The sequence below is a fragment of the Asaia sp. W19 genome (assembly GCF_003994335.1).
Classification (GTDB): domain Bacteria; phylum Pseudomonadota; class Alphaproteobacteria; order Acetobacterales; family Acetobacteraceae; genus Asaia.
On the sequence record NZ_PNQZ01000040.1, the window covers coordinates 1 to 57,671 of the forward strand.

Annotated in this window: 45 protein-coding genes (1 of these 45 running past the window's edge); 20 read left to right on the forward strand and 25 right to left on the reverse strand. The window is 59.1% G+C overall.

Features of this window, described 5'->3' with window-relative positions; genetic code table 11:
- Both C0V97_RS07960 and C0V97_RS07965 read left to right on the forward strand, forming a co-directional pair.
- The coding region (locus C0V97_RS07960) for a copper-translocating P-type ATPase (RefSeq protein WP_148114929.1) at positions 1 to 1,792 on the forward strand (1,792 nt) is incomplete at its 5' end.
- 499 nt (positions 1,793 to 2,291) lie between these two features.
- Complete coding sequence (locus C0V97_RS07965; protein WP_127102093.1) at positions 2,292 to 5,219, forward strand: TonB-dependent receptor domain-containing protein; 2,928 nt, start codon at positions 2,292 to 2,294, stop codon at positions 5,217 to 5,219.
- Between the two features lie 61 nt (positions 5,220 to 5,280).
- Here the strand turns inward: C0V97_RS07965 and C0V97_RS07970 are convergent, their stop codons facing one another.
- From C0V97_RS07970 to C0V97_RS07995, 6 genes are all read right to left on the reverse strand, one after another.
- Positions 5,281 to 5,739 (reverse strand): DUF2141 domain-containing protein, encoded by a 459-nt coding sequence (locus C0V97_RS07970; protein ID WP_127102094.1) that lies wholly within the window; start codon positions 5,737 to 5,739, stop codon positions 5,281 to 5,283.
- Entirely contained in the window at positions 5,729 to 6,838 is a 1,110-nt protein-coding gene (locus tag C0V97_RS07975) for a glycosyltransferase family 2 protein (RefSeq protein ID WP_127102095.1), read from the reverse strand. The genes C0V97_RS07970 and C0V97_RS07975 overlap by 11 nt, the downstream gene beginning before the upstream one ends.
- Positions 6,825 to 7,598 carry a lysophospholipid acyltransferase family protein gene (locus C0V97_RS07980; protein WP_158625376.1) on the reverse strand — a complete coding sequence of 258 codons (774 nt, stop codon included), beginning with the start codon at positions 7,596 to 7,598 and terminating at the stop codon, positions 6,825 to 6,827. The genes C0V97_RS07975 and C0V97_RS07980 overlap by 14 nt, the downstream gene beginning before the upstream one ends.
- Positions 7,588 to 9,183, reverse strand: coding sequence for an NAD(P)/FAD-dependent oxidoreductase (locus tag C0V97_RS07985; RefSeq protein ID WP_127102097.1), 1,596 nt, complete (start codon positions 9,181 to 9,183; stop codon positions 7,588 to 7,590). The genes C0V97_RS07980 and C0V97_RS07985 overlap by 11 nt, the downstream gene beginning before the upstream one ends.
- Positions 9,184 to 9,206: 23 nt before the next feature.
- The gene (locus tag C0V97_RS07990) at positions 9,207 to 10,808 is read right to left on the reverse strand and encodes an NAD(P)/FAD-dependent oxidoreductase (RefSeq protein ID WP_127102098.1); all 1,602 of its coding nucleotides are present in this window, start codon (positions 10,806 to 10,808) and stop codon (positions 9,207 to 9,209) included.
- Between the two features lie 165 nt (positions 10,809 to 10,973).
- Positions 10,974 to 12,338, reverse strand: a complete 1,365-nt coding sequence (locus C0V97_RS07995; RefSeq protein WP_127102099.1) for an aldehyde dehydrogenase — start codon at positions 12,336 to 12,338, stop codon at positions 10,974 to 10,976.
- Positions 12,339 to 12,626: 288 nt separating this feature from the next.
- Between C0V97_RS07995 and C0V97_RS08000 the strand changes: the two genes are divergently transcribed.
- Positions 12,627 to 14,165: an FGGY family carbohydrate kinase gene (locus C0V97_RS08000; RefSeq protein ID WP_127102100.1), complete on the forward strand. Its 1,539-nt coding sequence runs from the start codon at positions 12,627 to 12,629 to the stop codon at positions 14,163 to 14,165.
- Positions 14,166 to 14,732: 567 nt separating this feature from the next.
- On the opposite strand, the gene C0V97_RS08005 is transcribed toward C0V97_RS08000, so the two are convergent.
- From C0V97_RS08005 to C0V97_RS08030, 6 genes are all read right to left on the reverse strand, one after another.
- A complete protein-coding gene (locus C0V97_RS08005; RefSeq protein ID WP_127102101.1) occupies positions 14,733 to 15,905 on the reverse strand; it encodes an iron-containing alcohol dehydrogenase in 1,173 nt (390 codons plus the stop codon).
- 1,347 nt (positions 15,906 to 17,252) lie between these two features.
- Positions 17,253 to 18,275, reverse strand: coding sequence for an isocitrate/isopropylmalate dehydrogenase family protein (locus tag C0V97_RS08010; RefSeq protein WP_127102102.1), 1,023 nt, complete (start codon positions 18,273 to 18,275; stop codon positions 17,253 to 17,255).
- 32 nt (positions 18,276 to 18,307) lie between these two features.
- On the reverse strand, positions 18,308 to 20,077 hold the full coding sequence (locus C0V97_RS08015; RefSeq protein WP_127102103.1) for an aminopeptidase P family protein: 1,770 nt from the start codon (positions 20,075 to 20,077) through the stop codon (positions 18,308 to 18,310).
- A gap of 30 nt (positions 20,078 to 20,107) precedes the next feature.
- Entirely contained in the window at positions 20,108 to 20,608 is a 501-nt protein-coding gene (locus C0V97_RS08020; protein ID WP_336985055.1) for an N-acetyltransferase family protein, read from the reverse strand.
- Positions 20,601 to 21,497: a 50S ribosomal protein L11 methyltransferase gene (locus C0V97_RS08025; RefSeq protein WP_127102105.1), complete on the reverse strand. Its 897-nt coding sequence runs from the start codon at positions 21,495 to 21,497 to the stop codon at positions 20,601 to 20,603. Before C0V97_RS08025 ends, C0V97_RS08020 begins: the two co-directional genes overlap by 8 nt.
- Complete coding sequence (locus C0V97_RS08030) at positions 21,494 to 23,761, reverse strand: ATP-dependent helicase (protein ID WP_127102106.1); 2,268 nt, start codon at positions 23,759 to 23,761, stop codon at positions 21,494 to 21,496. Before C0V97_RS08030 ends, C0V97_RS08025 begins: the two co-directional genes overlap by 4 nt.
- 27 nt (positions 23,762 to 23,788) lie before the next feature.
- On the opposite strand from C0V97_RS08030, the gene C0V97_RS08035 reads away from it, so the two are divergent.
- Complete coding sequence (locus tag C0V97_RS08035) at positions 23,789 to 24,487, forward strand: RadC family protein (protein WP_127102107.1); 699 nt, start codon at positions 23,789 to 23,791, stop codon at positions 24,485 to 24,487.
- Between the two features lie 28 nt (positions 24,488 to 24,515).
- Here the strand turns inward: C0V97_RS08035 and C0V97_RS08040 are convergent, their stop codons facing one another.
- A complete protein-coding gene (locus tag C0V97_RS08040) occupies positions 24,516 to 25,211 on the reverse strand; it encodes an HAD hydrolase-like protein (RefSeq protein ID WP_127102108.1) in 696 nt (231 codons plus the stop codon).
- Between the two features lie 31 nt (positions 25,212 to 25,242).
- Here C0V97_RS08040 and C0V97_RS08045 point away from each other — a divergent pair, with 31 nt between their 5' ends.
- The gene (locus C0V97_RS08045; protein WP_233582048.1) at positions 25,243 to 25,992 is read left to right on the forward strand and encodes a RadC family protein; all 750 of its coding nucleotides are present in this window, start codon (positions 25,243 to 25,245) and stop codon (positions 25,990 to 25,992) included.
- Here the strand turns inward: C0V97_RS08045 and C0V97_RS08050 are convergent.
- The 6 genes from C0V97_RS08050 to rpmE form a co-directional block, all read right to left on the reverse strand.
- Positions 25,969 to 27,126: a 5-(carboxyamino)imidazole ribonucleotide synthase gene (locus tag C0V97_RS08050; protein WP_127102109.1), complete on the reverse strand. Its 1,158-nt coding sequence runs from the start codon at positions 27,124 to 27,126 to the stop codon at positions 25,969 to 25,971. The genes C0V97_RS08045 and C0V97_RS08050 overlap by 24 nt on opposite strands.
- Positions 27,123 to 27,650, reverse strand: a complete 528-nt coding sequence (gene purE, locus C0V97_RS08055) for a 5-(carboxyamino)imidazole ribonucleotide mutase (RefSeq protein ID WP_127102110.1) — start codon at positions 27,648 to 27,650, stop codon at positions 27,123 to 27,125. The genes C0V97_RS08050 and purE overlap by 4 nt, the downstream gene beginning before the upstream one ends.
- Positions 27,651 to 27,857, reverse strand: coding sequence for a DUF465 domain-containing protein (locus C0V97_RS08060; protein WP_127102111.1), 207 nt, complete (start codon positions 27,855 to 27,857; stop codon positions 27,651 to 27,653).
- A gap of 76 nt (positions 27,858 to 27,933) precedes the next feature.
- Positions 27,934 to 28,518 carry a DUF1013 domain-containing protein gene (locus C0V97_RS08065; protein ID WP_127102112.1) on the reverse strand — a complete coding sequence of 195 codons (585 nt, stop codon included), beginning with the start codon at positions 28,516 to 28,518 and terminating at the stop codon, positions 27,934 to 27,936.
- Positions 28,519 to 28,731: 213 nt separating this feature from the next.
- Entirely contained in the window at positions 28,732 to 29,205 is a 474-nt protein-coding gene (locus C0V97_RS08070; protein WP_127102113.1) for an Hsp20 family protein, read from the reverse strand.
- A gap of 160 nt (positions 29,206 to 29,365) precedes the next feature.
- Entirely contained in the window at positions 29,366 to 29,599 is a 234-nt protein-coding gene (gene rpmE / locus C0V97_RS08075) for a 50S ribosomal protein L31 (protein ID WP_127102114.1), read from the reverse strand.
- Positions 29,600 to 29,832: 233 nt separating this feature from the next.
- On the opposite strand from rpmE, the gene mscL reads away from it, so the two are divergent.
- Positions 29,833 to 30,291 (forward strand): large-conductance mechanosensitive channel protein MscL, encoded by a 459-nt coding sequence (gene mscL, locus C0V97_RS08080; RefSeq protein ID WP_127102115.1) that lies wholly within the window; start codon positions 29,833 to 29,835, stop codon positions 30,289 to 30,291.
- A 62-nt stretch (positions 30,292 to 30,353) separates the two neighbouring features.
- Positions 30,354 to 30,725 (forward strand): hypothetical protein, encoded by a 372-nt coding sequence (locus C0V97_RS08085; RefSeq protein WP_127102116.1) that lies wholly within the window; start codon positions 30,354 to 30,356, stop codon positions 30,723 to 30,725.
- A gap of 117 nt (positions 30,726 to 30,842) precedes the next feature.
- Here the strand turns inward: C0V97_RS08085 and secF are convergent, their stop codons facing one another.
- The gene (secF, locus tag C0V97_RS08090) at positions 30,843 to 31,781 is read right to left on the reverse strand and encodes a protein translocase subunit SecF (RefSeq protein WP_127102117.1); all 939 of its coding nucleotides are present in this window, start codon (positions 31,779 to 31,781) and stop codon (positions 30,843 to 30,845) included.
- Positions 31,782 to 31,785: 4 nt separating this feature from the next.
- Positions 31,786 to 33,333, reverse strand: a complete 1,548-nt coding sequence (gene secD, locus C0V97_RS08095) for a protein translocase subunit SecD (protein WP_127102149.1) — start codon at positions 33,331 to 33,333, stop codon at positions 31,786 to 31,788.
- A 165-nt stretch (positions 33,334 to 33,498) separates the two neighbouring features.
- Between secD and C0V97_RS08100 the strand changes: the two genes are divergently transcribed.
- Complete coding sequence (locus tag C0V97_RS08100; protein WP_233582050.1) at positions 33,499 to 34,470, forward strand: Gfo/Idh/MocA family protein; 972 nt, start codon at positions 33,499 to 33,501, stop codon at positions 34,468 to 34,470.
- A gap of 52 nt (positions 34,471 to 34,522) precedes the next feature.
- Here C0V97_RS08100 and C0V97_RS08105 read toward each other — a convergent pair whose 3' ends face one another.
- Positions 34,523 to 36,328 carry an ABC-F family ATP-binding cassette domain-containing protein gene (locus C0V97_RS08105; RefSeq protein ID WP_127102119.1) on the reverse strand — a complete coding sequence of 602 codons (1,806 nt, stop codon included), beginning with the start codon at positions 36,326 to 36,328 and terminating at the stop codon, positions 34,523 to 34,525.
- A gap of 36 nt (positions 36,329 to 36,364) precedes the next feature.
- Positions 36,365 to 37,108, reverse strand: a complete 744-nt coding sequence (locus C0V97_RS08110) for a PhyR family response regulator anti-anti-sigma factor (protein WP_127102120.1) — start codon at positions 37,106 to 37,108, stop codon at positions 36,365 to 36,367.
- 183 nt (positions 37,109 to 37,291) lie between these two features.
- Here C0V97_RS08110 and C0V97_RS08115 point away from each other — a divergent pair, with 183 nt between their 5' ends.
- From C0V97_RS08115 to bcsD, 10 genes are all read left to right on the forward strand, one after another.
- Positions 37,292 to 37,783 carry a sigma-70 family RNA polymerase sigma factor gene (locus C0V97_RS08115; RefSeq protein WP_127102150.1) on the forward strand — a complete coding sequence of 164 codons (492 nt, stop codon included), beginning with the start codon at positions 37,292 to 37,294 and terminating at the stop codon, positions 37,781 to 37,783.
- Positions 37,784 to 37,900: 117 nt separating this feature from the next.
- A complete protein-coding gene (locus tag C0V97_RS08120) occupies positions 37,901 to 38,479 on the forward strand; it encodes a sigma-70 family RNA polymerase sigma factor (protein ID WP_127102121.1) in 579 nt (192 codons plus the stop codon).
- Positions 38,480 to 38,688: 209 nt separating this feature from the next.
- The gene (locus C0V97_RS08125) at positions 38,689 to 38,877 is read left to right on the forward strand and encodes a NepR family anti-sigma factor (protein WP_127102122.1); all 189 of its coding nucleotides are present in this window, start codon (positions 38,689 to 38,691) and stop codon (positions 38,875 to 38,877) included.
- Positions 38,878 to 38,999: 122 nt separating this feature from the next.
- Positions 39,000 to 40,706, forward strand: a complete 1,707-nt coding sequence (locus C0V97_RS08130) for a sensor histidine kinase (RefSeq protein WP_127102123.1) — start codon at positions 39,000 to 39,002, stop codon at positions 40,704 to 40,706.
- 473 nt (positions 40,707 to 41,179) lie between these two features.
- Positions 41,180 to 42,229 carry a glycosyl hydrolase family 8 gene (locus tag C0V97_RS08135; protein WP_127102124.1) on the forward strand — a complete coding sequence of 350 codons (1,050 nt, stop codon included), beginning with the start codon at positions 41,180 to 41,182 and terminating at the stop codon, positions 42,227 to 42,229.
- 498 nt (positions 42,230 to 42,727) lie between these two features.
- Positions 42,728 to 43,498: a cellulose synthase operon protein YhjQ/BcsQ gene (locus C0V97_RS08140; protein WP_158625377.1), complete on the forward strand. Its 771-nt coding sequence runs from the start codon at positions 42,728 to 42,730 to the stop codon at positions 43,496 to 43,498.
- Positions 43,499 to 43,520: 22 nt separating this feature from the next.
- The gene (gene bcsA / locus C0V97_RS08145; protein ID WP_127102126.1) at positions 43,521 to 48,242 is read left to right on the forward strand and encodes a UDP-forming cellulose synthase catalytic subunit; all 4,722 of its coding nucleotides are present in this window, start codon (positions 43,521 to 43,523) and stop codon (positions 48,240 to 48,242) included.
- A complete protein-coding gene (locus tag C0V97_RS08150; RefSeq protein ID WP_158625378.1) occupies positions 48,232 to 50,463 on the forward strand; it encodes a tetratricopeptide repeat protein in 2,232 nt (743 codons plus the stop codon). Before bcsA ends, C0V97_RS08150 begins: the two co-directional genes overlap by 11 nt.
- The gene (locus C0V97_RS08155; protein WP_127102128.1) at positions 50,363 to 51,952 is read left to right on the forward strand and encodes a cellulose synthase subunit BcsC-related outer membrane protein; all 1,590 of its coding nucleotides are present in this window, start codon (positions 50,363 to 50,365) and stop codon (positions 51,950 to 51,952) included. Before C0V97_RS08150 ends, C0V97_RS08155 begins: the two co-directional genes overlap by 101 nt.
- On the forward strand, positions 51,949 to 52,392 hold the full coding sequence (gene bcsD, locus C0V97_RS08160; protein ID WP_127102129.1) for a cellulose biosynthesis protein BcsD: 444 nt from the start codon (positions 51,949 to 51,951) through the stop codon (positions 52,390 to 52,392). The genes C0V97_RS08155 and bcsD overlap by 4 nt, the downstream gene beginning before the upstream one ends.
- Positions 52,393 to 52,505: 113 nt before the next feature.
- Here the strand turns inward: bcsD and C0V97_RS08165 are convergent, their stop codons facing one another.
- The gene (locus C0V97_RS08165; protein WP_127102130.1) at positions 52,506 to 53,396 is read right to left on the reverse strand and encodes an SDR family oxidoreductase; all 891 of its coding nucleotides are present in this window, start codon (positions 53,394 to 53,396) and stop codon (positions 52,506 to 52,508) included.
- Between the two features lie 95 nt (positions 53,397 to 53,491).
- On the opposite strand from C0V97_RS08165, the gene C0V97_RS08170 reads away from it, so the two are divergent.
- Positions 53,492 to 54,316 (forward strand): helix-turn-helix transcriptional regulator, encoded by an 825-nt coding sequence (locus C0V97_RS08170; protein ID WP_127102131.1) that lies wholly within the window; start codon positions 53,492 to 53,494, stop codon positions 54,314 to 54,316.
- 620 nt (positions 54,317 to 54,936) lie between these two features.
- Positions 54,937 to 57,039, forward strand: coding sequence for a Hint domain-containing protein (locus C0V97_RS08175; protein ID WP_158625379.1), 2,103 nt, complete (start codon positions 54,937 to 54,939; stop codon positions 57,037 to 57,039).
- Positions 57,040 to 57,484: 445 nt separating this feature from the next.
- Here the strand turns inward: C0V97_RS08175 and C0V97_RS08180 are convergent, their stop codons facing one another.
- Positions 57,485 to 57,671, reverse strand: the final stretch of a protein-coding gene (locus C0V97_RS08180; protein WP_158625380.1) for a DUF4410 domain-containing protein. The gene runs 518 nt beyond the window's last position; the window shows 187 of its 705 coding nt (coding positions 519-705); its start codon lies beyond the right edge, outside the window — the gene reads right to left on this strand; its stop codon occupies positions 57,485 to 57,487.

Below are 57,671 nucleotides of genomic sequence, written 5' to 3' on the forward strand. Positions count from 1 at the left end.
TGCGACGGTTGTGCAATTCTACTCGGCGCGCGTTTTCTATCGAAGCGCATGGCATGCCCTGCGCACGGGGGGCGCCAATATGAATGTGCTGGTCTGCCTCGGGACCAGCATAGCTTACGGGTTCAGCCTTGCTGTGACGCTGTTCGGGCTCGACCTGCCAGTCTATTTCGAGGCTAGTGCCTTCGTCATTCTTCTTGTCTCATTGGGGCGGTTGATGGAGGAAAGGGCGCGTCATCGTGCTGCGTCCGGTCTGGAAGCCCTTCTCAACCTCAAACCGGAAATCGCTAACCGGATCGAGGGCGAATCAGTCGTCTCCCGCCCAGTATCGGCCCTGCGCATCGATGACCTGTTCCTGGTACGTCCCGGCGATGCGATCCCGGTTGACGGTGTGGTGGAGGAGGGCGAGAGCGAGATCAACGAGTCTATGCTCACGGGCGAGGCAAGCCCTGTCCTGCGCAAGGCGGGTGACAGGATTTTCGCAGGAACATTGAACACGACGGGAGCGCTGCGCGCGCGCGCCGTTTCCCTTGGGAGCGATACGGCGCTCGCACGCATCGTGGCCCTTGTTTCGCGCGCCCAGGGCTCCAAAGCCCCGATACAACGTCTGGCCGATCAGGTTTCGGCCATTTTCGTGCCTTGCATAGTCCTGATTGCAGTTGCAACATTTCTGATCGGCTGGGCCATCAAAGGCGATGCGAGCTGGGCTCTGGTATCGGCCATATCGGTCCTGGTCATTGCCTGCCCGTGCTCTCTTGGCCTTGCGACCCCGACAGCGCTAATGGTGGGTACCGGCAAAGCGGCCTCTGCCGGTATTCTCTTTCGCAATGCCGAGGCACTCGAACGACTGCACCGCCTTACTGCCCTTGCACTCGACAAGACGGGCACGATCACGCTGGGCCAACCTCGTGTCGTGAGTGTCACGCCTCATGCAGAGCTTGATCGGCGTGCCTTGCTGGCGCTGGCTGCAAGTCTGGAAATGAATTCCGAGCATCCTCTGGCCAAGGCGATTGTGGGCAAGGCCCACGAAGAAGAGGTCTCGCTCGAGGCGCAATTCGAGGGCTTTCGCGCCTTGCCCGGCAAAGGGATCGAGGCGCGATCCGGTGATCTCCTCTACAGGCTTGGAACGCGCGACTACCTCACAGAAAATGGCATAGCATGCGCGCCGCTTAGCGATGCAGAAGAGGGGGCGACAGAGATCTGGGTTGCCCGGCAGGGGCAGTGTCTCGGTATCATCACGCTGGCAGATGCCTTACGTCCTGAAGCTCCCGCAGTGGTGCGAACGCTCGAGGCACTTGGTATCAGCACGACCATGCTCACGGGTGATACTGCGCAAAGCGCGGCTCCCGTCGCCCGGCATGCCGGAATTACGAGGGTTCAGGCGGCTTTACGGCCCGAAGGAAAGGTGGCGGCCATCGAGGCATTGCGTGGATCGGGATTCGTTGTGGGAATGGCGGGTGATGGGATCAATGATGCCCCGGCGCTTGCCGCAGCCGATATCAGTATCGCCATCGGCTCAGGTTCCGCCGCGGCATTGGAAACGGCTGATCTCGTCCTTATGAGTTCGGATTTGCGGGCCATTCTGGACGCTCTGTCTCTCTCAAAAGCCACTGTCTCAAAGATCCGCCAGAACCTCGTCTTTGCCTTCGGATATAATCTGGCGGCGATACCGCTTGCCTCCTGCGGTCTGCTAAACCCTGCTCTGGCCGGTGGCGCCATGGCGCTCAGCTCTGTCTCTGTCGTGTCGAACTCCCTTCTGCTCAACCGATGGCGCTCCGAGCGCGCGATCGGTTAGACCCAGCAGGAAACGCAACTGGATAAGGCCTGCCTCCTTCTGCGGGCTCTTACCCGGAGAGGATGTTGGATCTCCTTACAAATATGCGTTTGTGACGAGCTTTAGGGCGGGACTTTCGGCCAGATCCTCATATCCGCCCGTAAGCCGTGCTTCGAGCGCGTAACCGCCAGCGCCGGTCATCAGCAAGATCGCCCTCCTTCTGGCGGGTGAACTGTCAAACACGCGGTCGCGCAGTCAGCGTGACAGATCAGATATCTGAAAAGCCATGCAAGTGTACGATAATTCTGTTTATCGGCTTGCGTGGGAATGAAAATTCTTAGGGCGGAACGGGCTTGTCGCACGGCGTTGTTAATGAATGTTGCAGAACAACAACATATTACCCAGAATGTGACTCGATCCAACCAAACTGTAATCGAACCTGCTTGCGTGTGAAGTCGCGTTTCTGCAACGAGACAGTATCGTAACAGTCCATTCCTCTCTCACACGGGCGATCCATTTCATGAAGTGCCACTCGATCCTCGCAAGGATTCTCGGTGCAACCGTGCTCACCTCCTCGTGGTACGGCGTACCAGCCGCCATGGCGGCAACCCAGGCGCACAAGCACAGCAATCATCGCACAGCGGCGTCCAAGGCTGCCCCGGTGCGTAGTCAGGTCGTCACCAGCGATGGCAGCCGGGCTGCCATTCCGACAGCCGCTCCCGCTGCCAAGCCTGCGGCGCGCGCACGTGTTCTGACCAGCGGCGTGAGCGAGGGAGGAAGCGAGAGCATCGTCGTCACGGGGTCGATGCTGCGCAGCTCGAACAACCAGAACGCGAACCCGGTCCAGATCGTCACGGCCAAGCAGATCCAGCAGACCGCCGCAACCACGCTGGGCGATTACCTGCAGCGTCTGCCGTCCATCGGCAACTCGGGCGCTTCCAATAGCCAGACCAATGGCTTCGGCGGCGTTTCCTGCACGGATATTCGCAATCTCAGCTCGAAGCGCGTCCTTGTCCTGATCGATGGCAAGCGCGTGGCGCAGGACCCTGGCGCCGCCTGCGTCGATCTGAACACGATCCCCATCGAGCAGATTGCGAGCGTCGAAATCCTCAAGGACGGTGGCTCCGAGCTTTACGGTGCCGATGCTGTCTCCGGTGTGGTCAACATCAAGCTGCGTCATGACCTGACCACGGGGGGCATGACCATCCGTGGCGGTATCACTGATCAGGGTGACTCTCGCACGGGTCTGATCTCTGGCTTCAAGGGCTGGAATTTCGACCATGACAAGGGCAACATCACCCTGGCCGGGCAGTACCTGACACAGGGCCCCGTGATGCAGCGTGACCGCGACTGGTCGCGTCTGGTTCAGGCCTCAAACGACCCCGGCGTGCCGCCCATCTACGGCTCAGGCTATACCGCGAATACGCGCGTCCTCAGCGGTCCGGGCGCCGGACTGATCTCGAATGGCGATGGCAGCACGTTCTCGCGCTATACGGCAGCAAATCGCTATAATTACGGCAATAACCAGAGCCTCACGAATTACGTGCAGAACTCCGTGCTGTCCGGAGATGCCCATTACAAGTTCAATGAGCATTTCAACCTCTACGCCAATGTGCGCTACGCCCACAAGACGGCGGCAGCCTCGCTGGCACCCTCGCCGGTGGCCGGCTCGATCTACCCCTCGCAGCTCTCAAATCCTCTCACTTTGCCGGCTAATGCGCCTTACAATCCGTTCGGCGTCGATACTGTCGTCCAGAAGCGCTACACGGATCTTGGTGATCGGCGTCAGGAATACGCGACGGATAACCTGCAGATCACAGGCGGCATGAATGGGCTGATCACCCATAACTGGTATTATGACGCGTCGATGGGTTATGGCGTGAGCCAGGCACGCTACGATACCAACAATATGGGTAATTATCGCCATATCCTTCAGGAATATGGTATTCGCCAGCTCGACCCGACCGATGCGTCCAGCGCCGTCACCTATGACCCGACTGTCTGCCAGGCTGCTGCGGGATGCTCGTTGCAGAACCCGTTTGCGCCCATGTCGCAGCAGGGCGCTTCATACGCCAAGTTCAACCAGCACGATCATTCGCAATACATGATCCGTGACTTCAATCTGCGTGTGAACAACGACAAGGTTGTGCGCATGCCTTACGAGCATGGTGGTGATCTGGGTTTGGCCTTCGGCCTTGAGCATCGCAGCGAGCAGCTCAGCTATGCGCCCGATCCGCTTGCCGTGAATGGTGACACGACCGGCAACACCCAGTCCTATACGGGCGGCGGGTTCAATGCGACCGAGGTATATGGCGAGGCCAAGCTGCCGCTGCTGCGTGACGCTTTCCTGGCGAAGGACCTGACCGTCGATGCACAAGGTCGCTGGTCGCATTACAATACCTTCGGCAACACGCAGAACTGGAAAGTGGGCATCAACTGGGCGCCCATCCGCGACATTCGCTTCCGTGCGACGCTTGGTACATCCTATCGTCAGCCCAATGTGTATGAACTCTATCAGGGGCAGTCGCTTGGCTATGCCGCAGCGAATGATCCGTGCTCCGGCGCCAGCAATCCGACCGTCATTGCCAACTGCATGAAGCAGGGCATCAATCCTGCAACATTCGAAGTGGCCAATTCCGGTCAGGTTCCGGCCATCAGCGGCGGTAACGGCAATCTGCGTCCCGAAACGGGTCGCACCTATACGGTCGGTACGGTCATCACCCCGCGCTGGATTCCGAACCTTTCGGCATCTGTCGAGTACTGGCACTACACGATCAAGAACGCCATCAGCTCGGTTTCGGCGCAGTATGTGCTTGACTCTTGCTATACGGGTTCAGCGCCGCAATACTGCTCGGACATCACACGCTCGTCGAACCAGCAGATCAACTATGTCAGCACGCTTTTTGACAATCTTGGCGGGCTAAAGACATCGGGCATCGATTTCGATCTGGATTATCGTATCCGCATCAATCGCGAGAACTCGATCACGCTGAGCAACAACCTGCAGCAGATTGTTTCCTATCTGCAGCAGAACGAGCCGGGCGGAAGCTGGTACAACTATGCTGGTCGCCTGTTCTTCCAGGGCTCTTCGTCAGTCGGTATGCCTAATGGTATTCCCCGCGTGTCGAATTATACCACCGCGACGTGGCAGCATAATGCCTTCGCCTTCACCTATATGCTGCACTATACGGGCGGTATGGTGTGGAACGACATGTCGGAGGATCTGACGCGCCAGACGGCAGGACAATGGCGCACGCCGGGCATCTTCACCCACGATGTGACGGTCAACTATCGCTGGAACAAGTGGAACCTAGAGGCTGGTGTTAACAACATTCTCGACAAGAAGCCGCCCTTCGTCTTTGACACCGCCACCAACACGGCAAACGCCATTTATACGAGTGCCATTATCGGTCGCTACGTATTCATGCAGGTCAACCGGTCGTTCTGATCACGCCTGATCCGGCCTGTTTTAGAGAGCCGCCTCCCTTACGGGGGGCGGCTCTTCTGCTTTAATGCGTGATTAATTTCAGGGCGACTGTTCCACCGGCATCCGTGAAACGCAGCGCGCACTCCTCGAAGCTTGGAGGGCCGTAGCTCAGCTTGGGATCGCGTGAGAAGCCAATTGGCTCCTTGGGGATTCCGATGAAGGTTCGATTGAGTTTCGCGTCGCCATTGCGGTCCTGGTAAGCCTGGATTGCGTAAGTGCCAGCAGGAACGTCGGAAAATACCACGGTGATCCGGGGAGTTGTTGAAGCGGTCTCAGCGTGGAAAGCGCAGCTGGGCTTGAGGAACTCGTCTTCCGTACACAGCGCCACCCGGATCGTGCCGGTGTTGTCCGGGATATTGCTGATCTCGGCAGAGACAGTAGCCGCATGTGCTGGAGCCAGCCATGCCGCTCCGAACAGCATAGTCGCTAGGGCACCGAGCCCGACAGAGTGGCGCCGCTGGCGCGCAAAATCAGGTATCATAGATACGACCTTTCCAGGAGACGGGGCGCCCGAGCAAATGGCGTAGACGAGCGTGAAACTGGATCCAGAGAAGCAGAAAGACGCCGATGGGGCTCAGGAGGGCGGTTCGCAAGCCCTGGTGGCAGCGCAGGGCAACAATCAGCCGAAATGCAAGGCTGGCCATGCGTGCCATCCAGACCAGGGCGGTACCGCGACACAGGAAGGGAAGGATATGAGCGCCAGCGAGCAGTACGGTCCAGATAGGGAGTGCCACCGGTCCCGCCATGCCCTCGACGGCGTTTTTCATCAGACCGGCATAGACTTCCGACCCGCTGCGATACATGCGGCACTGTGCAAGGTCGGTCGCATCGATGAGACGGGTGCGGTATCCGTGGCGTCTCAGATGGCGGGCAAGGGCAAGGCCGTCATGCAGGCGGCCCCTTATCGCTCCATGTCCCCCTGATTCACGATAGGCCTGCGCACGCACCATTACGAGCTGCCCGCAGGCAGCGGCGAGCCCCGCTGAGCGCCCGTTATCCAGAGCCAAAGGAAGATAACCAAAGAGAAGAACATTGATCAGTGGTAGAAGGAGCCACTCGAGCCAGGTGGCGGTGATCTGACGGGGGACGCCGCTGAGGAGGGCGGGGGCATTCGGACTGTCTCCCAGCGCGACCAGGCGATTCACGGCGTCGGTCGTCAGACGCACGTCGGCATCGATGAAGAGCAGCCAGGGTTGGGTTGCAGCGCGCGCAAGCTGCGCGCAGGCGTGATTCTTGCCACACCACCCTTCAAGAAGCTGTGTTCCGCGCAAGATCCGAATTCTGTTATCACCGAGACTGAGCGCGCGGTCTGCAGTGTCATCATCCGAGTTGTCGTCGAGAACAAGGATCTCTTTGACAAGTGTGCCATTGGCCAGGACGCTTTCGAGGGCTGGAATGATCTGGGTCGCTTCATTCCGCGCCGGTATAAGGACCGACACCCCATCCTGTGATTTGATGGCGGCGGCAGGTGCACGCGCCAACACCCTCAGATTGGTCAGGCACAACAGCAGGGGAAGGAAGGCCAATCCACAGAGGAGGTACTCGCGCTCCTTCTTTCGGCCCAGATCATCGTGCGACATGGCGCTTCTCGAACTTCCGTCCGCTCAAGCCAGCGGTGATGCGCTGCAGAAAGGCATAGACACCGCCCATTCCCTCCCGCCCGCCCAGGAAAGGCGTGAAGCTGGCGTGATCCTGGAGGCTTACCTTTTCAGCGAGGCGATCGCAGAGCTCCTCGAGCGCCGCCTCCAGCCGGGGGGTCATGGTCGCAGCGCGCTCCCCACTACAGGTCAAGGGCGAACCGAACATAACCGCGATGTCCGGTCGGCTTTCGGTACCGAAGCTGTAATCGAGGGCTAAGGGCACGATGGGCGTGCCGGGCATACGAGCCGCCAGATGGGCAAGGCCGGGGCGCAATTGAAGCGGCCGCATGCGGGCATCAGTGAACGCGCCTTGTGCGGTGATCCAGAAGACCCCCCCTAGGCGCAGAATATCCGATGCATCACGGAGAAAGCGCCGTATCGATGAGACAGAGTTCTGATCAAGGGAAAGAAACCCGGCTCGGCGGAGAAGCGGGTAACGGGCCAGAGCCTGAGCGTCGATAGGGCCGAATCCGGGTCGGTCAGCGAAAAATCGGTCCTGCAAGACGGCAAAGACCGCAGGGTCCCACCAGGAAGGGTGGTTGCTGTAAAGGATTATGCCTTGTCCCGGTTTGAGTGCGGGTGGTTCCCCGGCATAGCGCAAAGAGGCAAAATTCCGGGTGACACGTCGGCGCAGAGCCTTGGTGATCCAATGCGCCAGAAACGGTGATCTGCCGAAGGCGCGGGATAGATCAGAGGACATGGGCGGCAGTTGCAGCCTGAACCCTCGGGATGCCGTGAGCCGTGGCCGCCACCGCTGCACGGACATCCTGATCCAGACAATCACCCGCTATCCAGCCGGACATGAGCGCCATGGGCATGCCAGGACCCGGATGGGCACTGCCGCCCGCCATATACAGCCCCGCGAGATCACCCGAACGATTGGCGGGTTTGAAGCCTCCGGCAAGCTTACCGTGACTTGCTAGACCGTAGATCGCGCCAGCCTGAGGCGCGTACCGCGTATGGATGTCCAGCGGCGTGAGATGGTGCTCTGCGACAATACGGGATTCGATGTCGGGCATCTTCCCGGCGGTCTTCAGCTTGTTCAGTATCGTCTGACGGTAGCCGGGGAACATTTCAGCCCAGTTTTGTCCCGGTCGGATATAGGGTGTGTGGACGAGCACGTAGAGTGCCTCCCCACCCGCCGGAGCGGTCTCTGGCTCCGTGCGCGCGGGGGCGGCGAGGTAGCAGGTCGGGTCGGGTGCGGGACGCCCCTGATGATAGATGGCGTCAAATTCCTCCTCCGCATTGCGGGAAAAGACAAAGTTGTGGTGCGCGAGATGCTCATAGCCCCGATCAAGCCCGAGATAGAGCACGACGCCGGAGCAGGCGGGCTTGCGGGATTTCCATTGTCGGCGAAATCTGCGGAAAGCGCGAGGCGCGACAGCGCGATCAATCAGTTCGCGCATGGTCCGCACGCTATCCATATTGGACACAATGGCCGAGGCCTCAAGGGTTTCGCCCGAGGCCAACTGCACACCATGGACCGATTTGGCGTCATGCAGGATGCGCGTGACCCGCGCGCCCGTGCGGAATACGACCCCCTTCTCCTCCGCCAGCTTCCGTAACGCGACCGGCACAGCGCGTGTGCCCCCGATCGGGTACCAGATTCCTTCATCGACCTGCATATGGGCGATGCCGGTCAGAACCGCCGGGGCCTCGAGGGGGTTTGAACCGACATACTGCGTAAAATGGTCGAAAACCTGCACGGCCTGGGGATTGCGAATACGTTTGCGTATCTCCCTTCCCAAGGTGGAATGCATTCGCAAAGCCAGCACGTCACGCATGGTTTCGGGCGAGAGGGCCGCACCGATATCCAGCGTATCACGCAGACCGCCCACCGATTTCCAGAACACGAACCGGCGCGAAACCTCGTGCAGTTTCTCGCTCATGGCCATGAGGTCTTCATAGCCCCTACCGTCGCCAGGCGCGCGACGCTCCAGCTCGGCGGCCATGGTTGCCACGTCCTCAACGAGATCGAGCGCGCGACCGTCATCGAAAAAGCAGCGCCATTGTGGGTCCAGACGCCGCAAGTCGAGCCGATCTTCAAGTCTCGAGCCGCTTTCGCCCATGATCCGGCGCAGGACGGAGGGCAATGTCAGAATGGTCGGCCCCATATCGAAACGGAACCCCTCTTGAGCCCATTCCGCAGCCTTGCCGCCAGTCCATTCATTGGCTTCACACACGACCACGCGGTGGCCACGAGCACTGAGCGTGCAGGCTGCCGCAAGCCCACCCAGGCCCGCGCCGATAATGACAATCGGTGCGTTTTCATTCTTCGGTTTCATCGTTCTTGTCCCAGGATCGCCGGTCAGAGGCGTGAGCATTCAGGCATGAGCTGCAGTCCCGGCGTCGGAAGATCCGTAACGGGGGAAGGCGCGCGTGCGAGGTCCTTGATCATGAGATCAGCACTGATACGCGCGCCCTCGAAGATGACGGGCAGTCCGCTTCCGGGATGCGTTCCGCCGCCCGCGAGATACACGCCCTCGACATCCTCGAACCGGTTATGCGGGCGCCGATGCAGCATCTGCCCGAGCGAATGAGCGAGATTGAACACAGCGCCGCGATGAACGTCATGGTTTTCCTGCCAGTCATGCGGGGTGATGACTTTCTCGACCATGATACGGTCCTTGATCTCACCGAAGCCCGCATCACGCAGACGATTGAACACAATCTGCCGCGCCTGCTTCGTCGCCGCCTCATCCCAATCAAAGCCGCCCTCGCGCAGGTTCCCGACAGGCATGAGCACGTAAAGGGCGGTACACCCCTCCGGGGCCTGGCCGCTATCGGTCACGCACGCATTCTGCACGTAGAGAGAGGCGCGCTCCGAGAGTTGCTTGCCTTCCTCAATCTCAGCGAAATTGTTTTCGTAGTCGCTGGACAGGAAAATCGTGTGGTGGGCGTGCTCGGGCATCGTACCGCGCAGGCCGAGATACATCATGAAAGTCGAGCAGGAGTATTTTTTACTGGCGAGCGTCGCGTTGCTCCATTTCCGCCGTTTCTCGTTGGGAAGGAGCTTCTGGATGGTCCGTGCGAAGTCCCCATTGACCACCACCGCATCCACGGGGTGGCTGCCGCTCGCCGTTTCCACCGCTACAGCCCTACCGTCACGCGTCACGATCTCATCTACGCCAGCGCTGAGACGAATGGTAACCCCCATGGCGCGCGCAGCGGTGGCCATGGCCTCCATCACGGCCTCGGTTCCTCCAACAGGATGGAAGATACCGAATTCATGCTCCATGAAGCTCAGGATCGTGAAAAGGGAAGGGCAGCGATAAGGCGACATGCCCAGATACTTGCTCTGGAAAGAGAAGGCGAGGCGTGTTCTCGGGTCCTTGAAATAGCGGGAAAGGTCTTTGTCGATCGAGGAGAGAGGAGAGAGAACCGGCAAGGCGCGCATCATGTCCGGGCGCAACAGGTCGCGCCATGAATTGAACGGGCGTTGCAACGGGGCAATGAAGCGTTCGAACTTTCCTTTGTTGTGTTGCAGGAACCGTCGAACATGCCGCGCGTCATCGGGAGAGATCTTCGCGATCTCCGCTTCCAGCTGGGCTGGGACCGTAGTCAGGGAAAGTGACGGACCGCCCTCAAAAACCAGATCGTAGAGGTGATCGAGGCGTTTGAGCTGTACCATCTTGTCCAGATCAAACCCGCAACGTGTGAAGATCTGACGAATAATCTCAGGATACAGGAAAAAGGTTGGGCCTGTGTCGAACCTGAACCCGTCCATCTCGATGCAGGAAGATCGCCCTCCGATGCGGTTGCCTTTCTCGTAGACCGTGACATGCGCGCCGGCATGGGCGAGAAGCATCGCAGAAGCCAGCCCGCCCGGACCTGCGCCTACCACGGCGATCTGCTTCGAAGCGAGAGTAGGGTCGGTGAGCAGAGACGCCGTACCGGATAGAGGAGCCATTTGGCATTGATCCTTGCGACGCACAGACGGCCCGGAATATTGGCCTGAGGTTGAGGCAACCGGACGCTCGATCGTTTCCAAATCATTCCGACATCAGAATATTGATGGGACGATCACGTATCCTGTTTCCTGCCGTTAACGGACCGTGATCCATCTGGTTTCACGTTAACGCGAGTTAAAACGCGCATGGAGAACACGGATGCGCGCTGTAAGATGGAGCGCGTTCCACCGCCGAGTGGAAACGGATACAGGGCGGGTCATGGCAAGCAGACCCTCTCGCCCGCGGGTTACACCATGTCCGCTGCATTTGCTGCCACCAAAGCTCAATCGTGGATCGGCGCTCGGCACGATCAGGTCATTGACTGTGATGGTGCCAGCCCCGATCTGCCGAGCAAACCGCCAGGCGTCTCGGTGACTGCCGAATATGCTGGCACCGAGCACATGGCGCGCCCCCCGCTCGAGGGTGAGCGCCTCGGCCATGTCCCGCACGGTGATGAGTGCCAACCAAGGGGCGAAGACGTCCTGATCGGCCAGGGACGCCTGCTCCGATGTCAGGGACAGGATCGTAGCCCCTCCTTCATGCAAGACTGGCACGCCCATCTCCAGCGCGCGACCAACCAGCGCGTCGAGTGCCCCGCTCGACGAGGAGCGGATCGGTGCCGTGTCAAGCAAGTGGCGCAGCAGGGCTAACAATACCGGTTTATGGGTCGCGTCGATAAAGACGCGCCTGGGAGCAATGCAGGTGGCCCCCTGTTTGAGCGTGAGACCGAAATGCAATGCCCGCGCGACCAGCGCCAGATCGGCGCATGGCAGGACAAAAACCGGATCGGCACCGGAAAGCTCCATGATCGTTGGCGTGGCTGTCTCTGCCGCAGCGCGCGCGACTTCGCGACCGGTGGCTTCTGAACCGGTAAGGATAATCAGATCATAGCCCGCTGCACTGGCGGATGGGCCGTCCTCTTCGGGGATGAGTTTGAGCACGCCATGAGGAAGCCCGGCCTCCTCGAGGAGGAGCACAAATCGTGCCAGGAGCGCCGTGCGCCCGGGAGCGGGCTTCAATGCCACCGCATTACCCGCAGCCAAAGCCTGAACCACCTGGATGCCAGGGAGCATCAGGGGGTAATTACCCGGAGCGATAATCAGAACGGCGCCCAGGGGACGCCGCCTGACGCGCGTGTCCAGACCGCTCAGCCAGAACGGCCTGCCGAAGGGAGAAAGGCTTCTTTCCTTGAGCAGCCCCACTGCCTCTCTCTCGAGAAAACGGATGGCTGCGATGAGAGGGAGGATCTCCGCCGTCATCACATCCGCCGGGGCATGATCGGGGATGAGGCGGAGCAGTTCGGGAATGACTTTCCAGAGGTGCCGACGAAATCTACGAAGAACCTTGAGGCGCGCTTTTATGGGTACTGCGCCCCATGGCTTCTGACGCCGTTGCAGGGCCTCTCGCAGCGCGAGAGCCGACGCGTTCGTTTCGCGCAATTGTGCGGCAAGGGCGAGTGCTTCGGGCGCAGAGAGCGGCGTGTAAGGCATTGTCCATCCTTGAAAGGCAAGGGCGAAACCCGGGGCAATAGTTTCGGTTCCATGGAGATCGACCAGACGAGGACTTTTCTGCATCCAGAGATGTGATGCCAATCACGGCAATGTAACCCGATGAGTATAGAATAATGAAAATATCATGATGTATGGTCCGCGCAGAAACGACTTGAGATTCTGCGTGCGTCTACCAAAGGAAGATTGCCCACATGCTAGGAGTGTACTGACAATGCTTCCGTTATATGCCCGTCAAATTTCGTCGACTACCACGTCTGGGTGTGGAAGATGCTGAACAAGACCAGAAGGGCAATCCTGGCGATTGATGAAGGGACATCCGGAACGCGTTCGGCTCTCGTTGGAGCAGATGGGCTTGTGACAGCGTTATTCTACGAGCCGCTTTCCGTCGAAACCCCCTCCCACGGCATTGTCGAGCAGGACGCAAATCTCGTCCTGCGCAAGACCCTGGCCGTTTGTCACCGGACAATCGCCGAGGCACAGGAGAACGGGATCGAGATCATCAGTCTTGCTCTTGCGAACCAACGGGCCACCGGGGTGCTTTGGAGTACCAGGACTGGTGAGGCGCTCGTTCCCTCTCTCGTTTGGCAGGATACGCGCTATGCCGAGCGTCTGGCGACGCTCGAGCATCTCTGGGACCGGGAGCTTTTCGAGACCGTGGGGCGTCCGGTAGCCGGCTATGCCCTCTATTACTGGGCGGCGCAGCATATACGCGAGACCCCTGCCGTGATCGAGGCGTATCGGGAGGGTAGCCTGGCTTTCGGAACCGTTGACTCATGGCTGCTCTGGCATCTCTCGGAAGAGAGAATTCTGGCAACCACCGCCACGAATGCAGCCGCAGGGGGTGCGTTCGACTTGCGGCGGAACAGCTATTTCATGAAATGGATCGTCGCTCAGGGATTCCCCCCGGAACTTCTTCCACGCGTCATGCAGGAGAGCGACGATTTCGGTCATACGAGCGCAAGGACGCTTGGGATACGCGTGCCTATCAAGGCGTGCTGCGGAGATCAGCATGGTGGAATGATCGGGCTGGGGTGTCTCGATGCCGGACAAGCCATGTGCCTTCACGGCACGGGGTCATTTGTCGATCTCGTGACAGGGGAGCGTTTGCCGGAAAACACGGGGCGCCATGAGAGCACATTCAGCCTCATCGCCTGGCGTCAGCGCCATCGCTCGACCTATGCCGTTGAGACCTTTGCGGCCACGACGGGCTCTGCCCTGAGCTGGAGTTGCGAGCAGATGGGCTGGTTCCGCAACGCACGTGAGGTGGGAGATCTGGCCTCGACAATCGAGGACTCGCAGGGGCTCCTCTTCATGCCCTCGCTGACCGGCATCAGGGTGCCACAACCCTGTACGGAAGCCAGAGGGAGTGTTTCCGGGCTGTCCATGGCCCATGACCGACGCCACATGGCTCGAGCAATTCTGGAGGGTATCGCGCATGAGGCGGTCTCCTGCGCCGATGCAAGCGCCTCGGTAGCGGAGGTGCCCGTTCGTGAACTGATTGTCGGAGGAGGACTGTCAAGCTGCGCGCCCTTACTGCAGCTTCAGGCAGATCTGGGCGGCATTCCGGTACGTCACCGCCCGAGCTCGGCGCGTGCGACATTGCGCGGCGCGGCGTTTCTCGCGGGGAGCGACGGTACTCTCTGGGGCAGTCTCGGCGAGGCGCGTGATACCTTGCCCGAAGGCAAGTTGTATCTGCCCAAGCTGAGCGCGGATGCACGAATGCAAAAGCGCGCCCATTGGCACGCTGTTGCTGCGGCAGAAACTGAGCGTGTCGCTTCGGGCTATTACCGGGCTGCACGGGGGTGATGGCCTCGTGAGCGATGCGGCGTATCATCTGCGAGTACAGGGCGCGCTTACTGGCTGAAGTGCCTTCCAAGCCTTTGTCCGCAAACAGGCGCTCTGCTGCACCAGATACAGACCTCCACGCCTCGAGATTACTCGGGGATAACAACGTTTCAGCTCAAGATACGCGTCTGAGCCCCCTCTGCCTTCGGTGGCATTGTGAGCCCCACACTATATCGTCTTTGTCACGTGAAGGGGCGCTAGGCCATGGAGGGCGCATTTCTGCACCCGGTGTTGGCGTGCCTAACTGATTTTCTATACCGGATGCGATGCATGGAGGCGCGGCGTTTGGTAGAGCGCAATGCTCAGTAGCGGTAGGTCGCTGGTGAGGTGATCCACGCCCGCCGTGGAGGCGGCCCCAGCACATGCATCAGAGGCCAGGCTGCTTCCTCCTCAAGAAGGGCTCCGCCACGCTATCTCTCGGCGCGGCTCCGGAAAGGCCCCACTATTCTTTATAAAAACGCCGGATTCATGTCGCACGACCGTTGAGAGTGGCGCCCCCGTGATCAGGTCATCGGGGGCGCCGTCTCGTTACATCGCAGCTTCAAAAACGCCAATGACCTGGGCGAGGGTCGCCTTGCGAGGGTTGGTCAGCATGCAGGCATCCTTCTGCGCATTTTCCGCCATGAGTTTGTGGTCCTCTGCCTTGACCCCGAGCTGCGTCAGCCCTGCAGGAATGCCGACCGAGCGCGCCATGAGGACGATGGCATCGATCGCGGCTTCTGCTGCCTCGTCGCGGCTCATGAGCTCTGTGGGCACCCCAAGCAGTCGCGCGACGCGGGCGTAGCGGTCCGCCGCTGCGATCAGATTGAACCGGCAGACATGGGGCAAAAGTACGGCATTACACACACCATGGGGGAGGTTATAGAACCCGCCGAGTTGATGCGCCATGGCATGCACATAGCCGAGCGAGGCGTTATTGAACGCCATGCCAGCGAGATACTGCGCGTAGCACATGGCAACACGTGCCTCCATGTTCTCCCCATGTCCGACAGCCTTGGGGAGAAACTCAGCGATAAGGGTGATCGCCTTCTCGGCGCAAGCGTCCGTGATGGGGGTTGCAGCCGTCGAGACATAGGCTTCTATCGCGTGGGTGAGGGCATCCATTCCGGTCGCCGCCGTGAGGGCCGGAGGCATGGCAACCATGAGGCTCGGATCATCAATGGCGATGAGCGGGGTGCAGCGCCAGTCTACGATCGCCATTTTGACATGGGTTTTCGAGTTGGTGATGATACAGAACCGGGTCATTTCGGACGCGGTTCCTGCTGTCGTATTGATTGCGATCAACGGTGTCATAGGAACCCGGGATTTGTCGACACCTTCGTAATCCCGGATATTGCCCCCACCGGCCGTGACGAGACCGATACCTTTGGCACAATCATGGGCTGAACCACCACCGAGCGAGACGATAAAGTCGCAGCCGTTATCCTGATAGATCTTGACCTCGTCATGGACATTCACGTCCGTAGGGTTCGGTTCGGCCCCATCGAAGATTACCGTCTGAAGTCCATCTTCCAGCAGATAGCCGGAAATGATGTCCGCCACCCCCATTTTCTTCAGCCCGGCATCCGTGACGATGAGGGCTTTTCTGGCCCCAAGCGCCTTCGCGCGATCGCCAGCCTGCCGGGCGCAGCCAGGCCCGATGAGGGTGACGCAGGGTATGAAAAAGCTGTCGGTATGATCAGCGAGAGCCGTGTGTGCCATGATGTCGTTTCTTCCCAATGGAGCAGCAGGTTTCCCGTCCTAAAGCCGACAGGACGGCACCGACGAGTATGCAGCATAAACGTGGGAAAAGTGGAAAGGACAGAATCTCGAATGATCAATAAAACTCGATCGGAAGGTCAATCTGTATTTGTCACAGATCAAATATAATTCTCAATATGAATGAAAAAACAGACAACGCAGGTATTGTTTATTCTTTGGCCTGGCCCGACCGTGCTGAAGGCCAGACCATCGTGACCGCGTTCTCGGAGAGCGGCGCAGGGTGAAAACGCACGAGATGCCAAGCCCACCTGAGGCGGCTTTGGATATTCAACCGGTGGCTCCGGCGCCCTATGCTTCTTGTCGCACCGGGGCGGGAGTCAGGAGGGGACTGCCGACGTATTTCGGGTCGCTTCTCCCCGCGTCTTCAAATCAGGCACACCGAGGGCGGCGAAGAGGGAGATGTTCCGGTGCCCAATGAGGCCCGGCGGGGCTCGTGGCTAGGCATCCCGGGCCGCTCTTGCCCTGAGGTCTGACCCCACTGGAGCTTTGCTTGCTTGCTCGAATACGCCCGTGAGCAGTCCAGGGCCGTGGTGTAGCTCGGCTCAATCCGAGGACTGTTGACGGCCCAAGGAGTGACCGGGGGGGGCGCAAAGGGTCAGCAAATCCGGCTTGTGCGGCCAGGAACTCGTCATAGATGCGCGTTAGGGCCGAGCTGTCCCGGCAGGGCTAAACCATGGGATACCGGGCTGCTGTTTTCATAGGCCTCGCCAAATGGCTTGAGACTCGTGTCCGTATTCGGATCATGACCCTCACTGTCGCCGGTCGAGATATCGATAGTCCCAACGTAAGGAAGCATCAGATGTGCAGAAGGGTCGCGCTCGGGCGCAGTCCTCTCCGAAGGGAGGGGCGCCGGCGTCCAGCCAGACCGCCCATGGACGTCGATCGTCTCAGTTGGCACGTAGCTGTATGGCGAAGAGGCCGTTGATCCGGACGCGGGCTTGATCTGTGCCGTGCGTGGGGCGGCGAACGCCCCAGGCAGCGCGTTGGGTAGTATGAGAATCAGGCTGAAGCAAATGCCTGCATGACATGCCAAGACGTTATGCCCCTTCATGATACTCATATGCGCTGCGAGGCTCCCTCATTGTTTAGGCGCTGATGATCCAACGATGCGATAGCGGATAGCAAAAGGAAGAGTAAACGCTCTGGCGGAGCTGGGGCCGTAAACACCGGCAGGGAGGCGAGAGAGCAGCAGTCAAGGGCGACCGGAGGAAGCTCGTGCCTCCTCTCATGTCTTTCTGTGAGAATCCAGGCAGGAAAGCTTTTCGAAGCGTCCCCTGCCTATTCTGATCAAAGTGCGGTGAGCAGGGCCCGAGTCAGCTCAGCCGTGCCTGTTTCGCCCCCTAGGTCACGGGTGCGTACGCCATCCACGCGGATCACACGGTCGATCGCATTATCCACACGTGTTGACAGATCCTGACGTCCAACATGGGCCAGCATCATGCTCGCGGCCATCAGCATGGCCAGCGGGTTGGCAACCCCCTTGCCTGCGATATCCGGAGCCGAGCCATGCACGGCTTCGAAAATCGCGGCATCGGGACCGATATTGGCACCGGGGGCCATGCCGAGCCCACCGACAAGTCCGGCCGTGAGATCGGACAGGATGTCGCCGAACAGGTTGGTGGTGACGATCACATCATACTGCCAGGGATCGGTCACGAGCTGCATGGCGCAGGCATCGACAATGCGCTCGTCACAGGCAACGCGACCTTCGTATTCCTTCGCGACTTTGCGTCCTTCCTCAAGGAAGATGCCACTGAAGATCTTCAGGATGTTGGCCTTGTGAACCAGCGTGACCTTTTTGCGGCCATTGGCAACGGCGTACTCAAAGGCAAAGCGCACGATACGTGCGCATTCGCTGCGCGAGTTGAACCCGGCACCATAGGCCAGGCCCTTCGGATCATCGCCGACGGGCAGGTAATGCTCCATCGCGGCATACAGGCCCTCGATGTTCTCGCGCACCACCACCAGATCGACCTTGTCGAAGCGGCCACCCGGCACCACGGTGCGCGTGGGGCGCAGATTGGCATAGAGACCGAATTCCTGGCGCATCGTTACATTGACGGATTTGAACCCTGCACCCACGGGTGTGGTGAGCGGGCCCTTGAGGGCCAGGCCGGTCTTGCGAATGCTGTCGAGTGTGGGCTGCGGGAGGGGCGCCCCGAATTTCTCGATCGCGCCCAAGCCGCCCGACTGGTGGTCCCATGCGAAGGGCGCACCGACTTTAGCCAGAATCTCGACAACCGATGCCGTGATCTCGGGGCCGATACCGTCGCCTTCGATAAGGGTCGCGGGGATCATGTGATCAGCCATTGGTCATTCCTTTGTCAGTTCGTGAACGGGTGTCAGTGCGCAATCGGGGCACAGGCTTGTGCAAGCCAGCTCCGGTCCTTGTCGTCCAGAAGCGGCCCGATGCGCGTGAACGTATCCTGATGATAGGCATTGAGCCAGCGCAGCTCGTCGGGTTCCAGTAACGATGCCATGATCAGCGTGCGGTCGAATGGCGCGTAGCCGAGGACCTCGAACTCCAGAAACGGCGTGCGTGATTCAATGGTGGCCGGTTTGACCAAAAGCAGGTTTTCCAGCCTGATCCCATAGGCCCCGGGCAGGTAGTACCCGGGCTCGTCCGACAGGATCATTCCTGCCTCGAGTGCGATGGGCCGCGCGACGGAACTGATGTTCTGCGGTCCCTCATGCACCGACAGATAGCTGCCAATGCCATGACCCGTGCCATGGTCGTAATCGAGCCCGGCCTGCCACAGGGCGTAGCGCGCCAGGGAGTCGAGACGATGACCGGTCGTCCCTTCAGGGAAACGCGCCCTTGCAAGCGCTATATTGCCCTTGAGAACACGCGTAAACGCCTCGCAGAGTTCGTCAGGCGGTGCGTCCGGTCCGTTCCAGAGGGTGCGGGTGACGTCGGTCGTCCCGGCGTCATATTGCCCACCACTATCGATCAGATAGACCTGATTGGGCTCGAGGACGCGATCAGCGTCGGGCAGGGCACGATAATGGGGAAGGGCGGCGTTGGGCCCGACAGCGGAGATCGCCGGGAAGCTCTCGCCATGATAACCGGGCGCCGCCCCGCGATATCCGTCGAGGATCTCGGCGAGCTCGGTCTCGCGCAGCCCCGTGCCATTTTCGGACACAAAACGCAGGAACCGGCAAAGAGACGCTGAGTCGGTCAGATGGACCTTGCGCGCGCCCTCCTGCTCGACGGGGTTCTTGCAGGCGCGGGGCAGGGCGCAGAGATCGCCCCCCCGTACGAGCGTTGCGCCCGCATCGGAAAGTCTCTGGATGAACCAGAGCCCTGTTTGGGCCGGGTCGAAACGCACTACCTGTCCGGAAAGGGCAGCCAGACGATCCGGCAATTCATGGGGCGGAAGGACCGAGACGTTGCGAAACGAAATGGCCGCGTCAGGGCTGACCCGCGTGATGTCAATGAAGACTTCCAGCGAGGCATCATGATGCAGGATGCCGAAAGCCAGAATGACCGGTGTGTGCGGGACATCGTCGCCGCGGATATTGAGCAGCCAGGCCAGAGAAGTCGGATCGCAGACGAGCATCGCCTCCTGACCTGCCTTGCGCAGGGCGCCGCCTATCTTGCGTCGCTTCGACAGACTGCCTTCGCCACTGAAGGCCTCGTCCTGGTAGCGCATCTCCGTCTCGGGTGGCGCGGGCTGGTCGACCCAGACAGCATCGATCGGATTGTGCTCGAGGGGTACAAACTCATAGGCCGTTGAGGTCAAGGCGTTGAGCTGCGCTTCACCGACGAGTCTGGGGTCGTAGCCGATCCTCAGACCCTGTGCATTTTCCGTCAGCCAGGTTGCGGGAGGCTCCTTGATGAGGTGCAGCAGGGACCATTGCGCGGAATCGACCTGATCGCGCAGCTGGCTGGTATAGCGGCCATCTGAGAACACGGCGGCCTTGTCACGAAGCAGGATCGCCATGCCTGCGCTGCCGGTAAAACCGGTAAGCCAGGCCAGGCGCTCGGCATATGGGGCAACATATTCGCCCAGAAACTCGTCACCACGCGGCAGGAGGAACCCATCCACTTGGCTGGAATCAAGCTCCTGTCGCACAAGGGCCTGACGTTTGGCGAGGGGGATGATGCTCATCGCTTGATCTTTCTCAGTGCGTCCCGCTTGTCACGGGGTGTCGAAAAGCCGGTACATGAAGATGAGGTCGAGCCAGCGTCCGAATTTCCGGCCCATCTGTGGCAGAGGCGTGCTTTCGCCAAAACCCGCCGCCCGGTGCAGGGCAATGGAGGCAGCGTTACTGGCCGTGATGGCTCCGACCAGGACATGCATCCCTGCCTTCTCGGCATGGGAGACCATCGCATCGAGCAGGAGCCTCCCAATGCCGCGACGCTGGGCATCGGGTGAGACGTAGATCGAATGCTCAACGGTTTTCGCATAGCCCTCATAGGCACGGAAAGGACCGTAAGAGGCAAAGCCGAGGACGGTCTCACCATCGACCGCAACAGTCACCGGAAATCCGGCAGCCCGACGTTCGCTCATCCATTGGCGACGCTCATCCAGCGTCCTCGGTGAGGTCGCCCAGATGGCCTCAGAGGTCGCAATCGCCTCATTGGTGATCCGCAGGATGGCAGGCAGATCGGCCTCGGTGGCGGCACGCAGCTCAATCACGGCGGCGCAAGACGAGCGTGGACCACTCGCCCTCATAATACTGCTTTTCGAGCACAAGGCCCTGCCGCCTGTGAGCGGCCATGACCATGCGTGCCTGTGTCGTGAGCAATCCGGCCAGAATGACCGTGCCACCGGGCGCCAGATGGGTGCCCAGCGATTTCGCCATCTTGCAGAGCGGGCGTGCCAGGATATTGGCAAAGACAAGGTCATAGGGCGCCTTCGCACGCACCTCGGGTGTCAGCCAGCCATTGCCAAGGCGGGCATCGATCAGTGGGCCGATCCCATTGAGCCTTGCATTGCTCGCGGCGACCCGAACCGACCAGGGCTCGATATCCACAGCCAGAATAGGCTTGTGAAAGAGCATGGCGGCCGCCATGGCCAGGATCCCGGAACCACACCCCATATCGAGAATACGCGCAGGCTTGCGCCACGCCATGTCTTCGAGCGCGCGAAGGCAGCCTCGTGTGGAACCATGCTCTCCCGACCCGAAGGCGATCCCGGCATCGAGCGTGATCGTCAGGCGATCGCGCTTGTGGCTGGGGGCAAGATGCGTGCCACGAATGGCAAAGCGACGCCCCACATCCTGCTGGGGAAAGGCCTCGTAGGTTCGAGCCAGCCAGCCTTCGGCTTCCGTACGCTCGCGAATGAGCTCGGCATCGACGCCTGTCATCAGGCGGGCAAGGGTCAGGGCGCGGGCGAGTTCGTCCTCGGCGTGACCGACATCCTTGACGCCTTCAACGCGCCAGATGTTCTGATCCTCATTGGCCTCGAAAATGCCGACAGTCGTACAGACGGTCAGGAAGGCCTGCTCGAAAAGCGGCACCGCCTCATCCGCAACGGTGACGGAAATGGTTTCGAGCGCCGAGGCATGTCGTCTGGATGCACTCACGAGACCTGTTCCACAAAATGCGCCATGATGCGTTTTTCGCCTGCTTTTTCAAAGTTGATGTGCAGCCTGTCGGATTCGACGGCCAGCACGGTGCCATAGCCGAATTTCTGATGAAAAACGCGGGTTCCCGGACCAATTCCGTGTGAGGCATCGGGCAGAACATCGGTGACACGCGGCGTTGGTCGCGTATAGCCTCCCGAATAGCCGGGGCGAGGTCCCGCCATGCTGCCAGCGCGCGTGCTCGAAACGGGGCCGGTGGCGAAGAGTGAGGCATTCTGCGCGGCGAGCTGCCGACGTTCCTGCATCGCCTGGCCGCTATGCTCCACGGTTTCGGCAGGGATTTCATCAATGAAGCGGCTGGGCATGGAGTCCTGCCAGTTCGCATAGATGCGACGGCGCGCCGCATGAAGAATCACAGCGCGTTTGCGCGCGCGGGTAATACCGACATAGGCAAGGCGGCGCTCTTCCTCGAGGCTTTTGAGCCCCCCCTCATCGAGGCTGCGCTGCGAAGGGAAGACGCCCTCCTCCCAGCCGGGCAGGAACACCGTATCGAATTCCAGGCCTTTGGCACCATGAAGGGTCATGAGGCTGACCGTGTCGGCGCTGGCCTGATCCTCGGATTCTGTCACCAGAGCGACGTGCTCCAGAAAGCCTTCGAGCGTGCCGAAATCGCCAATGGCGCGAAGCAGTTCCTTGATATTGTCCAGGCGTCCCGGCGCCTCGGGCGTCTTGTCGTCACGCCACATCTGCAGATAGCCGCTTTCTTCGAGCAATTGCTCGGTCGCGACCACATGACCTTCGCTTTCGCGCGTCGTACGCGCTCGCTCGAAAGCCTCCATCAATCCGGCCAGAGCCTCGCGGCCCTTGCCTTTGACCTGTCCCGTTTCCAGCGCGTGGGACACGCCAGCGCTCAAAGGCGCGTTGATGAGGCGCGCCTCATGATGCAGTTTCTGCAGCCCGGCCGCCCCGACGCCGCGTTTGGGCACATTGATGATCCGCTCGAAAGCGAGGTCGTCTGCGGGCTGCGCCAGAACCCGCATATAGGCCATGGCATCCCGTATCTCGGCGCGTTCGTAAAAGCGCAATCCACCGACCACGCGATAGGGCAGGCCGAGCGTCAGGAAACGTTCTTCAAACGGGCGGGTCTGAAACCCGGCGCGCATCAGGATCGCAATCTGGGACAAGGGGTGACCGTCGCTGCGCAGTCTTTCGATTGCCCCTGCGGTCAGTCGGGCCTCCTCGTCTGAATCCCAGACACTGATGATCTGGACTTTCTCACCCTGGGCATCGTCACGACCCGGACGCAATGTCTTGCCCAGCCGGCCGGAATTATGAGCGATCAGCCCTGAAGCTGCAGCGAGGATCTGAGCTGTCGAACGGTAATTACGCTCCAGTCGCACGACCTTTGCACCCGGGAAGTCCTTCTCGAAGCGCAGGATGTTCTCGATCTCGGCGCCGCGCCAGGAATAGATCGACTGGTCGTCATCACCCACGCAGGCGATATTCGACGGGCCATGATCGCGCTTGGCGAGAAGGCGGAGCCAGAGATACTGGATGGTGTTCGTGTCCTGATACTCATCGACCAGGATATAGCGAAAGAGCCGGTGATACTGGGCCAGTACGTCGGGCTGGGTCCGGAGGATCTCGAGCGTGTGCAGCATCAGATCACCAAAGTCACAGGCATTCACGGCCTTGAGCCGGTCCTGATAGGCGGCATACAGCTTGCGCGCCTGACCACCGGCGAAATCCGTGTCCTCGGCTGCCGTCACCTGCTCCGGGGTAAGGCCTCTGTCCTTCCAGCGCTGGAAAATGCCGAGCAGGGCCTGAGGGGGCCAGCGCTTGGTGTCAAGGCGATAGGGCTCCATGATCTGCCGTGTCAGCCTGATCTGGTCATCGGTATCGAGAATGGTGAATCCCGTGGTCAACCCCACATACTCAGCGTGACGACGCAGCATGCGCGCGCACAAAGCATGGAAGGTGCCGAGCCAAAGTCCTTCTGCCGTCTCACCAAGCAGGGCACCCACACGCTCGCGCATCTCACGCGCCGCCTTGTTGGTAAAGGTCACGGCCAGGATCTGATAGGGCCGGGCGCGCCCTTCAAGCAGGATATGAGCAAAGCGTGTGGTCAGCACACGGGTCTTGCCCGTGCCGGCGCCGGCCAGGATCAGAAGCGGCCCTTCAGTGGTCTCGATGGCTTCACGCTGCTCCGGGTTCAGCCGGTCGAGATACTCGGGGGAGGAGGGTGAGATCAGGGATTGCGTCACCAGCCCGATATAGAATGTAATGGCCTCATGGCCAAACCCTCATTTCCAACCGATGGAAAGAACCTGCTGCGCGGGACCGGGCCGCAGGGGCACCGGATGCGTATGCGCCATCGCGTGCTGAGTAACGGGGCAGAAGCATTGGCCGATTATGAGGTGCTGGAGATGCTGCTTTATTACAGCATCCCCAGACGGGATACGAAACCTCTGGCCAAGGCGCTGCTGCACCGGTTTGGCTCGCTTGCAGCGGTGTTTGGAGCGCCCGGGCCAGAATTACGGGCCGTTGGCATAAGCGAACAGGCGATGCTTTTGCTGAAATTTCCACCCGTAGTGGCGGAGCGTCTGGCGCTTGCTGAGGAACGGCTGCGCCCGATACTCGGCAGCTGGGACCAGCTCTGTTCCTATCTATCAGCAGCGATGACCAGTGCCGTGCCGGAGCAGTTTCGTCTGCTCTACCTCGACAACCGCAACCGGCTTCTGGCTGACGAGCCGGTTGATGATTTCACGACAACTGCACCGATCTTCAGGCGGGCCCTCGCCTTACAGGCCGTAGCCCTGATTGGCATCCAGAAAACCCTGTCGAGCTTCAACGCTGCGACCTCTCCGCTGAGGTTGTTTGCACGCCGTCTGGACGGGGAGACAGCCGCGCTTTCGATGAGGCTGCACGACGTTGTTGTCGTCAGCGAGCGCCGCACACCGCTCAGCCTCAAACAGAAGGGCCTGTTTTGAAGCGAGGCGTGCGACAGGGCGTGGCGCGTCAGTGTCGTGCGAGCGCCGCAAACTGACTGATGATCGCCTCGCCCAAGTCCCCAGGACCCGGTACCAGTATGTCCGCCCCTGCTTCAGTCAGTTCCTTTTCTCCGCCATAGCCCCAGAGCACGCCGATGCCTCTCAGACGATTGGCATGTGCTCCAGAGATGTCGAACCGCCGATCGCCGATCATTAGGGTACGATGCGCCTGCAGCCGCTCTTGCGTAATGATCCGCGCCACCATTTCCGGCTTTTCACCGCCACTGTCGTCATCCGCCGCACCATGGATACGATCAAAGCAAGAGACGAGCCCGTGAGTTGCCAGGATCTCGCGTGCGAGGCTCGCAGGCTTGGACGTGGCCGTGAAAAGGCGGATGGGAGATCGAGCCAGCGTTTTGAGCAGCTCTGCCATATGCGGAAACACGGGCGTCTGGAAACGGCCGGTTTCGTCATAGAAACGACGATAGAGAGAGACGGCAAGGGTCACGCGGTCATCGCCATAGGCGCCGATGACCTCAGCCATCAACTCGGCCAGAGGCGGGCCCACCACCCATGTCAGGTCGATCGAGACATCCGGCGCGTGTCCAAGAGCAGCGATGACCTGGTGCAAGGTCGAGATGATCCCGATACGGGAGTCGATAATCGTGCCATCGAGGTCAAATAAAATGGCATGATCACTCGTATATGCGTCGAATTCTGACATAACTATCCCGGTATAAAGTGGCGGGGCGCCGTTGAAAGAAGTAAATGATATCTCAGGATCAGGTAAGCAGGATGTCGCCACCAGCGCGCGCGATTCCGATCCCGCCGCCCCGAACTGGGTCGAAATTCCCCCGCGCGCACTGATCGCAGGGCAGGGTCAGGTCCTCTCCGACGAGGTGCTGCTGCGCCTTTTTGCCGAATCGCTCGGTGTGATCGGTGAGGAGGCGCAGATTCTTGTGGACGCGTTTCTGATCCGCTTCGGATCCCTTGCCGCCATCTTTGCCACCGAAGACCGGGCCCTGAATGGCATCCTGCATATCGGCCCGCAGATACGCGTCGCCATACGTCTGGTTCAGGAGGCCGCAATCCGGCTCAGCCGGGCCCGTATGGGCCGTGATGACATCTTTACCAATCGCAAGCTCATGGTCGATTACCTCGTCTCGCGGCTCGCGAGGGAGCCTGTCGAGCAGTTCCGCATTCTCTTTCTGGATGAGCGCAATCGGCTCCTGGCCGATGAGGCTCAAACACGCGGAACGGTCAATCACACACCCGTTTATCCGCGTGAGGTTGCACGCAGAGCGATGGAGCTCGGGGCCAGAAGCATCATACTCGTACATAATCATCCAAGCGGCGACCCGACTCCCTCGGAGGCCGATATCGCCATGACGCTGGATGCACAGCGCGCTGCAGCCCTTATAGAGGTACGGATTGCCGATCATTTCATTATCGGCAATGGCGCTTATGTGAGCTTTCGCGATCTACGGCTCCTGCGCGATCTCTAGAGCTGGTTTCAATGCCTGATCGAAGCGCGCGGCAATACCATAGGGGCCTGGCAGGGCACCAAGGGGGAAAAGCGCATTGACATGGCCCATTTTCCTGCCCGCTCGGGTTTCGTGCTTGCCGTAGAGATGTAGCGCCAGACCCGGCTGCGCCAGGACTGCGTCGCACAGCCCCACGCCCTCAAAACCGATAAGATTTTTCATGGCGGCATCGCTATGGCGGAAGGGATCGGGCAGCGGCAGCCCGGCAACTGCACGGATATGCATCTCGAACTGATCGATCAGACAGGCATCCATGGTCCAGTGACCTGAATTATGCGGTCGGGGGGCGATCTCGTTGACGAGCAAGGCGCCACGCGCAGACACGAACATCTCGACCCCCATTATCCCGACAAGGCCGATTGTGGTGGCGATATGGGCTGCCAGGCGCTGCGCTTCTTCCGCGAGGGCGACAGGGATACGGGCGGGGGCGAGGCTGTAATCCAGAATTCCGTCGCGATGCTGGTTTTCCGTCGTGCTGAAGCAGCGTATTTCTCCTGCCTCATTTCGCGCCACCATAACGCTGAGCTCGCGTTCGAAATCGACGAAACCCTCGGCGATCAGCGGATATGGCAGATGGGCGGCCAGGGCGTCGATGGCTTCCTGATCTGCAATACGGAACTGGCCCTTGCCGTCATACCCGAAACGTGTCGTCTTCAGGATGAAGGGAAATCCGAGGGATGCCACAGCCTCGGGCAGGGCATCGCGATCCGGCACGGATACCCAGTCTGCGACCGGGATGTCGTGATCACCCAGAAAGCTCTTTTCCAGAATACGATCTTGGCTGATAGCGAGAATGCTGCCCGCGGGATGCACTGGACAGAGAGAGGCAAGAAGGTCGAGCCCAGATGCCGAGATGTTCTCGAACTCGAAGGTGATGGCTGAAACGCTCTGAGCAAAGGCGCTAAGCACCGCTTCATCGTCATAGGCGCCGATCGTGACCCGATGAGCGGTATCCTGCGCCGGAGGATCTGGCTCGGCACTCAGAACATGCACATGATAGCCGAGCCGCGCCGCCGCCATGGCGGACATGCGCCCGAGCTGACCGCCGCCAATGATCCCGATAGTCGCCCCGGGGGCGAGGGTCGTCAGGCTCATGATTCCGGCGTGTCGGCTACCGAAGCCGTCTGCATGGCGCGCCATGTATCAAGCCGTGCCCGGATGCCCTCATCCTGAAGAGAGAGGATCGAGGCAGCGAGAAGGGCCGCATTGATCGCCCCTGCCTTGCCGATGGCCAGCGTTCCAACCGGTACGCCACCGGGCATCTGAACGATGGAAAGAAGGGAATCCATTCCCTTAAGCGCATGGGATTCCACAGGGACGCCCAGAACGGGCAATGTGGTCCAGGCTGAAACCATGCCTGGCAGGTGAGCCGCTCCCCCCGCGCCGGCGATGATCACCTGCACGCCACGCCCGCGGGCGGATCGCGCGTATTCGGTCAGACGATCGGGCGTGCGATGGGCCGAGACGATGCGCGTCTCGAAACTGATATCGAGCTCAGCAAGCTTCTCGGCTGCGAAACTCATGGTGCTCCAGTCCGACTGGCTTCCCATGATGATGCCGATACGCGGGGTCTGAGCCGCATCCGTCGTCTGACGGTAGAGATCGAGTTCTTCGCTCATTCAGGCAATATCATCCGGTATAAGGCGGTTCTCGATGAAGTTGATCTCGTCCTTGAGGAGGAGTTTCCGCTTCTTGAGACGCTGCAGCTGCAACTGATTGAGAGGGTGCTGCACCAGGCGGTCGATTACCGTGTCGAGATCGCGATGCTCGCTGCGGAGCTCATGCAGACGGCGGAGCATGACTTCATGGTCAACATCAACAAGCATCGGTTTCTTTCCGCTAGACTGTCAGGCTCTGACCCGTAAATCTTACAACAGGGTCGTCCGCCGGTGCCATCTCTTCTTAGTCCTGACCGTCGTCAAAGTCTGACATTTCCGCGACAACCGGCACCGTGTGGCCTTCACGGGCAAGACGCTCATTGGCGGCCTGCACGGCGGCGTTCAGGTCGGTCTGGCTGCAAAGCCCGAGAATGACGGGATCGCGGGGCTTGATGTTGGCGCTGTTCCAATGCTGGCGGTCGCGCACCTTGGCGATAGTGTCCTTGGTGGTACCCAGAAGCTTGATGATCTGCAGTTCCGAAAGCTGCGGAAACTGACGAAGCACGAAGGCAATCGCGTCGGGCCGGTCATTACGGCGTGCGATAGGCGTGTAGCGGGCGCCCTTGGCGCGGCGCGCTACCGGATTTGCCTTGGCCGAGAGCTTGAGACGCAGATCGGCATTGCCCTCGCAGCGCGTGATCTGTTCCTGCGTCAGCTGATTGTTCTTGACCGGATCGTAGCCATTGATGCCCGCAGCCACCTCACCATCGGCAATGGCCTGCACTTCAAGAGGATGCATGCCACAAAATTCGGCAATCTGCGTGAAGGTGAGGGCGGTTTTGTCGATCAGCCATACGGCGGTGGCTTTCGGCATAAGCGGCAAGGTCATCTCGGTCTATCCTGCGTGAGGAGCAAGGCTCCAGCAGGCACCGATTCAAATGTCCTGCTCCGGAAGGTCCGGAGCCATCTGCGCGGCACCTGCTGGATGCACTGCAAAGTTAGCGCTGGTATGGTCTGTCGAGTGCGGAGGGGTCAAGCCCCTCGATGACAAATCGCCTAAAAATATGAACCCCGGACCTGGCGGGGGCCAAGGCTCAGGACTTCATGCAGCATGGCTGACATTCACATGGTTCGCGGTGCTTGTTGCGGGGGCCGGACCCAATGAAATCGGGATACGCCGTGGCTTGAGGGCCTCGGGGGTGACCTGTCGCACTGTGATGGTCAGAAGTCCATTGATCAATTCAGCACCGGCAATCTCGATATGATCAGCCAGCGCGAACCGCCGTTCGAATGCTCTTGTGGCGATGCCACGATGGAGCAGCTCGCCGACGCGATCGTGACGCGGCACACTGCCTTTGATGATCAACTGGTTGTCGGCGAGGTAGATCTCGACATCATCGGGGCCAAACCCGGCCAGCGCCATGGTGACACGATAGACGTCATCCGAGGCTTTTTCGATATTGTAGGGGGGATAGCTCGCATGGGCGGGCGCGTTGGATACCGCATCATCGACGAGACGTGCCAGGCGATCAAAGCCGATGGCTGAGCGAAAAAGCGGAGCAAAATCGTATGACATGATGTGAACCTCCTTCAAGGCAGATCCATCAGCGCGCCTCCTCACGGGCCGGCGCGACTGCATGAGGGTAATGCGGCAACCCCTGTCGGGCATTGCCGCTCCCTGCATGTGGGATCGTTTCCGGGCAGGACAAGAGCCTGCCCGGGAAGGAGCACCAGGATTACTTTTTGGCGGCGCGTGCCCCGATTCCGGCGAAGCGCTTGTTGAACTTGGCAACCTGGCCCCCGGTGTCGAGCATGCGCTGGACGCCAGTCCAGGCGGGATGCGACTTCGGGTCGACGTCGAGACGCAGCGTGTCGCCAGCCTTGCCGTAGCAGGAGTTCGTCTTGAACTCGGTGCCATCGGTCATGATGATGGTGATTTCGTGATAATCGGGGTGAATGCCGGATTTCATGGGGGTGTCCTCGTTGAAATGCTCCGATGCCGACCGGAGCGGATGGCGGGGCTATAACGGAAAGAAACGGTGAGGGGAACGACAAAAACGCAGAAACTTTTGGCTACGCTGCGTTTTTTCTATCGATCCCTCCACCTTTAGCCCACATTCTGAGCCCGCCATGCGTGCCGCCTCCATCTTGTGTGGCCATGCGGCTCATTTCACATCTTCCACCTTTCAGGAGAAAGTCATCGATGTCCGATCTCAGATCAAAGCTGCACACACCGGGATGGGTCGCGGAATTTCAGAAATTCATCATGCGTGGCAACGTTATCGACATGGCGGTCGGTATCATCATCGGTGCAGCCTTCACCTCGATCGTGACGAGCCTTGTCAAGGATATCCTGACCCCCGGGATCGGGTTGCTGACCGGGGGGATCGACTTCTCCAATATCTTCGTCACCCTGAAAGGCCCGGTGCTGCCCACCCTTGCCGAGGCTCAGAAGGCTGGTGCCGTTACGATCAATATTGGCGTCTTTCTGAATGTAGTGATTCAGTTTCTGATCGTGGCTTTTGCCGTGTTCTGGCTCATCAAGCTTGTATCTCGTTTCCAGCGCAAGCAAGAGGCTGCCCCTGCCGCTCCCCCGGCCCCTACAAAGAGCGAGGTCCTGCTGAGCGAAATTCGCGACCTGATCGCCAAGGATGCGGGCTGAGCCGTTCCTCAACTGGGCGCGTCACCCTTGGCGCGCGCTTCTGTTCGGCGCATGATCCTTTCATGCGCCGCTTACTTGTCCCCATCACCATGACGGTCCTCCTCTCCCTCACGGCGTGTGCCGGGCAGGGAGGCGACCATCTGATGCAGAACCGCTCGCCGAGTGTTCTGCTGACGAGCTATGCCATTGCGAATGGCATGGCAGAACATGGTCTGATCACGAAGATCCTGCAGCATCAGGCCACGCGCGCGGATATCGCGAAACTGATTGCCATCGACCACAACACCTGGATTGCCATCAGGCAGGCAGCCTTCACGCCAACCGATGATAATTTCCGTGCTGCAGATGACGGAATTCTGCAGATCCTCAGCTACTCCACGCCTGTCTCGCAGCCTGCGCCGAAGGGCGATAGCAAGAGCGCGTCAATCCCCTGAACGCTCGTCGTGCTCTTCGGGTGTGACTGCCGTCTCACGCAGCATGCATGAAAAAGGCGCCCATGAGGCGCCTTTTTGCATTGAACCGGGGGATATGCCGGTAATCCTGTAATGCCCTTAGACCGGCCTGCTGCGACGCAGGCGTTTCTCTCCCATAAGCAGCAGGAGCGGCGCGGCGATGAAGATCGAGGAGGACGTTCCGACAACGATGCCGAAGAGCATGACTGTCGCAAAGCCGGAAAGACTGTGCCCGCCAAAGATTGCGAGGGGCAGTGCGGCAAGGAAGACCGTCATGGACGTGCCCAGTGTGCGATTCAGTGTTTCGTTGATCGAGAGATCCAGCAAATCGCGAAGCGGCATGGTGCGGTATTTGCGCAGATTTTCGCGCACACGGTCATAGACGACCACCTTGTCATTCGTGGAGTAGCCCAGGATGGTCAGAATTGCCGCCACCATCACGAGATCGAACTGGAACCGTGTGATGGCGAGAAACCCGACAGTCTTGGTCAGATCCAGCACGAGCGTGATCACGGCACTAACGGCAAATTCCCACTCAAATCGCACCCAGATATAGACCAGAATCATGGCCAGGCTGAGCCCGAGAGCGAGAAGACCGTTACGGAAGAGCTCACTCGATACAGATGCGCCTACGGCGTCCGCCCGCAGGACCTGCGTCCCGGCCTGAGCCTCAACCACAGCATGACGCACGGTATCGACCAGGCTCTGCGTCGCCGCTTCCTGATTGGGCCCGGCGGGCGGCGTATCAAGCTGGATCAGTACATCACGGTCACTGCCGAATTTCTGTAGTCCTGCGGCAGAGATCCCATGGGCGGCGAGGGCGTGACGCAGCTTGTCAAAATCGGCTGGACCCTGCGTCTGGGCTTCAACCACGATTCCGCCGCGGAAATCGAGGCCAAGCTTCAGCCCAGGAACGAAGAACAGCACCACAGAGAGCGCCGAGAGAATGGCCGAAGTCGCAAGGCCTGCGAAGCGGCCGCGCATGAACGGGATATGCTTGTCTTCACGGACGAAGCGGAAAAGGGGACGTGAGAGCATCGCTTCAGACCGGCAGTTCAGTGGGACGGGTGAGGGCGTACCAGCGCACCATGAGCAGGCGCGAGAGCAGCATGGTGGTAAAGAGCGTGGTGACGATACCGATCGTGATCGTCAGGGCGAAGCCTCGCACCGGACCTGTACCAAAAACGAACAGCATGACATGGGCCAGAAAGGCTGTGGCATTACTGTCAATAATGGTGGACGACGCACGCTCGAAGCCTGCTTGCATGGCTGCAAGAGCCGTCCGTCCGCGACCGACCTCCTCACGGATACGCTCGTTGATCAGGATATTCGCATCCACCGCCATGCCAAGCGTCAACAGCATGCCTGCCATGCCGGGCAAGGTCAGCGTCGCTTCGAATAATGACAGAATGGCGGTCATGAGCACGAGGTTCGCCAGGAGCGCAACATTTGCGTAGAGGCCAAAGCGCCCATAGAACAACGCCATGAACAGAATCACGAGCACGAACCCGATGCCAAGGCTGATTGCGCCGGCGCGGATCGAATCAGCGCCGAGAGAGGGCCCAATGGAACGCTGCTCGATAACGGCCAGCGGGGCGGGCAGGGCACCCGCACGCAGCATGAGCGCGAGATCGGTTGCTGCCTGAGCCGTGAACCGACCGGTGATCTGGCCACTCCCTTGGGTGATAGGCTCGTTGATGACCGGCGCCTCGATCACTTTATTGTCCAGTACGATCGCGAAGCGTCGCCCGACATTCTGCGTGGTTGTCTGGGCAAAGGCGCGGGCACCCGCCCGGTTGAATGAAAAGCTGACCGCCCACCCACCGTCTTTCTGGTCGATGGTCGTTCCTGCATTGGTGAGGGCTGCGCCATCTACCTCGACATGATCCATCACGGGAAGCAGGACGTTGTTATCGCTCATATCAGGCAGCATGGTTGCACCTGGCGGGGCCACGTTGCCGCCCGCACCATTGGCGAGCATCCGAAATGTCATCTTGGCAGTGGTACCGAGAAGCCGCTTGATGTGCTCCGGATCACTGATGCCCGGCAGTTCAACCACAATGCGGTCATCACCCTGACGTGTGATTTCCGGGTCAACTGCTCCCGTTCCGTCGATACGGCGGCGCACAATCTCGATCGACTGGCTGACGGCCTCGCGAGCACGTTGTTTGAGAGCGGCCTCGTTCAGAGTCAGGGTGATACGGCCCTGATCCAGGGCTGCCGCGATGTCGCCGCCGTTGCCTGTCAGGGCGGAGAGGGCGGTCAGGCTCGCCTGTGCCTCATTGGCGTCGCGCGGCAGAAAGCTCAGTACGCGCGCGCTGCCATCCTTGTGGAAATCGCGATAGCCGAGATTCTTTTCGATCAGGACCTGCTTGACCTGATCTTCGAGCCCCTGAAGGCGGTCATCGACCAGGCTCTGCTGGTCGAGTCGAAGAAGCAGATATGAGCCGCCGCGCAGATCCAGACCGAGATGGATCTGGTGCCATGGCAGCTTGGCCGCGGGCGCACGCATGAAATTGGGCAGGCAAAGCAGGAGACCGAGGACACAGACCCCGAGAACTCCCAGCATGGTGGGCCGACTATAGTACATCATCGAGCGGAGCGGCGTCCTTCTTGTAACGACCGGAGATCAAAAACTACCGCAGGGCGGTCAGGCAGCGGGAAGATGCCGGGTGGCGCAGCGCGTTGCAACCTCCCTTTGCGCCCTGCTACACCAAATTTCATGAATTCAGGCGTACAAAAGTCAGGAAAACACATGTTGAAGGTCGGGATTGTCGGGGCTGGGCATTTCGGCCGTTTTCATGCTCTCAAGGCGCGCGATTGTCCCCGGGAGCAGCTTGTCGCTTTGTATGACCCCGATCCTGCCCGCGCGAAAAACGTGGCCGAGGAGGCGGGATGTACGATGGCCATGAGCCTGGAGGGGCTGATAGATCAGGTGGACGCCGTGATCGTCGCAGCGCCTGCAGAGCATCATTTTCCGGTCGCCTCGGCCTGCCTCCGGGCTGGGCGTCATGTACTCGTCGAGAAACCGATTGCGGCAACCCTTGAGGAAGCGCAAGCGCTTGCCGAGCTCGCGCGCGAAAGCGGCTGCGTCCTGCAGGTCGGACATTTGCTGCGTTATTCCTCCGAGCACCGGGCAATCTCCGAACGTATCGGCAAGCCGCTTTATATCGAGGCGACGCGTATCGCGCCGTTCAAACCGCGCGGCACGGACGTGTCGGTCATTCTTGATCTGATGATCCATGATCTTGATCTGGTGCTTTCGCTCGTGGACTCACCGATTGAGTCGATCGATGCCGTTGGCGTCGCGGTTTCGAGCGAGCATGAAGACATCTCCAATGCGCGTGTGCGTTTCGCCAATGGGTGTGTGGCTGCTATCTCAGCCAGCCGTATCTCGCTCAAGACCGAGCGAAAGATGCGCGTATTTTCTGAAGAGGGCTATCTCTCCGCTGATTTCATGCAGCAGGAGCTCACGATGATCGGTCGCAAGCGGGGTTTGCCCCTGCCCGGAACGGGAGGATTCAGGCGCGAGGCGCTGCGCTGGAAGGATTGCGACTGCCTCGCTGCCGAGCACGATGCCTTCGCGTCCGCCTGTCTCGACGGCGCCCCCATTCTCGTTGATGCCGAGGCCGGGATCAGAGCGCTTGATGCGGCCATCAGGGTGAAGGCCAGTATGGATGAAACCCGGGCACGCATGGAATTATCCGGGCTCATCGGAAGCGCCTAACGTCGAGCGGGGCTTGGAGCTGAGCGCTCCAATCTCGCGTGATGTGAACCGATCAGCCCCCGCTTTCAAGTTCTTCTTTCTTCATTTCCAGTAACAGCCATTCTTCTTCAGCTGTCGTCAGAGCACTTTCAGCCTGGGTAAGGGCCTCGCTGGTCTTCGCAAATTTCTTTGCGTCTTTGCTGTACAGCGATGGGTCGGACAAGGTGTCGCGCAGCGAGATGATCAGTTTCTCCAGGCGATCGATCTCAGCGGGGAGTTTTTCGAGGGCAAGCTTGTCCTTATAGCTGAGCTTTTTGGTCGTTCTCTCTGATCTTGCAGTATTTTTCTGTTTATCCTCTATGGGCGCGGTGCCGCGCTCAGCGGGAGCCGCGCCTCCCGTCTGGGCAAGCATGTCGCTATAGCCACCGGCATATTCAATCCAGTGCCCGTCCCCCTGCGCCACGAGGACAGATGTCGCGACACGATCCAGAAAATCGCGATCATGGCTGACCAGAAGTACCGTGCCGGGGTAATCGTCCAGCATCTCCTGGAGCAAATCCAGCGTCTCGAGATCGAGATCATTGGTCGGTTCGTCGAGTACGAGCAGGTTGGACGGTTGGGCGAGGGCGCAGGCCAGAGCAAGCCTGCCGCGCTCACCGCCGGAGAGGACGCCCACGGGCGTACGAGCCTGTTCCGGGCGGAACAGGAAGTCTTTCATATAGCCGATGACATGCCGTTTCTCGGTTCCGACCTGCACCATATCGCCACTGCCGCCGGTCATGGTATCCGAGAGCGTCTGGGCAGGGTCCAGGCTCGCCCGACGCTGGTCCAGCGTGACGAGGGACGTGGACGGACCGATCTGTACCCGCCCCTCATCAGGCGTATCTTCGCCAGTCAAAAGGCGGAGCAAGGTCGTCTTACCCATGCCATTTGCACCCACGATGCCGAGACGATCGCCCTTGAGCACGCGCAGATCGAGGTTTCGCACCACAACGCGCTCACCGAACCCCTTGGTGACACCTTCGGCAACGGTCGTCAGCTTGCCTGTGTTGTGCGCCTCTGAGACGGTCAGCTTTAAGGCGCCACGGAACTGGCTGGCAATATCCTTGCGGCGCGAGCGTAGCGCTGCAAGTTCGGCCACACGGCGCACGTTGCGTTTGCGCCGCGCCGTCACGCCGTATCGCATCCAGTCTTCCTCACGTGCGATCTCGCGGTCGAGTTTGTGCGCCGCAAGTTCCTCAAGAGCCAGGACTTCCTCACGCCAGTCCTCGAAGCGAGCAAAGCCCTGGTCGAGGCGTCGCGTGATTCCCTGCTCGAGCCAGACCACCGCGCGAGACAGTGTTTCCAGAAGCCGCCGATCATGGCTGATAACGATCATGGCCGACCGCATGGTCGCCAACTCCCGTTCCAGCCATGTGATGGTCGGGAGGTCGAGATGGTTCGTCGGTTCGTCCAGGAGAAGCAGATCAGGCCGTGCGGCGAGGGCACGTGCGAGCGCACAGCGCCTTGCTTCGCCCCCCGAGAGCGTCGCCGTGCTTTCCTCGCCCGTCAGACCAAGCTCAACTAGCATGCTGCGCGCAAGATAATCCTCATCCGGTTGAAGATCCTGGGCCACATAGTCATAGCTGGTGGGAAAGGCGGTGAGATCGGGTTCCTGCGGGAGGTAGACGATCCTGATTCCAGGCTGCACGAAGCACTGCCCTGAATCGGGTGTGATCTCACCAGCAGCGATGCGCAGAAGCGTGGACTTGCCCGAACCGTTGCGGCCTACCAGGCAAAGTTTCTCTCCAGGAGCGACGCCGATTTCGGCGCCATCCAGAAGGGGGCGTCCCCCGAGAGTGTAAACGATATCACGGAGATGGAGGATGGGTGCGGCCATGCGCCCTATGTGTCGCACAGACCCCGGGGATGCAAGTCAGATTGCCTTAAGTCCACCGGTGACGGCCTGATAGGTGGTGATAGCGAGGGTCGTCGGCTCGAATGGCTTGGTGATGATGAAGGAGGGCTCCTCCTGCTCGCCCGTAAGAAGGCGTTCAGGATAGGCAGTCACAAAGATCACCGGAGCCTGATGATCCTTCATGATACGCCCGACAGCATGCATTCCGTCACCACCGCCACCAAGATTGATATCGGCCAGGATCAGCCCGGGACGGGTCTCCTTCGCAATCCGCACGGCGTCGGCCTCGGTATAGGCGACACCCGCAATACGATGGCCGCATTGCTGCACGACATCCTGGATATCCATGGCAATGATCGGCTCGTCCTCGATGATGAGCACGCTTGTTTCTGCGACCGAGCGCAATCCGTCATTCGCCTGGGCGATGTCACCGAGGATTTCCGCTTCCGAGCGGTCTAGAATGAGGGCGACCGCGCTCAGCGGAACTTCCTCGAGAGAGGTCAGCAGCAGAACATAGCGCTGGGTCAGCGTAAGGGACGAGGGCGCGTGAAGAGCCTCGCTTTCCAGAGCAAAACATGTGATGATCGAGCGGTAGAGGCGGTATCTCACGCCAATATCGTGCCCACCCTGGCGGGTCATCATATCCTTGATGGCGAGGGCAACCAGTTGGTCGCCCTGTTTCTGATTGCCTTCGAGAGCCCTTGCAAATCGGCGAGCAAAGGGCAAGGCTAGCATCAGGTCTTGGCGCTCTGCATCGACCATTGATTAACGAAGCTCCGGGAATATGTGCGAACAAAACGCGTTCTGTTGCGTCAGAATGGCACTTTTTCAGATGGCAGCAAAGGGGAATGCAGTGGACCAGGATTGGGAGAAGAAACGCTGACCTCGGACGGGCGGGATATTCAGAGACAGAATGGGGCAGGGGGCGACCCTGTACGCAGGGGCATTGCGGCCCATCTTGGCGACCTGCGTGGTTTTGCCCGCTATCTCACGCGTGAGGCAGCCGCCGCTGACGACCTCGTCCAGGACACGGTATTGCGGGCGTTGGGCGCGCGCCATCAGTTTGAGGATGGGTCGAATATCAAGGCGTGGCTCTTCACAATCCTGCGCAACGTCTTTCTCGAGCAACGTCGTCGCAAGGCACGTGAAACCGAGATACTGTCCGAGATTTCACGGGATAGTGATGAGAGCGACGGCGCCAGTTCTGGCCTTCACGATCACGTGCTCGATCTGTCTGTCCTCTTATGGCGCCTACCCGAGCTCCTGCGCGAAGCCCTCATCCTCGTGGGTGCGCAGGAACTCAGTTACGAGGAGGCTGCTCAGATCTGCTCCTGTCCCGTCGGCACCATGAAGGCCCGCGTGTCTCGCGCCCGAGCGCAATTGGCCGAAATGACAGCCACTCCGGCAGGCCGTGAGCCTCCCGCTGCATCGGTCTGACAGACGACTTTTTTTAAAGTGCTGCAGATTAATTTCAGAAAATTGCGAGACCATGCAACCGATCCGAGTTGCCGTTCATTCCTCAATTGAAAAGCACCGAGCGAAGAGGATTTTCGCATGACTAGCTTCCATGACCAGGTTATCCAGATTCTCCCCAAGCTGCGCGTCCAGGCGCTCTCTCTGACCCGTAACCGGTCCGCTGCTGAAGATCTGGTGCAGGATGCTGTCTGCAATGCGCTTGCCGCTCAGGACAGCTTCATTCCCGGCACGAATTTCTCGGCATGGATGCACCGTATCCTGCGCAATCGCTTCATCTCGGACCTGCGCAAGCGTCGCGAGACTACGGATATCGAGGACGTGCCCGCCTCCTCCTTCGCGAGCAACGCGACGCACGAGGACAGTCTGGCACTGAAAGATCTCTCTCTCGCCCTGTCGCGTCTGCCCTCCGACCAGCGAGAAGCGCTCGTCATGGTCGTCGTTCAGGGCATGAGCTACGAGGCTCTCGCCGAGGCAACGGGCTGTGCAGTCGGAACTGCCAAGAGCCGCGTCTTCCGGGCGCGTCGCCAACTCGAAGCCTGGATGACGGGCGATCTTCCCGCGAACGACAAGCTGCGCATCAAGGTCGCTGCCCTGCGTTCCACGCTCGACGATCGTCGCCGCAAGGGTCTCAAGTCTGACGATCTTTTCACGTTTTGACCCAATCGCAGGCGCGCGACGAGTAACGAAAGGTGATTGTGCGACATCTTTGCACGATTTTTGGGGGAATGGCGATCCGTCATTCCCCCTCGTCACATTTGCACCTTTTCTTTTCTTCAAAATCAGATGATTAAATTTCGGTAGTGCAACTCGACCGTCAGCACTTAGTTAGAATGGCGTGAGTTGGTTTCTATCATTAAGGGGATGACATGACGGGGGGAAAGGACGGCGCGCCGGGTAAGTCCCGTCAGACGGATCAGTCTCCTGAAAGCGACAACCCCTTCGATATCTGGCTGAAGCGGGGCCTCCACCAGCTTTTCGATGATGTGGCGAATGAGCCCATTCCAGAAGAACTGTTGCGTCTGATCGAAGGAGACAGAGATGAGCGCTCCTCTTGACCTCGCTCCTATGAGCATCGCGTAGGGCAAGGGACGAACTCTCTTTGAAAAGTCCCTCGACGTCTTTCTGGCGATTTGCCCGTCTTCGACCACGCCTTTTCGACACGGTCGGCTCCCGCGTCATGGCGCTCATCGTTTGCACATCGCTCCCCCTTGCTTGCGTCGCTGGTGTGCTCGCTTGGCACACATACCTAGCGACGGCTGACAACAGCTATGATCGCACACGAAGCGACGCGCTCAGCGCGCGCCACGAAATCATCAATGACATTGACCGCACACGCAGCGCGCTCGAAACGCTAGCGGGTATTGGTCTGCACGAGGAGATCGCCCCCAGGGCTTTTCGCCTTGTGCAGTCAATCAGCCAGCAGCATTACTGTGCCTTGGTCCTTGTCGATCAATCCGGCCGTGTTGTATCGACCTATCAGGATCTTGGGACGGAAGTTCCGGGTTGCGACAATAATCGTCTGGTTCTCACGCCAGGTGAGATGATGGCTCTTCCCCTACATGGCGAGGGCTCGCAAGCCGAGATCATCTTCCACGGTGCGCGCCCGATCGTGAGAGCGATCGTCTCCCTTGAGTACGTCGATCGGAGTGGCGCGCTCGTATCGGGCAAACTCGTCGCACTCCGCCCGCTCGTGAATCAGCAGATACTCCGTAACGACCAATACGCCCGACCTGCGGCAGATCCGGAAAGCGGGAGCACCGATCTCTGGCTCTATAATCGAGATGTCCCTCCGACGCCGCTTACGCGTCGTGGGACCACTCCGATACCGTGGTCAGCTGACGCCCAAGCACGGCTGGATCGTGACCTGAAGACCCGGGTGATGACAGACCACTTCCGCCTCGGCATGACCTACTACACCCTCATACCAGGCTACGGTCCCGTCAATATTGTCGCAATATCCGCGCGAAGCATCGCGGAAAACCGTGCATTACAACTATTTCTGGCGCGGCTCACGCTGATCGTCCTTATCCTCGTGGTAGAGCTCCTTCTCGTCGCGCTCGCAGCGCAACGTTACCTTGTCGAGCCACTTGAGAAACTCGCCTTCAGTGTCGGCGATTGGCGCCGGAACGGAACCTTCCAGCCAGATTTGCCCAAATCTCTGCCTCTTGAGATAAGACAGATGGAGCGAGCGTTCAGCCGGGCGACACGCCGTCTGGATCGACATGAGGCGCGCCTGCAACGCGCCACCAAACAACAGGATCTCCTGATCCGAGAGATCCATCACCGGGTGAAGAACAATCTGCAGATTGTTGCTTCTCTTCTCAACCTGCAGGCGAACAGGATCAAGCTACCCGAGGCGCGCGAGGAATTTCATTTGGTGAGGGATCGCATCCGCTCGCTTGCAACCCTTCATCGCTACCTCTACCCGGAGGGTGGGCTCTCCGCTCTAGATATCAGCGCCTTCCTCGAGGAACTCGCCAGTCAGATCTTTACGGCAAATAATCGGCTGAACAAAGGCCGTGTTACCCTCCTCCTGGAAGTTGATCCCGTACCAATCACACCGGATCAGGCGGTACCGATTGCTCTCGTTGTCACCGAGGTTGTGACGAACGCGCTGCGTTACGCTTTCCCGGATCACCGAACCGGATCTGTAAAGGTGACGCTCAAGCGCGAAGGAGAGATGGCGGTGCTCACGATCAGAGATGACGGGATCGGCCTGTCATCCACTCGCGCGCAGGACGCTGCAAAGCGTGAGGGTATTGGACTACAGCTGGTTAAGGGCTTTGCACGCCAGCTCGGCGGAACGCTTGAGATCCGCGATGATGAGGGTACCGAGTACAGATTGAGCTTCGGTGTTCAGCTCATCAGGCGCCACCTCGCCTGAGGCTAGACCAACATGCGACTTTTGACTGGGCGCCAATGTAGCGCCTTGTCATGAGCAGGCCCGCTTATCGCCGCTCAGTCGTTGCTTGAGCCAACGACCGAACGATGGGTTGTTGATATTTGTTTCCAAATCGATACTGCTCAGCCCGATCGGCGTAGCCCTCCTGCCATGTGCACGGCATTTCCATGGTGCCTGCTTGCATAGTTCGGAATTCTTACGCCTCGGCCTTAATGATCGCCTGCGCGAATCGCGAGGTAACTGGACGCCTCATGATCATTCGCGAGGCTTTGCTGGCAAATGGGTAGCACTGTGACGATAGGCGTGCAGTTTTTAATGATTTTTACCTATTCTAGGGCAGAATGCCCCTCTCCGTCATTAACGTCCTTCATAACCTGTTGACGTAATCGTGATATTATTCAAAGGTCGAGGAATTAATTTGTAGCTTAAGTCTGCAGGTGGACGGAAGATCGTTAATGTTTCGTTTGAGAACGCGAAGGGGGTTCTGCAGCGGCTCAGCAGCCGCATCGATCGCCCTATCTGTAGGGAGCGGCCGAGCAGAGGAAAGGTCCGCTCAGACCGATAGCGACTGGGAGGTCTTCAAGGGCCGATATATCCGCCCTGACGGTCGTGTCATCGATACGGGTAATCAGGGTGTGTCCCATTCCGAGGGGCAGGGTTATGGCATGTTTTTCGCCTCGACCTTCAACGATCAGGCCGTCTTCGAGCAGATCTGGAGCTGGACACGGGATACGCTCCGGCATCGCGGCGACGCATTGAGCAGTTGGCGGTGGGTGCCGACGCAGCCTCACATTACTGACACGAACAACGCCTCCGACGGCGATCTGATGATTGCGTGGGCGCTGCGGCGGGGAGGTATTCTCTGGCAGCGTCCCGACTATATCGATGCGGCGCGGGCCATACTCGCTGACCTTGCGTCGCGTTGTGTGCGCAAGGTCGGCTCGCGCACTGTGTTCCTGCCCGCGATGAAGGGCTTTGATCGCTCCAAAATCACGATCATCAACCTTTCATATTACCTCATGCCGGCGCTGGGGCGGGCAGCATCGCTTGATCCGAATGGCCCATGGCGCGCGTTGATGGAAACCGGCACGCAGCTCATCCAGGCCAGCCGCTTCGGACTGTGGGGTTTGCCCCCTGACTGGCTGTCCATAGACAAGAAATCCGAGCGTATCGCACCCGCGCCCGGCTTTCCTGCGCGTTTCTCCTATGATGCCATTCGTATCCCTCTTTATCTAAAATGGTCGAAGCGCATGGTGCCCAGTCTGACACAATCGCTCCTCGCCGTCAGTCAGAACTGGTCAATGGCAGACCTGCCAGCCTGGGTCGATCTCAACACGGGCGAGCGTTCACCTTATGCCGCACCACCCGGTTTCCGCGCCGTTTACCAATTTGCCTTGCACGGCGCGGACGCACTCCCAATCCTTCCAAGTGTCAAAGATAGCGCCGATTATTATTCGTCTTCGCTCACGTTACTGGCGCGAATTGCTGCCATGGAGATGGTCTGATGCCCGATAACTTCAAGCTTCTAAACGAATCTTTCAACGAAGCAGGTTCCCCAGTGGAAGCTCATGGCGGTTTTCATGAATTCGACGCCTTATCGCGGATTGAAGGACAGTCACAGCCGCGGCCATCTGATACTGAAAATAGCCCGTCGTATGCGGAGCGGGAGGCCTCGAAGGTGCGGTTCGATGTGCCTGAGCCCCGTCCTCAAATGTCCCCAACGCAGGAGACCGATGGTCGTGCGTACGAGGTCGAGCCTCCCCCCAAGGCCGTCTTCGTCAAAAAGGCCATTCCATTGGGTGATTCTGCTTCCAGGGGAGTTGAGACAAGCTTCGTTTCAAATCCAGATCAACAGTGGAAGCACACGCCCCTCAAGCAATTGCTGTCTTCACTAAGAGCCTCACCGCAAAGCCGACACAGCACGCAGCGTCGCCTACATGGCGTATTTCGTCGCTAGAACATCGATTGCTTATCTTAACCCCTCTGAGACGATAGCAGCCCTGATGACACTTATATGCGTAGCCTCACCCAAGGGGGGTGTTGGAAAGACCATGGTAACCGCGCATCTCGCGGAGGAACTGCGCCGCGCCGGGATACCGCGGGTCGTAGCAGTCGATCTCGATCCGCAAAACGCGTTGCGTCTACACTTTGGTATCCCGATTTCACATCGCGCCGGCTTCGCACCTGAGATTGCAAGTCGCCGCCTCTGGCGAGATACGGCCGTGAGGGGGGTAAATGACGTCATCATATATCCCTTCGGTACGTTGTCTTTGGAACGCCAGATGGCTTTTGAGCGGGTGGTCGTGACAAACCCGGGCGTTCTCGCCAATGATCTTGTGTCCTTGGCACAGGCTCCGGACACAGTCGTTATCGTCGACACGGCGCCGGGCTATTCGGTGGCACTCTCCGCACTGATTGATCACGCGGATATGGTCGTCACCGTCATGACTGCAGAGGCGTCTTGCGTCTCGTTGATTGCAGAGATTCATTCGGGGAGCTGCTACGCACGTGAGGCCCAGACGAGCTTGCCTTTTCTGCATCAGGTGGTTGTCAATCGCTTCGATCCCATGAACCGTATCAGCGCGATGACGATGCCCCAGATTATCCGGCGTCTTGGCTCCATGCATCTCGGGACAATTTTCCGCGATGAGCATGTCGGGGAAGCCTTTGCCAGCCAAAAGCTGATTCATCACTACGCACCCTTTTCGCGCGCGGCTCTAGACCTTGAGGCGATCGGAGATCGTCTGCTCCAGACGGTTCGCAGGCTGCACTGAAACTTTGAGTGAGGAAGCTGGCATGAGCCGCGTCAGGCATGCAATTTCGATTGCAGAACACTGGATCGATAGCGCCCATGAATCGCGCCTGGATACGACAATCAAGTTTTCCATGATCGTTGTCGCGCTTCTGAGTACATTTGTCGCTGCATTTGTTCATCTGAACCTCGCAGGACAGACCATCGTCTGTTTATTCGGCATTCTCGTTTTCTTCGTCGTTAATCGTCGGCCTGGGCCACGCGCAACCCTCGTCCTCAAGGGGCTCTCGATCATCGTCTCGCTCCGCTATCTGAGCTGGCGCCTGACCGAAACCCTGAATTTCAGCACATGGACCCAATCGATACTGGGGACAACGCTCGTCGCCGCCGAGATCTACGCGTTTGTCATGCTTGTTCTCAGCTATTTCCAGTCGCTTCATCCGTTGGGACGCCGTGTCGCGCCGATGCCAGACGATATTGCTTCCTGGCCCAGCGTGGATATTTATATCCCGACCTATAATGAAGAACTGCGTATCGTTCGGCAGACTGTGCTCGCAGCAATGGGGATCGATTGGCCTGCCGATCGACTTCACGTTTATATTCTCGATGATGGGCATCGCGAAGAGTTCCAGGAGTTTGCCGAGGCTTGCGGTGCCGGCTACATCGCCCGGTCGGAACATAGTCACGCGAAAGCCGGCAACCTCAATCACGCGATGACGATCACCAAAGGCGAACTGATTGCAATCTTCGATTGCGATCACATTGCCAAGCGCAGTTTCCTGCAGGAGACGGTTGCGCCCTTCATGTCTGAAGAGAAGCTCGCGCTTTTGCAGACGCCCCATCACTTCTATTCAGCCGATCCGTTCCAGCGGAATTTTTCTCATGGCGCTATCGTTCCACCGGAAGGGAACCTGTTTTACGGTCTGATTCAGGACGGCAATGACTTCTGGAATGCGACCTTCTTCTGCGGTTCCTGCGCGGTGATCCGACGTTCGGCGCTGATGGAGATCGGCGGAGTTGCTGTTGAAACCGTCACCGAGGATATGCACACGGCGCTCAAATTGCAGCGTCTTGGCTGGTCTACCGCGTATATCGGCAAACCCATGGCCGCTGGACTGGCGACGGAACGCCTGATCCTGCATGTCGGCCAGCGTATGCGTTGGGCAAGGGGGATGCTACAGATTTTCCGTCTGGATAATCCGCTTTTCGGGCCAGGCCTGAACTTCGCACAACGCCTGTGCTATTTTGCTGCAATCGCCAGTTTCTTGTTCGCCATCCCGCGTCTGATCTTCCTCTCCGCGCCGATGGCCTACCTCCTTTTCAATCAAACGCTAATCGATGCCTCGCCTTTCGCCATTGCGATCTACGCAATACCGCATCTGATGCATAGCGTATTGACTTCGGCACGCACCAACAGGAACTGGCGTTATTCTCTATGGAGCGAGGTCTACGAGACGACACTCGCACCTTTTCTGGCTCGGGTTACCATCATGACCCTCCTTTTTCCACGTCGCGGCAAATTCAACGTGACAGAAAAGGGTGGTATTTTGGATCGTTCCTATTTGGACTGGAGCGCGATTTATCCGAATGTCTACATCGCAATCGCGCTGATACTGGGGTTGGTGTTCGGCCTTTACAGGCTTTTCTTCCAGCACAACGACTACATTGTCTCCAACGCGCTCATGATGAATGTCGTTTGGGTGTCGATAAGCATCACCATACTTCTTGCCGCCATCTCGATCGGACGGGAATCAATGCAGATTCGCAAGAGTCCCCGCGTCGAGATGGTCGTTCCGGTCATGGTGCGTGTCGAAGACGGTCGCCTCTTTCACTTCATGACCCAAAACATGTCTTACGGCGGCTGCCAGCTTCACGGTACCGCACCCGCCGAAGCTTTCGTGAAAGATTCTTCCGTTACCGTTATGATCCGGGATCATAATGATACTTACTGTCTTCCTGCGATCGTCGTTCGCGCCGCGCAATCCGGCGAACTGGCTCTGCGCTGGGCAGAAACTACCCTTTTGCAGGAGGCACAAATCGTGCGTGTCATATTCGGCCGTCTGGATTCATGGAGAAGCTGGGCAGATTACAAGCCGGACAGCCTGCCGCGCTCGATTGGTCTCATCCTTCGGAGTATCTTCGAACTCTTCAAGCCTGCAACATTTCGTAAGCAGAAGCCGAGTATCTCGCTCATGCCCCGTGTGACACCAGCCACGCCGCAGAAGACTGCCGTCATCGTCCGTCCCAATCCCGGAATGATTCGGAGTCTGGCGCTCGTTCTTGGGCTCGGTGCCATCATGCTCACCGGTAGCGCCTCCGCACAGGTAAATCCTGCGGATCTACCGTTACCCGGCCGTATGGTCTCGTCTGGAAATCAAATTTCCCCGGCCACGCAACCTTCTCCCCCCGCTGCAATGCCGGCAACGACTAGTCCCACGGTCGTGGGTAACAGTACTACGAACACGCCTCTAGCGACGCCTGGTATCTCCGCGTCCGTAACAGTTCCAGATCCGCGTCTGGCGCCGGTTCCGCCGGCTCTCGCTGCGCCTGGCTCTGCTATCCTGGACCAAGGACCGGCGCAAACAGGACCGGCATTATCCCGCGATGAACTCGAGAATGCGCGAACGACGTCCTGGAGCTTCAGCCAACTTGGCAGCGCCGATACCCTCCTAATGACGCCCTGGATTCCGATCCAGGGGCTGAATTTTGGGGTCTCCTCCTCCGAAGTCGTGACGAGCGCCACCCTCTCTCTCTTTGGTTCCCTATCTCCCGAAATGCTACCTGCGGGGAGCGGGGTCACTATTTTCCTCAATGACCAATATATCGGCGTGGTCCACCCTGATAAGAACAAGCCGCAATTCGGCCCGCTCAGCTTTCAGGTCAATCCACTTTATTTCAAAGAGCATAACGTCCTGACATTCCATTTCGCAGGGCAGTACACCTTGAGTTGCGGGGATCAGACCAGCCCTGTGCTATGGGCAAAGATCTTGGGCCAGTCGACTCTCTCTATCACCACCGCCCCGATGCCTCCCTCCCGAGACCTCGCTGCTTTGCCAGAGCCATTCTTCGACGAAGCAGTACTGACTCCGGCCCGTGTACCATTCGTCATCGCACGACAGAGCAATTCTCATACGCTCGAGGCCTCGGCCATTCTAGCATCGTGGTTCGGGTCCATGGCCCAGTACCGCGGCGTGAGCTTCCCCGTAATGTCTCAGATGCCACCCTCTGGGAATGCGGTTGTGATCGGCCCGGCATCGACCCTGGGTGAGTTTTTGAAAGGGCAGGCGTCTATCGATGGACCAACCGTCCTCGAGACAGTTAACGCGAATGATCCGTTTGGTGCCCTTCTGATCGTCACAGGGCGTACAGACAGCGAAGTTCTGGCCGCTGCACGCTCTATTGCATTTGGTAGCAAAGGCTTTCCCCACGCAGCCCGTATCCTTGCCCCTGAGGTGACCATTCAGCCGAGGCAGCCCTACGATGCTCCTGGTTTCGTGACGCGTTCACAGCCGGTGAGGGTAGGGGATCTCGTCGCCCTGTCGTCGCTGCAGGGCTATGGCTATGTGCCCGGAACGATATCAGTACCGTTCCGTACCTCGCCAGATATCTATACGTGGCGCGATCACCCTTTGAGCCTGCATTTCACGGTTCGCGGCCCCTTGGGAACGGAGATCGACCGCAGGCGCTCGCATGTAGATGTCAGTGTCAATGGCCTCTATCTCAAATCCGTCTCTCTCGCGCCGCCCTCGGATTTGCCCGACTGGATCAAGAGATTTTGGCCAGCAGCGTCGCGGGTGCAATCTGCAAGCGTCGCCATTCCTCCTTGGGCGATTTACGGTGCCAATACACTCGACTTCTACCTCGAGAGCCGTCCGGTAGGCCGACGCGATTGCAGTGGCATGACGCAGGATTTGCGCATGAGCATCGACCCGGATTCGACGATCGATCTGACCCGGGCCTATCACTATACCCAGCTTCCCAATCTGGCCTATTTTGCCAACTCAGGGTTTCCGTTCACGCGTATGGCCGATCTTTCCGATACGGCAGTCGTACTGCCCTCATCACATACTGAAGGGGTAGAGTCGGTTTATCTGGATTTGATGGGTATGATCGGCGCCTTCACGCAATATCCCGTCTCCGGTCTGACAGTTCTCCATTCGGACGCAGTCTCCGAAACCGAGACGCGCAACCTGATTGTCCTCGACACAGTCGCCTCTTCGCCTGCCATCGAGCGCTTCCTCCGCGGTACTCCCTACAGCCTTAACGGCACGACACTCAATTATAGCAGCTCGACTTTCCTCGAGCCGTTCCACGTCCTTTCGCGGAGCTTCAGTAGCCAGTCCACAGGTAAGACTCCGGACTTGCTGCGTGCGTTGAGCGCAACGACCTCGCTCGGTGATGGAGGTGTCCTCATCGAAAGACGCTCTCCCTTTTCCTCAAATGCGACTATGGTCCTCATGCTGAGCGAAAATCCACAGGGGTTGGAACGCCTGCTCCAGGCCGTACATGACACGAAGGTCCAGCCCATGATTCAGGGTGATCTGGCAATCGTCAACGGAAGCCACGTCCTGTCGACGAGAAATCTGCCGACCTACACAATTGGGTCCCTCCCATTTTGGTTCTGGCCCGACCTTTATCTCGGCAATCATCCGTTCCGCGTTATTATCCTCGCGATGTTTGGCATTGGGGTGGGCGTTCTGATCCTGTTCCGTATCCTTACATCCCATGCAAGACGCCGCCAGCAGGAACTCCGCCGTGACAAATAGGATCCTCGGGCTGCGCCGTGCGGCTCTCCCGGCGCTGATCTGCGTCAGCATTTCACGAGGGCAGGCTGCACCTCAGGACGCCGCACCCCCAGCGGCACAGGCAAGGTCGCAGTCACAGGACGAACGCATCGCCCAGTCTCTTGATCCCACACGGATTCTGCCGGTCGTGATGAAACGGGCCCATTACTGGTTCGATCACGGTCGTATGGACGATGCGCGTGTCGCCCTTGACCAAGCGGCGCAGCTTGCGCCCAATGATCCCGATGTGCTGGCGATGCAGGGTCAGATGCGCCTTCGCGAAGGCGACATCGCCTCAGCACACAAGATCCTCAAGCAGATACGCGATCAAAGCCATGATCCTGATGCCGGACGATCGCTGGACATGGATCTCCAAGCGCGTTCCGCGCCAAGCCCCGAGATTGAAACGGCGCGCTCACTCGCTCGCCGAGGGGCCACGGCGCAGGCCGCTGCCGCCTATCTGAGGGCTTTCCCCGATCGCCCTACATCGCTTTATGCCCTGGAGTATTACCGGACGCTCGCTGGCGTGCCAGACCAGCGAAGCAAGGCCCAGCAAGGCCTCGCGAAGCTGATCATGTCTGCGCCTGATAATATGGAATATCAGATCGCTTATGCTCAATCGCTCGTCTGGGATGAGAAAAATCGCGTCACCGGTATCCAGCGGCTCGAGGCCCTTTCCAAACTCCCCGGTCTAAACCCCGCACAGAAGCAGGAAATCGACACGACCGCGCGTCAGTCTGTCCTCTGGCTTCCTGCCAACACAAGCTCGGACGCGGTCATTACCTCCTATCTCAATGACCACCCTGGTGATCGCGACGTCCTCGCGCTCAAGGGACGTGAACTCGCAGGAACGCTTCATCCTAACGAACAACTGCGCCAGAAAGGGTGGGACGCGCTGCGTGCCAAGAACCCGTCTCAGGCGATCGGTTACTTCCGGCAGGCTCTGGCGCTCGCGCCGAATGATGCAGATACATTGGGCGGGCTCGGCGTGAGTTTGCTTCGTCAAAACAGAGACGGGGAAGCCCGCACCTATCTGGATCGTGCGATGGCGGCAGACCCGAGTTCCGCAGAGCGCTGGCGGGCAGCGGAGAGTGGCGCGGTACTCAATGATTCCTATGCGCGCGCGAATTATCTGTTCGGGCGGGGCCGTTATGCCGAGACGCTCGCGCTGATCAATCCCCTGATCGCCCAGTCGCCGCGCCAGTCCTGGCTGCAAGCCATGCGCGCGGATATTCTTGAGCGCACTGGCCGCAGGCCCGAGGCGATAGCCGTCTATCGCGCGTTGCTGCACAACGACCCGCGCAGCGTATCGGTCAGGGAGCGTCTCGTACGCGCGCTGATCAATGACCGGCAATTCGGAGAAGCACGTTCCCTGCTGGAAGAAAGCCCGGTATCGAACCCGCAATTGCAGGCCCTGTTATATGACGACGAGGCCGCGCAGGCAGCCACGCCGGCGGAGCGCCTGGCGATCCTGCACAAGGCTGATGAAAGCAACGCTTTGTCTCCCTGGTCGCGTTTGCACTATGCACAGGCCCTTCTTGGTGAGGATCGTCGGCGCGATGCCGAGCAGGTGATGGCCCCCTTGCTTGAGGCGGCTTCACCCTCAAACATGGAAGGATTGCAGGCCGCACTGTACTTCGCCGCACAAACGGGAGACGACCGAGCGGTGCAGAGGCTGCGCCCGCTTCTGCCTGACCGTGGCCTCACACCGGAGCTGCGTTCAGTACTGCGCGCCTCGACGTTCAGAGAAGATATCCGTAACGCGCCCACTGATCGTGACGCGGCCCGCTTCTACTTTGCGCATTTGCTCGATCAGGGCGATCCGGATGGCACGCTCGGTCAGCTTGCATCTCAAGCACTCTATGACCGGGGAGATCAGGCAGGTGCCTCCCAAATTCTGGATATTCAGATCGCTCGCGGCGCTGGTCGGCTGAGCGTTTCGCAGCGCCTCGCCTATGCGAGTGCCTTTCTGCATTTGCACGACCTGGAGCGGGCACGGCGTCTTGCCGCACAGCTCAGAGCGATGCCTCTCGGTACCGATGACCAGACCCGCCTTTCGCAAATCGACACGGGCCTCGCCGTCGCGACCTCAGACCGCCTGAATGAGAGCGGCAACCGCGCGCGCCTATGGGGCACTGGCCCCTGCTATCGATCGTGCCAACCCTCCCGTCGCAGCCAATCTCGCTTTGGCTCGGCTTTATAGCTCCGGCGGTCAATACGCTCAGGCCTATCAGATCAATCTGCGTGCTGTGCAGCATGATCCAGCCGATCTCGACGCGCGCCTGGCACTTGTCGAGACGACAATCGCCATGCATCGCTACGCCGAGGCCAGTGGCTATATCCAGCAGATGAATGCGATGGCGCCGACAGATCCGAGGAGTTGGTATGCAGCGGCGCAGCTAGATCGGGCGCGCGGCAATATTCGCGCTGCGGTGCGCGAATTGGCCCAGGCACGGTTGCTCCGCATCGAGCAAATCTCGCCCTCTGGACTCTCGGGCGCGCGACGGGTCAACCCGTTCGCTTCTGAGGATGTCACGCTCGTACGCAACGACTCTGATCCGCTCATCCGGCGCATGGATGGCGATCTCACACAGATCACGGACTCCCTTACCGCCTCGGTGAGTATCACCCCGGGGATCGACAGCCGATCGGGATCAGGTCTGAACGGGTTGAACAACGTTACTACGCAGGTTGCGGGTACGATACCTCTTGGTCATGGCCGTCTTACGCTTTCGGCGACCCCCACTTTCCTCTCAAGCCGATCCTACAACGGCAGTGACGTCAATGGACCCCTGCAGATTGGCATGAATCCGCTATCGAGCCAGCAGAACGGTCCGCTCGATCAGTCCTCTTCTTTCAATGCGACGGGTGTCGCGCTGGATGCGCAGTTCGGCTGGAACTGGCTGACCGCAGATGTTGGTTCCACGCCGCTTGGGTTTATCACGGCGACGGCCCAGGGTGGTTTGCGTGTCGCGCCGCAGATTGCGCGCAACACAACCCTTACCATAGGAGCAGAACGTCGCGCCGTTCAGGACAGTATTCTCTCCTACGCAGGGTTGCGTGACGCATCCGGAGCAACCTGGGGTGGGGTGACCCGCAATCGCGCTTACGCTCAACTCGCTTACGGAACCAGCAACGCGTCCTTCTACGTGCGTGGGGGTGGTTCGTACCTTGCAGGGAGAAACACGCGCAGCAACACGGGCTATGAAGCTGGGGCAGGGGGGCAGGCCAAGATCTGGGAATCAGGCACACAGAACCTCCATCTCGGCATGGATCTGACGTGGTTCGGATATGCGCGCAACGAGTACCAGTTTTCCTTCGGCAATGGCGGATATTTCTCGCCGCAGAACTTCCTCGCTTTCACCTTCCCGATCACCTATGCCGGATCCTACAAACAGATGGACTGGAATGTTCTGGGCCGCATAGGGTACCAGACCTATCACTCCAGTCGCTCCGAAACCTTTCCAAACAATCCGCAGGACCAGGCGCTTCTGGCCAGTATCGCACCGCTCTACGCCTATGAATCAGGTGAGTCGGCAAGTGGTCTGACTGGGGGCATCTACGGCAATATCGATTACCGCCTGACGCCCAATCTCAAGCTCAGCCTCAACGCAGATTATCAGAAGGCCGGACCCTGGAACGAAGTCCGTGCCTTTGTCGCAGCAAAATACAGCTTTCTGGGGACGAAATGATCGCGCCTGATTATTCTCTTTTCATTCATGCTCTCGCCGCCGAACTCGATCTGCAGGCTGGCCCGGAGGAGCGCGATGCGCTCTTGCACAGTGTTGGCCAGCGGATCGCGACCCGACTGCCGCTGCCAGAGTGCGAGACGGTCGAGGCCTTCGAGCTTGAGTGCAATGCGCTTCTGTCGATTGCCCGATGGGGCGTTGTGTCGCTACGACTGCAACGGGAAACGCGCGCCCTCTATATCGAGTTAACGGGCTTTCCGACCGTCGGGTCTTTGGGAAATCCGGCAGGCCAGTGGCTGAGCGCGTTCTATGGCGGGGTTCTCGAGGGGTGGCTGACGCAGCTCGATGAGCACGTCACCTTGCGTCTGGACCGCAGCGTATCCCGGGCGGACCAGATGGTTTTTCTCTTCGATCTTGGGAGCGAAGCGCCTCTGATGCGCTGAACTCTCCATCCTCTCCCCTTTGGCGAGCCACTAAGGGGAGAGAGCAACAAGCCGATGGGACCATGTCCCACTCTACAGTAAGGCGGTAACGTCCAGTGACGTCAGGCGGTGTGTCATTTTCCCGCTGCCATCGTTTGGAGGCTCTCAAGAAGGGAACGGCCTGTCGGGCACCAACCCAGACGTTTGCACGTCTTCTCGCTGGAAGCGATCATGTCTTTGGCAATGAACCCATAGAGCCATCCAAAATGATCCCGTGCCTCGCTCTCTGACAGCGAGACGACCGGGAGATCAAGTCTTTCCCCAATCGTTTCAGCGATTGAGCGCAGCGTTACGCCCTCTTCGGCCGTTGCGTGATAGCGTGCCCCCGCGGTTGGATTTTCCAGGGCGAGGCGGTAAAGACGCGCTGTATCGCCAAGAGCAGCCGCCGACCAACGATTGGTGCCTGAGCCAAGATAGGCCACGCGGCCTGTTCTGCGGGCCAGATCAACTAGGAATGTGACCAATCCTTGACGGTGCGTATCATGAATTTGAGACAGACGGACCAATGAAACGTTGATGCCATCTGCAACGAGGCCTGCCACCACACGCTCAGACACGGCTCGGGGGTTGGGATGATCCAGATTGGACACATCCTCATCTGCAAGCACCCCGGGTGTCTCCTCACCGAATAATGTGGTCGAGGTGACGACGAATGGGCGTTTGGTCCCGCGGAGCACCGATCCGATTGTCAGGATGGCACGGCTGTCCATCGTGCAGTTCTCGACATAGCGAGAGAAATCATGGTCGAAAGCGGTATGAATAACGCCGTCACAAGAATTGGCGCCCGCTCGAAGCGCGGCTGAATCATCGATCGTGCCACGATGAATTTCTGCACCTGCGGCAAGCAAGCGTTGAGCGCCGGGTTCAGAGCGGGTGAGGCCCAGAACCTGATGGCCCGCCGCGATCAATTCGGTAACAAGTCTGGTTCCAATGAAACCATTTGCACCGGTTAGAAAGACTCTCATTATCCATCTCCTGTGATCGTCTCCTCTGCTATCGCCTGACGCGCCTTCCTGTTATAGTAGTGATCGTATCATGGTATAGTGACTGATAGGCTCGCATGCCCGCTTCTCCATCCTTCGGTGCCTATCTCAGGGAAAAGCGGTCAAGGCTCGATCCGGTCGCTTTTGGTTTTCCCGCATCGCGCCGCCGTACCCCGGGTCTTCGCCGGGAAGAGGTCGCACAATGCGCCAATATCAGCGTGACTTGGTATACGTGGCTCGAGCAGGGGCGAGGAGGCGCACCCTCATCAGACGTCCTTGACCGTCTGACCAAGGGCATGAAGCTTACAGAACCAGAGCGGGAGCATCTCTACATGCTGGCGCTCGGCCGATTGCCTGAGATCCGATATCGGCAGGCTGACGCCATTACGCCTAGACTGCAGCGTGTTCTTGACGCGCTCACTTACAGCCCGGCAATCGTGAAGACGCCGCTTTGGGATGTTGTGGCGTGGAACAAGGCGGCCGCTGCGGTGCTGACCGACTACAGCACTTTACCGCCCGATCAACGCAATATACTCAAGATCGTGTTTGGAACGCCGCGAATTCGCGCGATGCAGACCGATTGGGATAATCTTGCGCGATCCGTGGTCGCAGCCTTCAGGGCAGATATCGTGCGCGCGGGCGCCTCTACCCTGGTCGATCAGCTGATCGACGAGTTGAGCGCCTGCAGCCCGGAGTTCAGTGCGCTATGGCAACAAAGCGATATCGAGAGTCATGCCGAGGGCACAAAGCGTCTGGTTCATCCGACAGCCGGCCTGATCGAATTGGAGTATTCCGGCTTCGCTGTTGAGGGACGCTCTGATCTGGGCCTGATCATCTACAGTCCGGCAACCCTGTCGGATCACGCGAGGGTAGCGGAACTCGTAGACCACTTCGGGCGCTGAACACGCCTACGATCGGTTTTGCTTTGTTTATCGAAGAAGCAAAGGGCGACCAGGCCGGCTGCTCCCTCCTCTCGTCTGTACGCCGCGGGAAACCGTATACCGGTTCATACAGGTGGCTTGGCGAGAGCTCTCAAGCCAGGACCGCTTTGCGGCGGAGTGAAGCCCTACCAACAATAAATGCCCCTAATGTCGATGCGGTAAATTTTTCACGCCCCTTCTTTGCTTATCGAATCGATAGATATACTTATAAACTTATTATTATATTTGTATATATTGACAAATACCGTGTTAACAAAGAGTTAAAGATACACGATTAGTCACTCACAAAGCCTCCAAAATCAGGACATAAATAAATATATCCTAAGTGACATATAAATACTACCTACAGTCGCGCAGTGCGACGTAAATACAAAACAAGATACCTATAACATAGTTTGACATAAATTAGTGGGTTATGACTATATAATTATTTATTACAACCATTTATATTCTATTGCATAATCATCTTATCTTACTTACAGAAATTTGTATTTCTAAAACATGGTTTGACATAAAAAAATACGTGCATTTTATGAGATAGTATTTCTACAAAACAAATCTCCCGAGTTATGAGATGTAAAATGACATCAAGTTCTGATTCTCGTTACGCAAATGTTTTCCTCAATGGCGAGACCTGGGTCGCAAGTAACGTCAACGGAAAGACGGTCTATATCAGCGGCTCTACTGTTGTTGATGGCCCGGTGGTGCTTGCCGCATCAACCACGCTGATCGTTCAGTCTGGCGCTGTCGTTTCCGGCTTGCTGGCAGCGGGAGCGGTTGGCTCTCCGACCATCAGCGTCATGAATGGCGGCCAGTTGATCGACTCAGTGGTCAATACGGGCACGGTCTCGGTTGCGGCTGGAGGGCTGACGGCCAATAATGACTTCAATGGCAATACGCTGACCTATGCCAGCGGTGCGAAGTCCGAGAATGACGTCTTCTATGCCACGACAGGCAAGAGTGGCACCGTGACCGTTCAGAACGGCGCTTCGGTTTCGGGAGCCCAGATCACCTCGAACATGACCTTGAGTGCCGCTGCCGGGGCCTCTCTCAGCCAGATCGTCGTGGGGTCGGGAGGGAGTGTGATTTCTGCCGGTGCGCCCGTATCGTCCAGCACGAGCAATGTGACCCTCAACCCTTCCGTGCAGAACCACAACACGATGAATACCGGCGGGTCGATCACGGGTGGGGACTGGATTGCGGTCAATATTGGCGGCACGACCTATTATCAAAGCGGCACTGCCAAGCTGACCGGGCCCGTGTTTCTGACCAATGCCACGCTGACCATCACGTCCGGCGCCGTGGTCGACGGCATGTTGCAGGCCCAGCTGGGAAACCCGACCATCACCATTCAGAGTGGCGGTGTGCTCACACACTCGACGCTGAATAATGGGTATGTCACCGTCCAGAACGGCGGCGTCATGTCCGGCAATTACGGAAACTCGGCACAGGTCACCGTCTCCTCCGGGGGCAAATCAATCAACGACACTTTCTACACGACCTATGGAGGCAATGACACAGTCACCGTTCTGAGTGGTGCGACTATCAGCGGGCCGTCTCTTTCCAATACGACACTGGTGGTATCGAGCGGCGCGAGCCTGATCGAGCCCGTCAATATCGGGTCGGGCGGTGCGGCGACGATCTACGGAACGGCAGAAGCCTGCTTCCTGCCGGGAACAATGATCGCCACGCCTATGGGCGAGGTGGCAATCGAGACACTTGCAGTTGGTGACGAGATCATCACTCTCGAACCCGGGACAGGTAATGCCGTCACACAACGCGTGACATGGGTTGGTAAGGGTCGGACAATCACAAATGGGTCCGCCTATGACGATCTTGCAGGATATCCTGTATGCGTTGCCAAGGACGCGATTGCTACGGGCGTACCCCACCGGGACGTTTATCTCACGGCGGAGCACTGTCTCTATGTAGACGGTCATCTCGTGCCAGTACGAACGCTCGTTAATGGGGGCTCGATCTATTACGATACCTCGCGTACAGACTACGAGTATTTCCATCTTGCGACGGAAAAGCATAGCGTCATCCTGGCTGACGGCATGCCGAGCGAAACATATCGGGATACCGGCAATGCCAGAGCCTTTTCACAGCATGGCAAGCTCGCTCGTCTGTCTTATCCTCAGATGAGTTGCTCGTCCCTCAGCCTGTGTACCGACCTGGCATTTCTGGAGACGCTATACAACAGGATCTCATCGCGTTCCGGGAATCAACCGTCGGCGCAACAGGCACGCGTCCTCACGAATGAACGTGACGTGCGTCTCATTACACCTTCCGGGCAGGTAGTGCGCGCCCTGCGGGCAAGTGCGAATCACATTGTCTTCAGGCTGCCTCCGCAGATCCAGAGTGTCCGTATCGCTTCCAATGCCTGCCGCCCATGCGACGCGATCGGACCTTTTCATGATGACCGTCGTCAACTCGGCGTTCTCGTGGGAGCCATCACCCTCTTCGATGCGTCGGACATGCGGTCACTCGATGCACATCTAGGGGATGAGGCTTCTCGAGGCTGGCATGAGAGTGAAACTGCTGACGCGCGCTGGACCGACGGATATGCCTTGATCGCGCTGCCCGGTTCGACCGGGGATGGGGAGCGCATCCTGAGCATCGAGATCCGCGCAGGCGGTCCATATGTTGCGGAGACAACGACAGCTCTTGCCGTAGCCTGCTAAGACCCTGTGAGTCACGGGAAGCCTGTGTCCTGAGGCACAGTCTTCCCGACCTGTCTTGCCGGGCCACGATCGGAGGAATTTGTCCTGCCGATCACTGCGTCCTAAAATCCGCACGTCGTAGGACGAGCAACAAGCTTTTCATTATCGGGAAGCCACGGTGTATCGTGTCGCAGACAGATGATATACTTCTCCGCTCAAGCGGAGGATCGACCATAGTGGCGTAAAGCGCGCTAGCGAATGCCACGTATCGAGGAGGCATCTCACCTCCGTTGCTGGTGGTGTCGCCTCAGCAAGAAAAAGCAAAGCAGAACCCCCAGCTATCGGGGGCGACGCATTGTCTTCGAAAAGCAGGAAACCGATCCTCGCCAGGACGCCTGCGTGGTGCGGTCGGGGGCACCCGACCACGCGTGCAATACGATGCAAGGCGGCTTCGGGTCAGATGAGGTCATGATCTGCTTGGAAAAGACGCAGGCGGGCGAGGATAGACCCACCCTTGCTTGTCAAAGAGCTTCGCCAATTCGTCATCGATCCGCGCGGATGTCTGCCGTGCCTCCTGAGCCAAGCCTTGTCGAAGTGTTCCGGGGACACCCAATAGGGGGCCGATCATATGCACTGCCGTTCCTGCGGCACCT

Coding starts and splice junctions, on each gene's coding strand:
- C0V97_RS07965 (WP_127102093.1), top strand. CDS start 2,292: ATGAAGTGCCACTCGATCCTCGCAAGGATTCTCGGTGCAACCGTGCTC.
- C0V97_RS07970 (WP_127102094.1), bottom strand. CDS start 5,739: ATGATACCTGATTTTGCGCGCCAGCGGCGCCACTCTGTCGGGCTCGGT.
- C0V97_RS07975 (WP_127102095.1), bottom strand. CDS start 6,838: ATGTCGCACGATGATCTGGGCCGAAAGAAGGAGCGCGAGTACCTCCTC.
- C0V97_RS07980 (WP_158625376.1), bottom strand. CDS start 7,598: ATGTCCTCTGATCTATCCCGCGCCTTCGGCAGATCACCGTTTCTGGCG.
- C0V97_RS07985 (WP_127102097.1), bottom strand. CDS start 9,183: ATGAAACCGAAGAATGAAAACGCACCGATTGTCATTATCGGCGCGGGC.
- C0V97_RS07990 (WP_127102098.1), bottom strand. CDS start 10,808: ATGGCTCCTCTATCCGGTACGGCGTCTCTGCTCACCGACCCTACTCTC.
- C0V97_RS07995 (WP_127102099.1), bottom strand. CDS start 12,338: ATGCCTTACACGCCGCTCTCTGCGCCCGAAGCACTCGCCCTTGCCGCA.
- C0V97_RS08000 (WP_127102100.1), top strand. CDS start 12,627: ATGCTGAACAAGACCAGAAGGGCAATCCTGGCGATTGATGAAGGGACA.
- C0V97_RS08005 (WP_127102101.1), bottom strand. CDS start 15,905: ATGGCACACACGGCTCTCGCTGATCATACCGACAGCTTTTTCATACCC.
- C0V97_RS08010 (WP_127102102.1), bottom strand. CDS start 18,275: ATGGCTGATCACATGATCCCCGCGACCCTTATCGAAGGCGACGGTATC.
- C0V97_RS08015 (WP_127102103.1), bottom strand. CDS start 20,077: ATGAGCATCATCCCCCTCGCCAAACGTCAGGCCCTTGTGCGACAGGAG.
- C0V97_RS08035 (WP_127102107.1), top strand. CDS start 23,789: ATGGCCAAACCCTCATTTCCAACCGATGGAAAGAACCTGCTGCGCGGG.
- C0V97_RS08040 (WP_127102108.1), bottom strand. CDS start 25,211: ATGTCAGAATTCGACGCATATACGAGTGATCATGCCATTTTATTTGAC.
- C0V97_RS08050 (WP_127102109.1), bottom strand. CDS start 27,126: ATGAGCCTGACGACCCTCGCCCCCGGGGCGACTATCGGGATCATTGGC.
- purE (WP_127102110.1), bottom strand. CDS start 27,650: ATGAGCGAAGAACTCGATCTCTACCGTCAGACGACGGATGCGGCTCAG.
- C0V97_RS08060 (WP_127102111.1), bottom strand. CDS start 27,857: ATGCTTGTTGATGTTGACCATGAAGTCATGCTCCGCCGTCTGCATGAG.
- C0V97_RS08065 (WP_127102112.1), bottom strand. CDS start 28,518: ATGACCTTGCCGCTTATGCCGAAAGCCACCGCCGTATGGCTGATCGAC.
- C0V97_RS08070 (WP_127102113.1), bottom strand. CDS start 29,205: ATGTCATACGATTTTGCTCCGCTTTTTCGCTCAGCCATCGGCTTTGAT.
- rpmE (WP_127102114.1), bottom strand. CDS start 29,599: ATGAAATCCGGCATTCACCCCGATTATCACGAAATCACCATCATCATG.
- mscL (WP_127102115.1), top strand. CDS start 29,833: ATGTCCGATCTCAGATCAAAGCTGCACACACCGGGATGGGTCGCGGAA.
- C0V97_RS08085 (WP_127102116.1), top strand. CDS start 30,354: ATGCGCCGCTTACTTGTCCCCATCACCATGACGGTCCTCCTCTCCCTC.
- secF (WP_127102117.1), bottom strand. CDS start 31,781: ATGCTCTCACGTCCCCTTTTCCGCTTCGTCCGTGAAGACAAGCATATC.
- secD (WP_127102149.1), bottom strand. CDS start 33,333: ATGTACTATAGTCGGCCCACCATGCTGGGAGTTCTCGGGGTCTGTGTC.
- C0V97_RS08100 (WP_233582050.1), top strand. CDS start 33,499: ATGTTGAAGGTCGGGATTGTCGGGGCTGGGCATTTCGGCCGTTTTCAT.
- C0V97_RS08105 (WP_127102119.1), bottom strand. CDS start 36,328: ATGGCCGCACCCATCCTCCATCTCCGTGATATCGTTTACACTCTCGGG.
- C0V97_RS08110 (WP_127102120.1), bottom strand. CDS start 37,108: ATGGTCGATGCAGAGCGCCAAGACCTGATGCTAGCCTTGCCCTTTGCT.
- C0V97_RS08120 (WP_127102121.1), top strand. CDS start 37,901: ATGACTAGCTTCCATGACCAGGTTATCCAGATTCTCCCCAAGCTGCGC.
- C0V97_RS08125 (WP_127102122.1), top strand. CDS start 38,689: ATGACGGGGGGAAAGGACGGCGCGCCGGGTAAGTCCCGTCAGACGGAT.
- C0V97_RS08130 (WP_127102123.1), top strand. CDS start 39,000: ATGGCGCTCATCGTTTGCACATCGCTCCCCCTTGCTTGCGTCGCTGGT.
- C0V97_RS08135 (WP_127102124.1), top strand. CDS start 41,180: ATGTTTCGTTTGAGAACGCGAAGGGGGTTCTGCAGCGGCTCAGCAGCC.
- C0V97_RS08140 (WP_158625377.1), top strand. CDS start 42,728: ATGACACTTATATGCGTAGCCTCACCCAAGGGGGGTGTTGGAAAGACC.
- bcsA (WP_127102126.1), top strand. CDS start 43,521: ATGAGCCGCGTCAGGCATGCAATTTCGATTGCAGAACACTGGATCGAT.
- C0V97_RS08155 (WP_127102128.1), top strand. CDS start 50,363: ATGAGAGCGGCAACCGCGCGCGCCTATGGGGCACTGGCCCCTGCTATC.
- bcsD (WP_127102129.1), top strand. CDS start 51,949: ATGATCGCGCCTGATTATTCTCTTTTCATTCATGCTCTCGCCGCCGAA.
- C0V97_RS08165 (WP_127102130.1), bottom strand. CDS start 53,396: ATGAGAGTCTTTCTAACCGGTGCAAATGGTTTCATTGGAACCAGACTT.
- C0V97_RS08170 (WP_127102131.1), top strand. CDS start 53,492: ATGCCCGCTTCTCCATCCTTCGGTGCCTATCTCAGGGAAAAGCGGTCA.
- C0V97_RS08175 (WP_158625379.1), top strand. CDS start 54,937: ATGACATCAAGTTCTGATTCTCGTTACGCAAATGTTTTCCTCAATGGC.